The following is a 56,805-nucleotide window of genomic DNA, read 5'->3' as shown; positions in this document are numbered from 1 at the left end:
GGCGGAAATGCTCAATCAATTACCGATTCTTGGGGTGGCGAAAATGCTTTCTACCTGTGTGGCTATCCAAGGATAACTCATAAAGATGAGGACACAGAGGACACAGCAGTGCTGTGTCCCTACAACATCTTGCACCATTTTTAACAGCCTGTAGGGGCGGGTTTCACGAATAATAATTGCCTAAAACCAACAATGTCGTAAACCCGCCCCCACCCAACGACAAATCACTAACTTCAAAAAATATGACACTTATTCAAGAAAAAACACTTGCCTCAAAAGTTCGCGGCGACTTCCCAATTTTGAATGAAAAAGTTAACGGTAAACCGCTAGTTTATTTAGACAATGCAGCTACTTCTCAAAAACCCCTAGCCGTGCTCAACGCTTGGCGCGACTACTACGAGAAATATAATGCAAACGTGCACCGCGGCGCTCACACTCTCAGCGCCAAAGCGACTGATGCTTACGAAGGTGCGAGAGACAAAGTTGCTGCCTTTGTAAATGCGGCATCGCGGCAAGAAATTGTTTACACTCGCAACGCCACCGAAGCGATTAATTTGGTTGCTTATTCTTGGGGCTTGAGCAATCTGCAAGCCGGAGATGAAATTATCCTGTCTGTGATGGAACACCACAGCAATCTCGTTCCCTGGCAAATGATTGCTCAAAGAACCGGTGCGGTGCTGAAGTTTGTGGAGTTAACGGAAACTAACGAGTTTGATGTGGAACAGTTTAAAACGCTGATTTCCCATAAAACTAAATTGGTGTCAACCGTTCACGTTTCTAATACTTTGGGCTGCATTAGTCCTGTCAAAGAAATCTGCAAAATTGCCCACAGTTTCGGCGCAAGAGTTTTAATTGATGCTTGCCAAAGCGTGCCGCACATGATAGTAGATGTGCAAGCAATTGATTGCGATTGGCTGGTTGCTTCCGGTCACAAAATGTGCGCTCCGACTGGCATCGGTTTTCTGTACGGTAAGCTGGATTTGCTGAGAGAAATGCCTCCGTTTTTCGGCGGCGGCGAGATGATTGCTGACGTGTTTTTAGAATATTCAACTTATGCCGATTTGCCGCACAAATTTGAGGCCGGCACCCCTGCAATCGGCGAGGCGATCGCCCTTGGTGCAGCAATCGATTATCTTAGTAACATTGGCATGGATAAGATTCACGCTTGCGAAGCAGAATTGACTGCTTATCTGTTCCAACAATTGCGGCAAATTCCAGAAATCAAAATTTACGGGCCACAACCAGACAGCAACGGCGAAGGTAGAGCTGCGTTAGCAGCATTTACAGCCGGAGAAATTCACCCTCAAGACTTGTCTACCATGTTAGACCAAGAGGGAGTTGCGATTCGTTCCGGGCATCACTGCACGCAAGCTTTGCACCGCTATTTGAATATTTCATCTACTGCCAGAGCAAGTTTGTATTTTTACAATACTCGCGAGGAGATTGATGTGTTTGTGAAAGCGTTGAAAGAGACGATAGACTTTTTTGCTGGGATGATGGGATAATTTGGTGGGTGAGGGTGCGCGGATAGAAATTTAGAAGCGATCGCCCTTTTTTTGACCGCAGATGAAGGCAGATGAACACGGATGAACGCGGATGAAGAAGAGAGCGATCGCACCCCCAAATCCCAAAACCAGAACGCAATCTGGTAAAATGGGGCTGTCACCCCAAAGGAAAGGCAAAAATACAAAGTGTGTTTGATGAACTAGGTGCATATAGACAAAGCCTAGGTTTACCACCGGCTGGCAGCGAAACCGATAAATCAACCATAGCTAAACTAGAAATAGCGGGTCAAAGTTTTTTTGGCATCAACTCTGGCAGCAACCCCAATCGTCGGCAAATAACCTTTAATGTCAATCCTATCACCAAAACCCACGCTGAAGCCGATGCTTTTCAACAAGCAGCCGACGCGGGAATTAGAGGAGGTAAAGCACGTTTGATTTGCGATCGCGAACTTTGTGCCGCCTGCGGCTTAAGAGGTGGAGTAAACTCTATGGCTTGGCAGTTAAATATAGAAGAATTAGAAATTATTACTCCCAGTGGAAGTAAAACAATAACCGTTAAACCCCCAAATACAAGGAGGCGATAATGTTTGTATTAAACCTATCAGCAGAAAATTGGGTTGGCAACCAGGATGAAGGTGACTTAATAGAAAGTCCTACTTGGAGTCAAATAGAACAAGCCATCCGCGAGTTAAATGGGAAAACTAAAACTTTAGTTACCTTGGGTGCAGATGACGAGTGTTATATGAGCATTGGTGGCGGTGAATCCGGCAAATATATTGTTAACGTAACTTTTGATAACGTTAGCTTCCATAATTTAGTAGATCCATCAAAACCAGATGCAATAGAAAAGCTAGTTATCGGCGGACAAGAAGGTAATTATTCCGCCCGGATGTGTGTAAATTTAGAGACGGCACTGTTGACAGCTCAAACATTTACAGTATCAGGAGAACTGGAAATATCACTGTCTTGGGAAGAAGAGAAAGAATTAGTAATGCTGTCATCAAATAAGATTTAACACAACCTAAGTGAAGTGCGATCGCCCTTTCATCCATCCGCGTTCATCAGCGTCTATCCGCCTACATCTGCGGTTCAAAAAAAGAACCCCCTTTTTGATAGTATCTTGGCTTGTGATAAAATAAAACTAGAGTTTTCTCAGCTAAAGGAGATTTTGAGATGATTGCTACTACTTCAAGTTTAGCCGAACAGAGAACACTGCTAGAAAACATTAGCTGGCAGACCTTTGAAACGTTGCTCAAAGAAATAGGCGATAAGCGAGGTTATCGCATAGCTTACGATGAAGGGAAACTGGAAATTATGGCGCCACTATTTGAACATGAGAACTACAAGAGCAATTTCGGTAATTTCATCCTTGCTTTAGCAGAAGAACTTGACATTGAAATTAAAAGTGCTGGCTCAACTACTCTCAAACTCAAAAATGCCAAAAAAGGCATAGAACCAGATAACTGTTATTATATCCAAAATGAAGCAGCAGTTAGAGGCAGGCAAGAACTAGATTTAGAAACTACCCCACCGCCCGACTTAGCAATTGAAATAGATATTACCAGCAGTTCAGTTGATAAGTTTGCCATTTACTCCGCACTTCGCGTCCCGGAACTCTGGCTATATAACGGGCGAGTTTTGAAATTTTATCAGTTGGTAGAAACTGAATATATTGAGCGCGACTTTAGTATTGCTTTTCCCTTTGTATCAGCAGCGGAAATGGCTGGGTTTTTCACTCGCACTCAAACGATGGGGGAAATTGCTTTGCTGAAATCCTTTAGAAGTTGGGTTAAAGGGAAAATATAATATTCTCTAGCAAGGTGCCTAGTGTGCACCCTGCATAATTAGGTGCTGCGCCCAAGACTATTAAAACTCCCTAATCTCAGGATGAACAAACTGATAACCAGCCACCTTAATCTTTAGATTCGACACCCTAGCATTATAAGGCCGCACGCTAGGACTTCCATCCCAAGAAACTTTAGGCAAATTATTAGCTTCAAAAATGCGATCGAGCAATTCACCACTAGATAGTGCCACATCCCCAACTAAATTGTAAAATTGAGGTAGTCAACCCACAGGAGAGGCCAAAATACAAAGGCTTGGCAGTTAAATATAGAAGAACTAGAAATTATTACTCCCAGTGGAAGTAAGACAATAACCATTAAACCGCCAAATAGAAGGAAGCAATAATGTTTGTGTTAAACCTATCAGCAGAAAATTGGGTTGGCGACTAGGATGAAGGTGATTTAAGAGAAAGTCCTACTTGGAGTCAAATAGAACAAGCCATTCGCGAGTTAAATGGGAAAAGTAAAACTTTAGTTACCTTGGGTGCAGATGACGAGTGTTATATGAGCATTGGTGGCGGCGAATCCGGCAAATATATTGTTAAGATAACTTTGGATAACCTTAGCTTCCATAATTTAGTAGATCCATCAAAACCAGATGCAATAGAAAAGCTAGTTATCGGCGGACAAGAAGGTAATTATTCCGCCAGGATGTGTGTAAATTTAGAGACAGCCTGTTGGCAGCTCAAACATTTATAGTATCAGGAAAACTAGAAATTTCACTGTCTTGGGAAGAAGAGAAAGCATTACTAATGCTGTAATAAAACAATATTTCACTGTCTTGGGAAGAAGAGAAAGCATTACTAATGCTGTAATAAAACAATATTTACCACAACCTAAGTGAAGTGCGATCGCCCTTTATTTATTAGATGTATTGTGGGACAGGCGTCCCACCTGTGATTCATCAGTGAGAAGAAAGTGGCAGGAATTACGCAAAAACTCTATCCCTACTGTTGCACTCCCTGCCTCAAATGTACAGATAGTGTAAAGTTTCAATTTTTGTGTAAATCCTGAAGCTATTTTTTTGTAGTATATTTATTTAGAGGTCATTTAACTTACAGAGATTCACCATGAAGCCTTCAAAACAGGAATCAGTACCATCCAGCTTCTTTGATGAAACCTACCGCCAAAGTTCAGATCCTTGGCGATACACGTCTAGCTTTTATGAAACCAGTAAATTCAGAACAACGATCAGATCCTTGCCAAAAGTCCGATTCAAAAATGCTTTTGAAATCGGATGTGCGATCGGTGTACTGACCCAGAAACTAGCCAAAAAGTGTGACAGACTGCTTTCAGTAGATTATTCAGAGGTAGGATTAGAGGAAGCGCGGAAACGCTGCGCCGATCTCCCACAGGTGCGGTTTGAGCAGATGCAGATACCCCAGCAGTTCCCAACTGAGAAGTTCGATTTAATTTTATTCTCAGAAGTGGGCTATTATTTGACAATGCCAGACCTCCTGACAACCAAGCAAAAAATTATTGACCAGTTACTTCCAGGAGGTTATCTCTTGATGGTTCACTTTCGGTATCCAGTGGAAAGTTTCATCCTGAATGGTGACATAGTTCACGATACCTTTATCCAAGAGTCTGCACAGTTTTTGAAACATTTGGGCGATCCGCGCAAACAAAATTTCGGGATAGATATAGTAGGTCATCACAAACGCTATCGGATGGATTTGTTTCAGCGGTTGTAAATGATACCAGCCGATAAATTTCCAGAGAGTGCATCTACAATTAGCGGTCAATCGCTCTTTCTTCATCAGCGTCTATCCGCCTACATCTGCGGTCAAAAAAAGATTAGCCCAACTAAAACTCCCTAATCTCAGGATGGATAAATTGATAACCAGCCGCCTTAATCTTTAGATTCGACACCCTAGCATTATAAGGCCGCACGCTAGGACTTCCATCCCAAGAAACTTTAGGCAAATTATTAGCTTCAAAAATGCGATCGAGCAATTCACCACTGGATAGCGACACATCCCCGACTAAATTATAAATTCCCTGCAATCGATTTTCCAAAGCAAAAGTTAACCCCCCAACAACATCATCCCGATGCACCCAATTAGTAGCATCTTCCCCCCTACCAGGACGAGTGCTCCCAGCCCAACGTCCAAAAATTTTAACTAATTCTCGCCCCGGCCCATAAATTCCTCCCAAACGGAGAATGCAGACGTGAAGATTGGGATTCGATGCTGCTAATAAAATCCGTTCGGTTTCTGCGAGAATTTCACCGTTTGGATTAGCCGGTGCGACGGGTGATTCTTCGTTTACCAATTCACCTTGGCGATCGCCATACACAGAATAAGTACCCGTATAAATTACCTGCTTGACAGTCGGTATCTGCTGTAAAACCGATACCAAAGTAGTCGCCGTATCTAAATAACTTTCCTGATAAGTATCAGAATTTGGAGCACCTACGCACAGCATAACAGCATCTTGTTCTTGCAGTACAGCCGTCATTGCCTCTTTGTCATTTCCTTTGAGCACGGCTACCCGCTGCGCGATACCCTCCAACTCAACTACTCGGGTCGCCGTCGTAGTTGTCGCCGTCACGGTACAATCAGATTTGCCTCGTAAATGTTTGGCTGTCGCAGTACCCACATAGCCGCAGCCGACGATCGCAACCTTCATAAAAAATTCTCCATTGTGTCATCCTCTCTAAAATTATTGCCGGTTTCTGAAATCATGGCGCGCTGAGTTTTGTGGTAAAATGCAAAGCATCGTTATCAATCGGAGTAGCATCGTGTCCGAGAGAGATATTTTTGCCACATCCTCAGAAAGCGAGCTTTTAGCTTTTTATGGTTCTTTGTTTGCGATCGCAGCCGCCGATGGTTCCGTTGATATTGACGAACTAGACTTGTTGTTTAAAACCATAAATTTAGACAAATTTTCTGACTCTGCAAAGACTCAAATCCAATCCTACACAGCCAGTCCCCCATCACTCAGCGATTGTTTGCAAACACTCACTAAGTCAGAAGAACCGCTGCGTTTGGGAGTCATGTATTTTTTAATTAACATTGCTGGGGCCAATAAGACGCTGCATCCCGCAGAAAGCGAGGCGATCCAATCCGCAAAAAAACTGCTGGCGGTTTCCGACTTGCAAATCCAAGCCATGCAGGAATTCATCGCAGACATGAAACAAATACGGGAGGCCGCCCCTAATAAAAATCAGGCATCAGCCTCCTTCAATTCTGCTGTTTCCCAGCTTAAAACTAAGGGCATCCCTCTCGATTTGATCGACCGGAAAGGAACAACCACAAACCTCAGCAACCCCAAAATTAACTATTCAGATGAAAGTTTTTGGACTAAACTTAAAAACTTTGCTTTAACCGCAGGAAGAGAAGTAGTTGAAAAAGCTTTGATTCTCTACTATACGGCTCAGAACCCAAACGTGCCTGCTTGGGCCAAAGGAGTTGTAGTTGGAGCTTTGACCTATTTTATATCTCCTGTCGATGCTATTCCCGATGTATTAGTCGGCATCGGATTTACAGACGATTTGGGAGTATTGCTGGCTGCAATAGCTACTGTTTCAGTATACATTAATGCTGATACTAAAGAACAAGCAAAACAAAAAATGAAAGATTGGTTTGGCAAATAATATTATGTCCGATCGAGAGTTTTGTTTCCGTTTGCATGGGCATAATATAATCTGAATAATATAGCAGTTGTCAATCGGATAAAATACAAGACACGGCAGTGCCGTGTCCCTACCCAATATCTGTAATTTACTCAACTGAAAACTTGATTATTGTGGATTCTCAGTCTTTAATCGGCTTGCCATCTCGATTGACAATACGGCTTTCACCATCCTTAGCCGTGACATTTTCATAAACCCCTTCATCCCGCTTCACGTACTTGCTAAAACCCGAACTTTTATAATCGGTGTCGGATGTCGGCTTCATCAACCTCGGAGCGCTCAGCAGTCGGCGTACCGGAGCATCTGCAGGAGTCTCCCCGGGTTCGCGCTTCGCCAACTCGCACAGTTGGCCCCAAGTCGAAACTTCCAGGTTCATGCTGTGCCAAACTTCTAACTGCTGGTTGTTTTCGGGACACAAATAATCGTATACAGGCATACTAAGAATCTCGTTTGCAACTACTAAAATTACTAATTGCACGGTTATTGAGAATATTATAGCTCAACATTACTAATAATTCAAGCCCGAAAATCAAACTTTACTATTTTTAACGGTTGTTGAAACCTTAAATCAGCTATATTATTAACCCTGTGTGCTTGTTCCCGGATGCGATCGAGACAAAGCCCAAAAGTACGCTACCCTGAAATCCTCTGACTCGATCGCACGATCGCACGATCGACGGCTAGCAAATGCCCGCAAGACTTCCCTCAATGCCGTCAAAGGATTGATCATCATTTTCAGACTGTACGCAAATCACAGATTCTAAGTTTCAATTTTATTTATTTACTCACCAGCGAGGATTTACCGATGAGCGATTTCAAAGTTACGCCAGAAGTAGAGCTGAACACAGCTCAAATGTTGGAGCGATATCAACTGCAAGATGAGACAACTCTGCGGCGTTGGGCCAAACTGCACGGCATCAACAGCACTCGCGGTTTATTCTATCCCAGTGAAGTAGATTTGATGGATCACGCTCACCACCATCTCTACAATTTGGGAATGAGCATTGCTGAGTACCAAAGTCTTTTAGACCGACGCCGCACCAATTCCCAGACACCGGGCGACCAAAATAAAACAGTAGCAAGTCAAGTTGCTGACGAAGCATACGATGCTATAGAAACGCTGACCGATCAGTATGCTGAAGCTATTGATTTAATGGGAGAACGTATAGCAGACCATTTCATCGATGAACTCGATTTATCTGTGATGCGGCACCTTTCTAAAAAAGTGCAAGACCGGCGCACTCTCAACGGTCAAACCAAAAAGCCTAACCGTTTTCTCCAAGTGATTAAAGCCGTGTTGCAACCGAGCAGCGAAAATACGCTTCTGGTTCCCAAAAAAGAAGATGACTCTAGTTTAGAATTAGAACAGCATCATCGGCTCGGCTAGTCGCCGATTTTTTTGAAAGACTAATAGACTTTTTCTCAAATTTACTGGTCAAATTTACTGGTCAAATTTACTGAAAAGCCCACCTGAACCCTCCCCTTGTCAAGGGGAGGGAGCAAGAGTCACATTTTTTATATTATGAAGGGGAACTGAAAATAATAAATTAAGGTTTCCCAGAAGTCTAAATAACTTTTAAACTGATGTTGGGTTTCCTGACTGGGATCAACCTAATATAACTGGGGACAGATTGCGCGATCGCCAAAATTCGAGATAATATCTGCTGAATCGAACCCGTCAACCTCGCCCAAGGTAAAAAAATGATTAAATCCTGGATGGTAATTGGAGGCGTCGCCTTTGTAGTAGCACTAGCTGCTAACATAATCGCGCCCAGCGACATCCAATGGTTCAACCGATTGCAGCGTCCGAGATGGCTAGTAATTGAAAAAGCAATTCCGTTAATTTGGACAGTAATTTTTATTTGTGCAGCTTGGTCAGCAGTGATTGTGTGGGAAAAAGAACCAGGAACTCAGGAGACTTGGCTGAGAATGGGTTTGTACCTGCTTTTAGAAATAGTAACTATGTCTTATACCTCGGTTATGTGCAAAGTTAGGAGCCTAAAAGTAGGCACAATAATCGGCGGAACGGGCGCTATTTTAAGCGTAATGCTAGCTTTAAGTGTGTTGCAAGTTTCCGAGCCAGCCGCCCTGTTATTGCTGCCTTACATACTTTGGAGTCCGATCGGCACTTACACCACTTGGGCAATGATGCACCTAAATCCGGCGGATGTTTAATTGATCTAAAATTACAGGTAATTGGTAATTGATCATTGGGAAAAAGGTAATTGCTAAGATGTACCTCACCCAATAGAAAACTGCTAGAGCAAGCCTCGTATCAATTGTGAAGTCTTTCTCTTGTCTCTCTTCTCTTCCTTTTCTTCCTACCCTTCGGGAACGGCTTCGCCGAACGCGCCCTTTGCGTCTTCGCGGTTCGTTAAATAGAGATTCTCTGAGTTTTATCGCGTGGTGGGGGTGGCTTTATTTAATTTGTTGGCAATGTGAGGATTATTCGTAAACCCACCCCTACAAGTTGATTGAGAATGATGGTTGATTTGAGTTAAAACTCAAATCAAGCACTAATTCTCAGACTTTAAACCCCCCGCCCAATGTCGGGCAAGCTAGTTAAGCTAACGATTGCCAGAGCTGGTCGGAGGCTCAATTTCCGGCGGTTCAGGAGGGGGAGATTCAGCATCGGGAGGATTCAGCGACTCCTCCCAAACTTTGATTTGCGATCGAGCTTGCTCAAAAGCCCGAGTCCCCGAGGGAATTTTCTTCAAAGTTGCGATCGCCCCAGCCAGATCCGACGACGACTCTTCCACACCAAGCGCCAAAATCCGCTGGCTCCACTCATCAATCGCCTCACTCGCCTGCCACCGGAGCGAACTCGACTCGGGAACCTGACTTGCCAGCGCAATAGCCGTTTGCAAAGCGTCAGCAGTCCCGGCTCGGGCGGTCTGACGGGCGTTCTGCAAACCTTGCTCGCCCTGAAATTGAGCCTCCCAAGTCCGAATGTTCGATCGAGCTTCCTCATAAAGCACCCGTCCCGATCGAATCCGGCGCGCCATCTCAATTGCCCCTGCCAAATTGCCGCTCGCCGCTAGCTGCTGAGCTCTATCCAAAAACGGCTGGTCAACAAGCCGCTGTCTCCTCTCGATCCAAGCTTGAATTTTGGCTTGAGCTTCCACGTAAAGCGCCCTACCTCTACCGATCCGAGAAGCTTGAGCAACGGCGGCTTCCAGAGCATTCGGATCGCCCGTACTCGCCAAATCGTTCGCTCTTTGCAAATACGGACTGTCTTCCAGCAGCTCGATTTGACGGCTCAAGCGGCTAATTTGACTGCGAGCTTCCGAAGCGCGGGGATTTGATTGGGGGACTGTTTGCAATTGCGCGATGGCAGCCCTCAAATCATTTACCCCACCCGGCGCAGCCAGGCTGCTTGCCAAATCCAAAACTTTCACATCAGCCATTTCTTGTTGCCAGCGGCCGACTAAATCTTGAGCTTGTTTGTATAAAGGGCGGCCCGAATTCAACTTTTGAGCAATCTCGATCGCCTTGGAGAAACCCTCAACAGAGCCAGTCAAAGCCTGAGAAGTAGCATTCGCCAACTCATTAAAATCCTGTACTTGTTCCCTTAAATTTGCCGACTCTGGAATCTTGTTAGCGATCGCGATCGCCTCCTGCCAATCCCCTGCCTGCAATCGTTTTTGGGCGATATCCAGAATTTTCTTGCTAAATTCGGCGATCGCCTTATTGGCTGCTTGATACAAATAACTGTTTTGATCAATTCCCTGAGCCAGCTTAATCCCCGTCACCAGATTGTCGAGACCTCCCTCGGAGGCTGTATTCCGGGCTTTTAGCAACTTATTGCCCTCCGCCCGAGTCGTCTGAATTAGCTTAGTCAATTCCTCGTACTTAGCCGATTCCCAGAAAGTATTTCCCAAATCCAAAAGCAGAGTAGCTTGGCTGAAAGCCAGCGGCCACTCTTCCTGACGCAAGTGGTCTTCCGCCGTGCGGTAAATTTTCTCTGCATCGCTCCATATCGACTGCCACTTTTCAATCTGCTTTTCCATCTTCGGGTAAGCCGGAACGTTTTGAGGAACCTTACGAGCGAGCGCAATCGCCTCATCCAGCTTTCCTTCTTGGAAACTAGCATTTCCCAGCCTAATAATATCCTCCGACCACCGATCGATTTGAGTGTTAATTCTCGGCCGCAGCGGATGGTCTTGTGGCAAAGCATTCACTAATTCGATCGCCCTGAGCAAATCATCCGCCGTCCGCTTGCTTGCTGCTTCTTGAGCACAAAAAAAGCGATCGTTAGCAGAAGCCGTCGGCCAAAAAATCTTTGAGCAATTCGACTGCGAGGTCAGGTTGAGTAAAGACGCAATTGCCACAAACCCCATACCCACCGATAGCATCAAACTCAGCGCCAGCCAAAACTGCCACTTATTCGACCAGTTCCGCCAAAACGGATTGTGTTCCCCCGGCAGCTGCGAGTTTTCCCCAGACAAATTCGGCGGTAGTTCCAGATGCCCTCCCGGCAGTTTTCCCGAAGTAACCAACTCTCGGAGCTCTTTAAGTCGTTCAGCCCGGTTTTTCCTTGCTGGTAAGCGCACCAGCGACGAAGTATCCTTTGTTGACTCCAAGGATTCTGATGCAGACCAACGGCCTGGTATTTTGCGATCTTGACTCATATCCTCACCACAAACAGCAACCAGCCTGTCTTAATTATTTCAAAACAGCTATCGCTGCTATTGACTGCTCTATAGAATGTATTCATCACTTTTAAATACTCCTGCAGGCGAAAGACTACAAGAGTCGATCGCCAAACCGCCAAAATCAAAATTTTGTGATTAGGTAATTGATAATGCGTAATTGGCAATTGGTCAAGGCCGTCATCCCTAACTCGCACTCAATAGAGCCAATTACACATTATCGTCTCAAGAACCGGAGTTTGATCGCAAATCGCCGATCAGTTCCGCAAGTTGGTCGCTATTAGCTTGGTAAACCTCGTTGCAGAAATGGCACGTAGCCTCAGCCCCCCCATCTTTTTCAATCATGTCTTGGAGTTCGGCTTCGCCCAACATTTTCAAAGCTCCCAAAACTCGATCGAACGAACAGCCACAGTCAAAGCGCACCATCTGAGTTTCCGGGAAAATTTCCAGGCCCATATCTCCCAGTAACTCTTCGAGAATCTGGTGCAGCGTTTTGCCCGATCGCAGCAGCGGCGTAAAGCCCGATAATTGAGCAACTCTAGATTCTAAAGTTTGCACCAATTTTTCGTCTGTTGCCGCCTTCGGCAGAACCTGCAACAGCACACCCCCAGACGCTTCTACCCCGCCCGCCCCCACAAACACCCCCAAAACCAGAGCCGAAGGCGTTTGCTCCGAGGTTGCCAAATAATGAGTCAGATCGTCGCCAATTTCGCCGGAAACCAATTCTACCGTACTTGAATAAGGGAAGCCATATCCAACGTCCCGCACCACGTACAAATAACCGTCACCTATTGCCCCGCCGACATCGAGTTTGCCTTTAGCATTGGGCGGCAATTCCACTTCGGGATTGTCCACATAACCTCGAACTGTTCCATCGAGTCCCGCATCAATCAGAAGCCCGCCCAGTGGCCCATCTCCTTTGATGCGAATGTTGACTCTCGATTCGGGTCGCTTCATGCTGGAGGCGAGTAACAGCCCCGCCGACATTGTGCGGCCGAGGGCGGCTGTAGCCACGTAGGAGAGCTTGTGCCGCTGTCTTGCTTCTTCGGTGAGGCGGGTGGAAATGACGCCTACAGCGCGAATTCCGCCCTCTGCGGCTGTAGCGCGAATTAATTGATCGGCCATGAAAAACCTTACTTTGTCTTTTGATACCTTCTTGAACTATTTTATAAGTTCTTGAAGGTTGTGGCAGCAGAGAGCAGCAGTTGACTCGGCGGGCCTGGGAGTGCGATCGAACTTCCAGGCCCGCCTCTGTTTTCTTTTTTACCTTGATTAACCGACTATTTATTAACAAATATTCAACGAATTATTCAATTTAAATATTTAGGAAATATGCCACAAATAAGGATTGCATTTATTTTACAAAATCCAGCGTTTGCTCAGTCATTTTATATAGCGGCACTCAGGAAAATAAGGTACTATTCCAATGCCCTGTTTGGCTAATGCCCAATGCCCAAGAACACCTCATGTTACTGAGAAAGGCTATAACAACTAACAACTAACAACTAATGACTAACAACTAATGACTAATGACTAATGACTAATGACTAATGACTAATGACTAAAGCTTATCTTGCCGCTAACCAGACGATTACCAAACCTTTACCTTGGTCGGTTAGAGTCAGAGGCGTAGGTCTCAGACAAATGTTTTTTAGCTGGAAATAACGGATATGCCACCAACATCCAAAGCACTTTTAGCGGAAGTCCAGCATAACACAGGAGCGACTCGAAACTTGCATTTTTATGCCAAGGGCGAAACCATTCCTATGATGTCGCATGGCCTTTGGCGAGTCTGTCAAGGTCTAGCACAACTGAGTACGCTTTATCCAACCGGGGAAGAAGGACTTTTGGGTTGGGTTGGGCCTTCGATGTGCTTCGGTTTGTGGTTGACAAGCTTGCAGACTTACCGAGCTACGGCTACATCAGATGTTTATTTGATGTGGTATTCTATGGTGGAAATCGAAGCTTCTCCTCAATTAGCTCACGAGTTGCTGCCTCAAATGGTACGGCGGCTGCGGCAAATGGAAGCAATTTTAGCGATCGCCGGACAGCGGCGAGTAGATGACCGTTTGTATCAGCTACTGCTATTATTGCAACAGGAATTCGGTCAGCCTGTGGTTGAGGGAACTCGTTTGAATATCCGCTTGACACATCAAGATATTGCTAATGCGATTTGCACGACGCGGGTAACAGTAACTCGAATGCTGGGAAAATTGCAGCAGCAAGGGTTAATCAGTCGAGATGGCGATCGGCATTTAATTCTTAACAAAGATGTTTTTGCGTCCAGGTCGGATTTGTTTGGCTGCAACCCTCAAGCAGTTTAGAACCGACAGCAATTTGCATTTACACTGTTTTGCATTGGCCTAAAGTCTTCCAGTATTAGTTATCAAATCTCAGTGTATCAGAATTGTTGGTCTGGCTCTTCCTCTCCCTACCTACAGCCATACCTTTGCAGTTAGAAAAGATATAATTAAGCGGTGCATCTATTTAGGACTAAACTCAATGGCTAACTCAACTCAAGAAACACCGCAACCAGACAAAAAAGAATTAACTGACATCACAGCTAAACCTCAAGAAAAGCAAGAAGAACCGCCCAATAAAGGTGACGGGCGGAAATAGTCGATCGCCCGGAATGACGGGGCCACAGAAGGTAAAGAAACCGGGTTTTTTGACTCTTATTGAAGGTTTTAAGCAAATATTTTGGTTAAAAAACCCGGTTTCTAGCTACCCGCGCGTCAAAGAAATAACTTGACAAATTATTCAGTTTGTGCAGTAGCGTTGTTCGATCGCAACTTCGGTTTTCCCGGCTTTCCACGGAGGCCGTTTAAAGAAACCACATCAGCCTCAGAACTCTCCCTCGCCACCCGAATCAGCAACCCCGACAACAACAAACTTGCCAACATCGAAGAACCCCCGTAACTAAAAAACGGCAGCGGCAAACCCGTAGTCGGCAAAACCCCCGTCGCCACCCCAATATTCAGCAACGACTGTCCCACCATCACCACCATCACCCCAATCGCCACCAACTGAGACTCAATATTTCGAGCCTTCATCGCTACCCTCAAAGCCACAGTAGAGTAAGCCGCTAACATCAGCAACAGCGAGAAACCTCCCACCAAACCAAACTCCTCAGCAAACACAGCAAAAATAAAATCGCTGTACTGAATCGGCAAATAAAATAACTTTTGCTGCGACATCCCCAAACCCACACCCCAAATGCCCCCAGAACCCACAGCCAGGAGACTTTGAATCAACTGATAGCCGTCTTGCATCGGATCAGCCCAAGGATTGAGGAAAGACATAATCCGGCGGCGCTGATATTCCCTCAAACTAATACTTAAAACCGCTAAAAGCATTCCCCCCATAGCCGTGGCGCCCAACTGCAAGTAAGGCAAGCCCGCCGCCAAAGCCACCAACCACAAAGTCATCCCGCACAAAGCCGTGGTACTTAAATTCGGCTGCAACAAAATTCCCAAAAGCATCGCACCGAAAATTAACAACCAAGTTAAGCGAACTTTATTCGTCAACCGGGCCCAGTTGCCGAAAATGCGGGCGCTTTGGAGAACAAAAAACGGCTTAATCAACTCCGAAGGTTGAATAATCGGAACCGGGCCCAGAGATATCCAGCGAGTCGCCCCGTTGACGGTGGTTCCCACTCCCGGAATTAAGGTCAACCACAGCAATCCCAGCAGCAATAAAACGCCTAACTGAGATGTTTTCAACAGATACCGCAGTGGGGAGTACACTATCAAGTTAAAGCCGGCCAGCCCGATCGCCACTGCGATTAGCTGTCGTTTAAAATAATAAAGGCCGTCTCCAAATTCATAATTTGCAATGGGATAGGAAGCCGAAAACAATGCTGTCAGCCCGACAAACAGCCACAGAAAAGTCAGCCACCTCAGCCACCGGGCCTCAGCGGCCCATTGAGACGCGCTGGGGTCAAAAAAGGGAATCAAGCGTCGAATGTCATTAGCCATAGGATTTTAGAATGATCTCAATAAACTCTAACAAAGATGGCTAAAGTACCAGATTGGTTAATTTACGCATTAATCTGTTCGCTATTATATGGTTTGTGGGGATTTTTTGGCAATTTAGCGACTAAATATATTGACTACAAAACTGCTTTTGTTTATGAAGCTATTGGCGCTATTTTAACTACTTTATTTATTATTTTCCACACTAATAATTTTAGTTTTGAGGGAGATGTTAGGGGAATTTTGTTTGCCATGTTAGTTGGCGTTTGTGGCACTGTGGCATCATTAGTATTTTTTATAGCCCTTGGCAAAGGTGAAGTTGCCAATGTAGTGAGTGTTACGTCTATCTACCCGCTGATTACTATATTATTATCGTTTTTCTTCTTGAAAGAGGCTATTACATTACCACAAATGCTTGCTGTTTTGTTAGCGATAATCGCAGTTATACTTTCTGCTTATTGAAATATTTGTCAATGATTAAATTAACAACGCTGGACATTCTTCCTTCTGCTATAACAACAAAAAAGAGGTCATCGCGACCTCTTACCCCTCTACTAATCCAGCTTCGGCTCTTAAAGCAGGCCCGTATTAGCTCCGGGCTTACCGGTAGCCAGTTGCACTTTAATAATTCTGCCGCCCATTTTCATAATTCTTTGCTGTTCCCGGAACCAGTTGTCGTAAGGAACGAGCTTAGTAAAATAGGTATTTTGCAATTCGCGCTGAGTGCGGATGCGAGTTTGACTTGGGACGCAAGCAGTCACCTTAAACATTCTCATGGGAAACTAACTCCTGAGTAGGTTTACAGATTATTAGATGGATTTTTTAAAGATTGAAGGCAGGGAGTTAGGAGTCAAAACTAGCTCGTTAAAACTCGTCGGGCTTTCTCGACAAGCCTTTGACGGTCTAGCAATCACTCTCAACTTCCCTGACCTCTTTTCAAAGCCAAAGGTAACAAGTCCAAAGTTAAAAGTTAAAAGAGGCAAGAAATAAATATTTTTCTTTCTTCCTTCTTCTTCCTTCTTCCTGAGTCCTTCTTCCTGAGTGTTAGCTCAAGCCAGAGCAGATGTAGTCGAAATAGACGCCCATTTCTTTACCAGCGTCAGAACCGACCAAACCAGCGGTGACTTCTTTCATTGCTTGGATTGCTTGTACGGTAGAACCGATGGGCACGCCCAAGGAGTTGTAGGTTTCTTTCAAACCGTTGAGCACGCGCTCATCGAGGATGGAAGGGTCGCCAGCTAGCATAGCGTAGGTGGCATAGCGCAGGTAGTAGTCCAAGTCGCGGATGCAAGCTGCATAACGGCGAGTGGTGTACATATTGCCGCCGGGACGAGTTACATCAGAGTACAACAGAGACTTAGCAACTGCTTCTTTAACGATTGTGGCTGCATTAGCGCTGATGGCGGTAGCGGCGCGGACGCGCAGTTCGCCAGAAGCAAAGTAGTTCTTGAGCTTGTCTAGAGCGCTGATGTCGAGGTACTTACCTTGAACGTCAGAGGAATTGATAACGGCGGTAATTGCGTCTTGCATGGTTGTCTTGTTTCCTAGAAAGTGGCTGAGTCAGTCCAATTTTGGAGCTAGAATTTGGAATTTGGGATTTGGGATTTAAGATTTTTAAGTGGCTGGTTATTTGCAAAAGCTTTTAACTTGTTGCCGGCAACCCCCAATTTTTCAATCTAAAATCGAAAACCTAAAATCGAAATTCCTTACTGCATCGCACCGATAACGTAGTCGAAGTAGGAGGAAGCTTCGGAAGCATCTTCTCCAGACAGCAGCGAGCTTGCTGCATTTTTCATAGCGCGAACGCCTTCGGCGACGGCTTCAATCGGGGTGCCGAGAGATTTGTACATTTCGCGGACGCCGACAATACCGATTTCTTCGATCGGAGTAATGTCGCCAGCTACGATTCCGTAGGTAATCAAACGCAGGTAGTAGTCCATGTCGCGCAAGCAAGTTGCGGTCATTTCTTCGCCGTAAGCGTTGCCGCCGGGAGAAACAATATCAGGGCGCTTTTGGAAAAGTTGGTCGCCTGCTTGCTTGACGATGCGTTCGCGGGATTCGCTCAAAATTTGGGCGATGCGGACGCGGCGTTCACCAGAGGTGACGAAGCTTTTGATCCGATCTAATTCACCTGGGCTCAAGTAGCGAGCTTCGGCGTCTGCGTTGACGATTGATTTGGTGACGATACTCATCTTGTGTGTACCCGCTGGATATTTTGCTATATGAACTGCTATGCGCTGAGCTAGCGAAGGCGGGCACTTGCGTCCCGTATCTTTCCTGCTCAGGCAGGAGCTTGGACGGGGAAGGCTGGACTTTCCACACTCAGCAACTGTTGAAGTTGTTGGCGGGTGACTGCCTTCGGTGCTTAACGGCGCTGGTTCTTCACGCCGGTGCGGTTGTGAGTGCTCGCACTAAGCCTGTCGCTTACAATACCACAAATGACTGATGCGATCTTTAATCTACGATCGAGATTGCAGCAGGCCACTTAGTGGCGATCGAGTGACTGTCGGGCAGTTAGTAAGGATATTGCTTCTCTGACACAACTACCTCTCGCAAGTATTTTGAGGCATTATGTTCACATTCTGAGTGTTACTGTAATAGTTTGTAACATTCCTTTTCATATTTGGGCCCTCGCTTGGGTCTTCTCCGTTAAAGTTTCACCGATTAAAAATTGCTAAAATTATCTGGCAGCAATGGTTACAGGCGATAGAGCATTGAGCGGGAATTGTGACGGGCGATCGCGCAACCCTCAAAGACTTTTCCCTCAGAGGGAGACAAGCGGGAGATGGGGGGAGAGAGGCGGGAGAGAGGCGGGGAGAGGTGCGATCGTCTCACATCTTGCACCCTTCTCAATAAGTCTGGGACGGGCGGGATCTCTTGCCCAAGGCGTGTCAACTTAAGGTAAAACCGATAGTCCGTCAGGGGTTGAAACAAGAGCCTCAAAGCGAAAGTCCTCGCTTCCGAGGACTAATGAATGATTCAGTCCTCGGAAGCGAGGACTTTCGCTATAAGCCCCGCGGAATTCATTCCCTGGCGGACTGCCGGGTGAGGGGGAGGACTGGCGGACTAAAAGCTTAAGTTGACACCAATGGCTCCAGCCCAACCCCTACTACCGACAAGAACACTCACTCTTTGTGTTTGTGGAACAGGCATCTTGCCTGTTCTCGATCGCGATGCCAGATATCAGATCGTCGGAAATGGTGACTTTCGAGCTTGTAGCTAGATTTGACTCTCACTTTTAATCTGGTGCGCCGTGAAAAGAAATCTATCAGCCCTTAAAAAAGCTTTGCAGTTTGGGATTAGCGGTGCTGTCGGCGGTTTCGTCGGCAATCTAATCACCGAACCTTTCATGCAGGGGCTCACTGGTTCGGAATCTGTTTTTGACAGTGTATTGTCCACAGCTCGCTGGTTTGGACTCGTAGGCGGTGGCATTGCTACTGCTATCATGTTCGGCTATTATTACTATATCAAAGGCAAGCCTCAAATTAAACAGGCTTTAAAAAATGGCGGATTGTTTGGTTTAATTGCAGGAGCCATTTCTGGGGCGATCGCCGAAGGTATTTATAGCGGAATTGGCGACGGAAACAACGAATTATTGCGAGTAATTTGCTGGGGAATAGCTGGCAGTTTGTTAGGACTGGGACTTGCACAGCGGATTCCTAATTTGGGAGCGCTTCGCGGCGCGGGAGGCGGCGGTGTTGGAGGAGTTTTGGGCGGCTGTTTGTTTATTCTGTTTGCTTACAATTTATCCGGTACAGCGGGCCGTTTAGCTGGCTGTGCTGCGATCGGTTTTTGGATTGGAATTATGCTAGTGGTAGCCGAAACTTTGTTCAACAAAGCTTGGCTGGTAATTAGTTACGATACCGGAGCAAATCGCACTCTCACTCTGGGTTCGGAACCAGTGACTTTTGGGAGTGATGAAAATTTGTCTATTATCTGCATTCCTAATGTTTCGCCCTTGGCAATGCGGTTTCAATTGGAAGCAGGTCAAATTGTTTGCGAGAATGTTGATAGCGGGGCGGTGAGTTATTTGCGATCGGGCGACCAAAAGAGAATCGGCAACTGTACAATTACAGTAGGAAACTCTGACTTGCCAGCCCCAATATCGGCAAATATTCCGCCTACCTTTATATCAGATCAGCCCGCAGTAAATTCTTTTACCAGCGGTCAAGTTTCTCTCAAATTAGGCAGTCGAGTTATTCCTCTGAGTGCGGGAACTCAACTATTCACTTCTGACATACCGAGTTTAACAGCCGCAGCATCTAACGGTCTTGTAGCTATAGTCACTTCTCGATCGAGAAACGAGCTTTCGTTAGGATTGACCAATTTGTGCGATCGCGCTTGGTGGGCTACAGACATTCAAGGCGATATAAAAATGGTAGAACCTGAAAGTACCCTAACTTTGGCGTTGGGAACTCAAATCGAATTCGGTGAATTAGAGGGCGAAATTGTGTAAGTAAGCGAGTACAAACTGAGATATTGCACATTGTCAATAGACCTTTCATGGGCGGGCAGGATGCGAACCCACAAGAAAATTTACTCTTTGTGGATCGGGCATCTTGCCCGTTCTTAACGTAAGTCCTGCCCACAAGAAAATTTACTCTTTGTGGATCGGGCATCTTGCCCGTTCTTAACAAGAATTCAAGCAGAACTGCCACTAACTCCAGTAATTACCGCCGCACCAATCAAATGAGCTAAACGCAAAGCTTCAGGAACTTTCCCAGTGTCCGTCAAACGCTGAAGCACCCTGGCTATTACTTCCGGTTGTTCACCACAAACTTGAAAAAAGAAAGGTTCAAAAGCGTGAATTTTCCCAGCGCGACGCAACAATTCTAAACGGTATTGCGAGTCTGGTAAATGGCGGAGGGCTTTTTCAACAGCAGCTAAATCTGGTTGTCGGCGCATGACAGCAACACAAGGAATTTGTAGCCGCGATGCTAACTCGGGAAGGTCAATAATATTGAAGCCGCCGAAAGCAATTCCGTCTAGCAAAACGAGATGCAATTGCGGCAAAAATTTGCCTCCGAGGAGTAGCCCAGAAATAGCATCTGTGGCATCTAATCCGTCTGGCAGGACTTGTCCCCACACCATTCCTTCAAATCGAGTTCCCCCGCAGACTATGCCAGCGATCGACACCAAACTGCCGCTTGTCCGAGAAAACGGAGCGTCGTCAAAGCCAATAACCTTAATTGTGCGATCGAGCCTCAGCAAATCTGCCAGTTTCAACTTGTGGAGTTTCCTAAACTAAAGTTTGTGAGATTAGGTTGTGTTTTACATAGTATCATATACCTTAAATAGCTCATTACTAAAAAGGTTTTAGACAATTGGCAAAAAAATACGTAGCAGCGATCGACCAAGGAACCACCAGCACCAGATTTATTATATTCGATCGCCAGGGACAGATAATTTGCAGCAACCAACAAGAACATCAGCAAATCTATCCGCAACCGGGATGGGTTGAACACAATCCCGATGAAATTTGGCAGCGCACCCAAAGCGTGATTAAAAATGCCCTCGAAATCGGCAATATTGACCCGAAAGATATTGCTGCACTCGGTATTACCAACCAGCGCGAAACTACAATTGTTTGGGACAGAAAAACTGGCAAACCTTACGGCAATGCGATTGTTTGGCAAGATACCCGCACTCGCTTTATTTGCGATCAATTAGCTGAAGTTGAGGGCAAAGAGCGATTTCGAGAACGATGCGGTTTGCCGCTGGCTACTTATTTCAGCGGGCCGAAAATTAAGTGGATGCTGGACAATATTTCAGGCTTGCGGGAAGCTGCAATTAAAGGCGATGCCATTTTTGGCAATGTCGATACTTTCCTAATTTGGCACCTGACTGGCGGCGCGCACATTACCGATGTTACCAACGCCAGCCGCACGATGCTGATGGATTTGCAAACCCTGGATTGGGATGCCGAAACTTTGGAAATAATGGCAATTCCCCGCCAGATGCTGCCAGAAATTCGCCCTTCGAGTCACGTTTTTGGAACTGCAAAAGGATTGCTTGCAGGTGTTCCGATTGCTGCTGCTTTGGGGGATCAGCAAGCCGCCCTCGTCGGGCAAACTTGTTTCAGTCTGGGGGAGGCGAAAAATACTTACGGTACGGGCTGTTTTATGCTGCTGAATACCGGTGAGATGATCGTCCCTTCAAAGCAAGGGTTACTAACAACAGTCGCCTACAAGATGGGGGAATCGCCCGCTGTGTATGCTTTGGAAGGCAGTATTGCGATCGCCGGAGCTCTAGTGCAGTGGCTGCGGGACAATTTGGGCATCATCAACACATCTGCGGAAGTAGAAACATTAGCAAATACAGTTGAAGATAGTGGCGGAGTTTACGTTGTCCCGGCATTTTCTGGACTCTACGCGCCCTATTGGAAAGACAGCGCGCGGGGAGTAATTGCAGGTTTAACTCGGTACGTGACTAAGGCACACATTGCCCGCGCAGTATTGGAAGCTACAGCATGGCAAACGCGGGAAATATTGGACGCGATGAATCAGGATTCAGCAGTGCAGCTTTTGTCTTTAAAAGTAGACGGAGGAATGGTGGGAAATCACACCCTGATGCAGTTTCAGAGCGATGTTTTGGGAGTGCCTGTGGTGCGGCCTGTCGTAGCCGAAACTACTGCACTCGGTGCGGCTTATGCGGCCGGTTTGGCGGTGGGCTTTTGGAGTCAGCTAGCCGAATTGCGGGACAATTGGGCGGTGGATTGTACTTGGGAACCAAAAATGCCGATCGCACTTCGCGAACAAAAATATCGCTTTTGGAAAAAAGCAGTTTCCCGCACATTCGATTGGGAAGAATAAATCGCTGAGTTAACCCCAAAAATGCGTACTTAGTGATATCATTAAATCCAGCACAATTTTTCATTTTGCAAATAGATGATTTCGCTAAATAACTTAAAAAAAATTCTCAGCGCCTTTCTATTGATACTGACACTGGCATTTGTAGAAATCGCCACTAATTCCCAAATTGCCCTCGCAGATCCAGCTACAAATCCCGCAACCGCAGCCGAAGTCTTCAGCGCCAACTGTGCAGGTTGTCACATCAACGGCAGCAACATTATCAGGCGCGGCAAAAACTTGAAACAAAAAGCCTTAAAAAAATACGGCATGGATTCCATCGCCAACATTTCCAACTTAGTAACCAACGGCAAAGGTATTATGCCCGCTTACAAAGATCGTTTGTCGGAACAACAAATTATCGATGTTTCAGCTTACGTGCTATCCCAAGCTGAAACCGATTGGAAATAAAGCAGACTATGTACATTGTAAGACCAGGTTGAGCGCCTAAGTTCAGGAAACCAACCAAGCCGAGGTATAATGCAGGCAGGTTTAGCGCTTAACTTGGTCATCGATGAATAATCTTTATACAAAACCTGCCTGCTTCTTGTCTTCTATTGTTCATCCCTTAATAATCTCAATACAAACCTGTTTTTTTCTATTTTTGGCTAAAAAACTGTAAATTATCGGAGGTATTGCAAGTTGAAAAAACATTATTGTTGGCGTAGAACTTTAACTGTCATTAGCTTGTGCTTGTCTCTAATCTTAGCTGTCAGCCCGCCCGCTTTCGCCTCGATTCACAAATATCCAGAAACTGCTGAGACAGTAATGTTCCGATCCGTACAAAGCCTGCGTGATACAGACGATAAAGCATGGCAAGTTGTTTTGTACAAGCGAGTCAAGTCGGGAGTAGTAAAGTCTTTAAATCTGAGATTAGTAGGATTTCCCGGAACAGAATTGCAGCATCCTGTTCCGCTGAAAGTTGTGGCGGGAAAGCTGGAAATTGGCACAGCAAAAGATATTTGGAACGAGTCGGATTTGCCGATTAATGTCGGAGAATACGATTTCAAATCAATAATTACACAATTGGACAGTAATCGACCTTTGCGGTTGAATTTCCCCGTGAAAAATCAAAAAGAAACAGAATTGCTGGTTCCTCCTTTTGCTGTGAGAGAATGGCGGCTGTTGTCTGACAAAAGCTAAAGATAAAAAAATAAGCGCACTCTACATTTAAAAGCAAGGCAATTTCCCCTGTCACAAATCGCTATGTTTAAATATGCCTTAAGGTAGATTTAACGTAGTTGAAGGATAATGTTGTCCGAGAAAAACTAAATATACCACTTTAATCGCACTCTACATTTAAAATCGCTAGAGTTTAATCGATGTATCAAAAATAACTTTATTTACATAGACCTTAAGGTAGATTTAACCTATTTGAAGGGTAATTATGAAACAAACTAAAAGTTGAGTTAGTCGGTTGACAAAACTTCAGTGTTTTAACGTAGGTGTATTCAGGGTGAAGCTACTATGACTTTAATCAGTAAAATTGTCCGCAAAGCTTTGGCAACAGGTTACTTAACGGTTGAGGCCGAAGAACAGTTGCGACAGCAGTTGCAGATGACCAAGTATGGTTTAGAAGATTTTGAGGCTTTTATTAATTTGCAAAAAGAGGTGATGGAAGGTCGGGTGAAACAGCAAGCTTTGGAATTGTTACGATCGCGCAAATGTTCTGCGACGGCTTGAATCCAGTTCGATCGCCCTTTTGAAGATAATTAAGGGCGATCGTTGGCAGTCAGGACTTTACTCCTTATTGATGAGGACTCTTCGTCCTGACTACAAACCACACAGTAAACCACAGGGTCGATCGCACTTTGGGATAGCATCAGTATCGGCTACTTATTCAATGCTGTTCTTGCTTGTTAATTGATGGGCGCCGGTGGATCGGGAGTATTTACGTTATTAGGGTTTTTAGCTGCTAAAAGTTTCTCCAACTCTCTAATTCGGGTCTGCATTGCTTCTACTTCCGTTTCAGAATAGCGAATCGGAATATGCTGCGGACAGTTCCAATCCCAGCCTTCAATTTCAAATACGATCGCTCTTTCCACAGTTGCATCATAGTCTGTATCCCGAACTCGGGCAAGTATTACTGGATCGTCTTCCACAACGCGGGCGCGACCGAGAATCTTGAGGCGCCGGCGATGACGGTAATCCATTAGGAACAAAAATGCTTTATCATTTTCAGCAAGATTTCCCACAGAGATATATTGCACATTGCCACGAAAATCCGCAAATCCCAAAGTTCTCGGATCGAGAATCTTTAAAAATCCTGCTTTCCCGCCGCGAAACTGAATGTAGGGATAGCCACTAGAACTCACAGTGCCTAGATAAAATCCTTCCATACTGGAAATAAATTGCTCTAGATCGGGATTGATGGAATTATTATCTGCACCTTTAGCCACAAAGCGTTCATAGTTCTCGCGGGAACCCATTTTTTCTTGCATGGCTTTCACTGCGGGAGTAAAAGCGATCGTACCAAATTGACGAGGCATAAAATCTAACTCCTTGTCTACTTATTTAACTCGGCGATCTTCAAAATGCCTAGATTCCCAACATGGGAATATAACCAGAGAGTTGCTTCACCCGATCGATCCAATTCAAAACATTGGGATAAGCATCGAGTTCAATTTTGCCATCTCTCGCTAAAGCGATATAGGGATAGATGGCCGCATCTGCGATCGTGGGATGCTCAAACTCTAGCCAAGTGCGCGTACTCTGGCGCCCACCCCACAAGAAAATTCACTCTTTGTGGAACAGGCCGGAAAGCCTGTTCATAAAAATGATACGCCAAGCCTGGAAAAAGGTTTCTACTGCATTCCTAGCTGTCGCCTTAACGCTTCTGGAACATCAACGGCTGTATCCAAACCTCGAACATTCTCCCACTTTGTGTTTTCATCCCATTCGATCTCTCCAAAAGTGCGATCACTGAGGTCTGCGCCGCTGAGGTCTGCGCCGCTGAGGTCTGCGCCGCTGAGGTCTGCGCCGCTGAGGTCTGCGCCAGTGAGGTCTGCGTAGCTGAGTTTTGCGTGGCTGAGGTTTGCGCCGCTGAGGCCTGCGTACCCGATATATACCTGGGTGAGGTCTGCGCCGCTGAGGTCTGCGCCGTTGAGTTTTGCGCCGCTGAGGTCTGCGCCGCGGAGGTCTGCGCCGCGGAGGTCTGCGCCGCGGAGGTCTGCACCGTTGAGTTTTGCGCCGTTGAGTTTTGCGACAGTGAGGTGTGCGTCGCTGAGGTGTGCGTCGCTGAGGTCTGCGCCTCTGAGGTGTGCGTCGCTGAGGTCTGCGCCGCTGAGGTCTGCGTAGCTGAGGTTTGCGTCACTGAGGTTTACGCTGCTGAGGTTTACGCCGCTGAGGTCTGCGAAGCTGAGGTTTACGTAGCTGAGGTCTGCGTAGCTGAGGTCTGCGCCTCTGAGGTTTAGGTCGCTGAGGTATGCGTAGCTGAGGTCTGCGTAGCTGAGGTTTACGCCTCTGAGGTTTACGCCGCTGAGGTCTGCGTAGCTGAGGTTTGCGCCGCTGAGGTTTGCGCCGCTGAGAAATCTCCCAACTGTTTGGACAAAGCCAGAATCCCCAACACAACAGCTATAACCGATGAGACGCAACAACTGACTTGCATCGTCAAGTTTACCTTCAGCATTAGGTTTCCCGCAAGGATAAAACACCATTGTGTCTTTCAATTCATCTCTCTTCTGACCGTAACGGTGCAACTCCAACAGCAAAATCATCACATTCAAACCAGCATAAACATCTATTTGTCGCTGTCCCAAATCTTGGGTTTTCAATTGATCTCGCAGTAGGCGCATCTTCTTCTGAGGCAAACTTTCCGGCAGCATATCAATAAATTCCCCCTCGCACCACCGCAGATAAAATTTTTCCAGACGCTGGAATAACTGCACAGGGCGAAACTGATTTTCCTCCCCTGCAACAGCCGGAGTTGTTAACAACCCCATTAAATATTCCACAATCTCTCGCGTCAGCCCCCCGTAACCCAACAAATCATAAATCTCCCAGTCCATATCAGAGTCTTTAGTATTAAATCCTCTACCTTTCTTTCCCCCTTCCGTCCACTCTTCCAAACTTTCTTTCAACCGTTCCGCAGACAGAAATTCACCAAAACTCTTGTGTACAAACTCCACAGAACCTTCTTTACTGCCTTTCTGAATATAAAAAACCGCCAAAGCATTTCTCAGAGGATTATCGCCAATCCGTTTTTGTGCTTCCTCAAGTAATGCTTTAACGGAGTAATCTGCTTTCAATCGTTCCTCAATCATCCCTACAGGAGCGCATTCCCCTCCCGACTGCACAACGCACAACCCTGCTTCTGTCAGGATGCGCCGCAAATCCTCTGTTTCCAATTCTGTCAAATCGCGATTGAGCAATTTAGACCGCTGTTCTGTTAGTACCCAATTCACAGCTTGGTTGTAAATCAAAATTTTTGCTTGAGTGCTGTTAGTTCCTTGAAAATCCTCAACTTTCAAGATTTTGTCTCGGTGCATCGCCGCTAACAAATAAAGCAATAGCGGTTCTCGCGACAGTTCTGATTTGACATTTTCTGGACAGCGTTCATCTTGCAAAAACTGCTGAAAAGCTGAGGTTTTTTCCGCCCCAAATTGGGCTTCCCACTTGCTCAACCACTGTTGCTGTAGTCCGTCATCCATCACCTGAATTTCGACTCGATCCAAGTTATCTGGCATTTGCCTTTCAATTCCTTGCAAAGCTAAAGTTCTGCCAGTAATCAAAACCCGGTGTCTCATTTCCGAACTCTGCTGACAGTCCCGCTGAAATTGCCCTACTTGCTTGAGAAATTGCTCTAAACCGCCGCTGCTTCTCCCCTCCATCAACAACTCATCAAAGCCATCCAAGAAAAACAAATATCGCGTGTTGCGATCCGTCAACCAGCCGTCATCGCTAGCAAAACCAGTATTAACAGCTTCTTTTAGCGTTTCTAGAAAACTCTTTTGCAATGTGGGAATATCTCGCAGTCGAATTAACACGGGCGTCCAAACTGGATGCAAATTTTGCCGCACCCAGTCAGCAAATATCCGACAAAAAACGCTTTTACCGCGTCCAGGCCCAGCTTCGACAAACATCACCCGATTTTGTTTGTTTTCATCTGCAAGCAATTGCTTTGCCCAAGTTTCTAAATCAAAAGCTTCTGCATCATTTATGAGCTTGCCATTTGCATCAATTGGCTTTGCTTTCAGAGGCACGTAGATATCTTTGAATGAGAAATTTTCTGCAAATACGGGTTGTAGCGGTAGAGAGGCAATTTGTTCGTGCAGGTATTTGTCAATGCTTTGATATTTCTCCTGTTCCTCACGCCATTCGCTGATAGAAGGCTGTCCAAGATGTTTCATTGCTTCGCCGGAAACTGCCCAAGCTTCGATCAAATAGCAGTGAGTATTAGCAGCAACTCTCTTTGTCAAAATTTGAGCTTCATCGGCATTGAGTCCGGCTTGTTGCAGCCGCTGTGACAGCACTAGGTTAAATTCCGTGGCTAATATCGAATCGCGGAAGCAAATAACAGTTTCTTTGGCTGCTTTATCACTAATTTCTAAATCGGCTAAATTTTTAAGCAACTGCTTGACTTTATCGGAAACCGGAGTTTGCCCGATGCGATTTAACAAACTTGCGTCTTGTTCAAGAAACTCTTTAAAACTTTCCAGATAAGCCGCCTGACTGACGAGGAAAATGCACTCAGCTAAAGTCGGCTGCTGTTGAGTTTTTTCGATAAAAAACGCCAGCAGTTTTGCCGCAATCCCGACAAATGGCAATCCAGTTCCCACAACTTGAGCTAAGGGAGAGTTCAAAACCTCTAGCAGCAAATTGCTATTGTCCAGCCCTTGTTCTTTGAACATTTTTGCCAATTCGGCGGCTGTTTTCCCAGCTTCTCCGATTCCCTCCGCTGCTTCGGCGGAACACAGTTCTTTGATATCAGTATTTAAGAATTTCCAGATGCGATTTGCCATTTTTACCTGCCCTGTTTCCGAAGAGAGAATCCGAGAAAATCTACATTTAACTCTGTAAGCATTCCGTAGTTCGTCGCCACAAATCTGTTCTCAAACTAACAAATAGAAAAGATTAAGTGCCTTTTACCTTGACAAAAATACAACAATCCGCAATAATAGTGGATTGTCTGTCTAAATCCGGCTCGGATCAGGTTAAGACATTCCAAAAGCTGGAGAGCAGTCAGCAGTCAAAAGTCCACAACGACCAATGACCAATGACTCATCAGCTACCTGTACGGCAATTTCAACCACCATCCCATGACTTACGCAATCATTGAAACCGGCGGCAAACAATTTCGGGTAGAACCAGGCCGCTTCTACGACATCGAACTGCTTCACGTTGAAGCTGAATCCAAAGTCACCATAGACAAAGTATTTCTGATCCAGCACGAAGGCGAGGTTCATATCGGCCAGCCTCTACTAGAAAATGCCACAGTAGAAGGAACGGTTCTACGGCATTTCCGGGGCCGCAAAGTCCTCGTCTACAAGATGAAGCCGAAAAAGAAAACTCGGAAGAAAAAAGGGCACCGTCAAGAAACAACTCGCTTTATGATTGACTCGATTAGCGTCAACGGTACAGTCTTAGCCGCCAGAGACTTAACTCAAGCAGTTGTTGAAACCCCCCAAACCGCCGAAACTGATTCAGAATAAAACATAGTAAATACAGTTGAGGATATTATGGCCCACAAGAAAGGTACAGGCAGTACACGTAACGGACGCGACTCTAATTCTCAGCGTCTGGGTGTCAAAAAGTACGGCGGTCAAGTTGTCAAAGCAGGCAACATTTTGATTCGCCAACGCGGCACGAAAGTTCACCCCGGTAATAATGTTGGTATCGGCAGAGATGATACTCTGTTTGCCATGATTGACGGTGTGGTGACTTTTGAAAGAAAAGGCAAAACTCGCAAGAAAGTCAGCATTTATCCTGTTGTAGCAGCACCTGTGGCTGAACCGGTGGCTGAAGCTGTCGCAGTTTAATTGCGATATTTTGGGGCGTTCCTTAAGTCTCTTTTGTTTGTCTCAAAGTCTCGATCCCCCCTAGCCCCCCTTAATAAGGGGGGGACAAGATTTCCTCGTTCCTAGGCTATGCCTGGGAACGCATATCTAGAGGCTCTGCCTCCTGATTTTCTATGTTATTAGAAAGTTACAGGAGGCAGAGCTTTTTGCAATTTGTTTCCCTGGAGAAAGGACTGTGGGTGCTTACCAAGAACCAGAGAAGCAGGAAAAACTCTCGTTTTTACTCCTAAAAATTGGCTAGCCTCCTCCGACAATTGTGACAACTTCTAAGATGTCGCCCTCTTGCATCTGTGTAGTTTCCCAAAATTGTTTGTGCAGAATTTCCCCGTTGTACTCCACAGCCACCAAGCGCGGGTTTAATCCCAATTGTTTTAGTAATTCTGGTAACGGTGTGTCGATCGCACAATTGCGGGTTTCTCCGTTAACTTGCAGCGCAATTTGATTTATCATCAGTAAAATATCTGTTTTCAGGGCGGGTTTTGTAACAAAATTATATTTTATGCACACATTTCCTGTGCTAAACCCGCCCTACAAATCGCAAATAAACCTAGCTTTTTCCGTGCAAAGCTTTCTGAGCTTTCAGATTCTGCATCCGAATCAACTGCGAGATGAAAAACTGCGTGACTAAAGTAGGCTGTTCTGCTTCCATAATCGCGCGTACTGTGGCAACCCTTTGAGCTCCGGCATTCAATATTTCATCGAGGTTGTTGATATCAATTCCGCCGATCGCAAACCACGGAATCGGTGACTTAGTAGCAGCATACCGCACATAGTCCAAACCCGCCGCCTGTTTATCAGGTTTAGTAGGAGTGGAGTAAACCGGCCCAACTCCAATATAGTCGGCTCCCGCATCAACCGCTCGCTGCATTTCCTCGCCATTCGTAGTCGAACAACCGATGATCCGTCCCGGGCCGAGCAACTTGCGCGCTTCCGCCACAGGCCAATCTCCCTGTCCTAAGTGTACGCCGTCGGCATCCGCTGCGATCGCCAAATCCACGCGATCGTTGACAATCAGCAAAGCATCATAGCGGTGACAAAGTTCGCAAAGCTGGCGCGCATTGGCCAGCTTTACCCCGTCGTCTGAGGTTTTGTCGCGGTACTGCACCAAAGTCAGTCCGCCTTGCAAAGCAGCTTCCACGACTCCCATCAAGTTGTCTCTCGGCGAAGTTACAAGGTATAACTGCGATCGAAGTAACTGCTGGTAGCGCCGGTAAGCCAGCAAATCGCTTTCGAGAGTATAAACCCGATAGCGCATCTGCTTAAAAGCGGCCCCCATATTCCGATCGTAAATTTTGCCATACTCTTCGAGTACCCGCAAAGCTTCTTCCACCCGACAGAAATTCGCCTCCAGTAGCTGCTGAATGCTCGAACGCTGCTCTTCCTGCGGGTGAGTCAACTCCGTACCCGGATCAGCCGGCGTATCCCTAGCACTGCGAAGTTCTGCGACGTGCCAAGCAGCCAATTCTTGACGCAGTTGCTTGCACTCGCCAGCCAAATCGGCGCTGTTGAGACCAAACCTGCACCATTCTTCAATAATTCTCAACCCTTCGCGCGATCGATCTAAATTTGCATCTAAAATCCGGCAGAGGGCTGGCTGTGCCGGTAAAGTTCTGTTTTGTTTGTCGGTCATTCAGAACCACCCTAATTATAATTAATCGTACCAATCAACCCGCTACATTCTCCCACGCCGTGAAGATCGTAGCAAAGCGATCGACCTAATTTTTACTTCAACCGATTTAATAGATATCTTGCTCTCGTCAAATTCACCCCCCTTAGTCCCCCCTTATTAAGGGGGGAAACAAGAATAATCTTGCCCCCTCCCCGCGACTTCGGGGAGGGTTGGGGTGGGGTGCATTGTATTTTTGCAAGAGTTCTAATTTAGACAAATTTTTAAGTTTTATTGAATTTGAGAAAAACGAAGCATAATAGATCAAACTTGATGAGAGTGAAATCGTTAAGCTGCATACCACACTTGGGAGGAGAGCCGTGAGGTTAGCAGAACAACACCAAAGATTAAGGGAGAACAACCCAAGCAGGCGGGCGTCTTTAAACTTCGATCGCGAAAACCCGACACGAAACACCGGAGGCGAAACTCGGCTCACAGATAAGTTGCGTTTTTTTATGCTGATTTACTCACAACCGACCTGGTGCAAAGAAAATCGATCGCAAAAATCTTGTCTGAGTTCTTGCCTTCTGCTCGTCTTTGCGATGACCGCCTTTTGCAGCCCTCAACCGTCAGCTATCGCTGCCGGAGTACCGGGAGTGCAGCTACTTTCTCAGACCCTGGAGAGCGAGATTAACATACTGTACGTCAGCTCGACCGGGGGCAGCGACACGGGGGGCAACGGCAGCGATGGAGCTCCGTTCAAAACCCTTACCTACGCCTTAAGCGTCGCCCCGCCCAAAACAGCGATTTTGCTAGCGCCCGGTACTTACAGCGAGCAAACCGGCGAAAAATTTCCATTAATGCTCAGGCCCAGCGTGACAGTTCAGGGAAATCCCAACACTCGCGGTCAGAATATTCTCATCAAAGGCGGAGGATACTTTATCAGTCCGACTTCGGCGGGTCAAAATATTGCGATTTTAGGCGCAGATGGGGCGGGACTCAGCGGGGTGACGGTGACGAATACCAACTATCGCGGTTACGCTTTGTGGATCGAATCGAGTTCTCCGACGGTTGTTAACAATACTTTTTCTGGCAGCACTCACGACGGCATTTCGGTAGTGGGTACTTCCAGGCCGACGATTGGCGGGAATGTTTTCTCGAAAAATGGAGCTAACGGCATCACGATTTTTGGCAGTTCCCAGCCGGAAGTTCGAGATAATGTGTTTGAAAACACGGGATTTGGGGTGAATGTAGCGCAGAACGCTTCGCCTCTGCTAATCGGTAACAAAATTACTCGCAATAGAGATGGCGTGGTGGTGCAAGCTGATGCTAGACCGGTGCTGCGTAACAATTATATCGAGAGTAATCGGCGGGACGGAATTGTGGCGATATCGAGAGCTCTGCCGGATTTGGGCACTGCGGCCGAACCGGGGGGCAATGTCATTCGCAACAACGGTCAGTATGATGTGAACAATGCGGCCAAAGGTCAAGTAATTCCAGCTTACGGCAATCAATTGTTGAGCAACCGGACGACGGGATCGGTTGATGTGGCGGGAACTTTTACCCCTGGGCCAATGGGGGGCAGTGCTTTGCAGCTAAGGGCCGATCGACCTCCCAGCATTGGTGGTCCAGACACTTCTCTCCCGGCTTACACTCCCGGGCGGCTAAGTCCCAGAGTTGAAAGAGCGCCAATTCCCCCGCCTGCGCCCGTTTCCAGGCTACCAGTGGAAACTCGACCCGCACCGCGAAGCGCCCAGTTGCGGCAAGAGCTTTCTCCGAGGAATGCCGCTGCTTCATCGGTAGTCCCAGGGGCGATCGCAATTCCTGTGCCCGATCCGAATTATCGATCTGTTTCGGAAATTTCGGTACAGCAACCAATAATTTCTCCCAATTTTGATAGTTCGAGTTCGGTTGCTTCCGAGGGTAGATTGCCGGTTCCGGGCCGCAACATTCCGATCGGAAGGGGCGGTTATGTACCTGCTGCTTTAGGGGGGAATTCTTTGCCCGATGCCGCGGATAATTCGCCGTCATTTGATCGAGCCAGAGCTTTGGGTTTCCGGTATCGAGTTGTGGTGGATACCGACAGTTGGGGCGATCGACAAAAAATGCAATCCCTCGTTCCCGGTGCTTTTCGCAGTTTTGCCAGCGGACGACCGGTGATGCAAGCCGGTGCTTTTCGGGAACGCGAAAAAGCTGAGGAATTGCTACAAATGCTCAGCGCTAACGGTTTGAATGCTCGAATTGAGGAGATTAAATGAAATGGTCATTAGTCATTAGTTAACTGTTGACTGTTGACTGTTGACTGTTGACTGTTGACTACTTCAACAAAAAAATCCAAATTTTAGGGCCTAGCATATCGGATGCCAGACCCTAAAAAGTTTGTAAATTCAGTTGATTCAAGTGGGTTTTTAGCTCTGCTGAGTTTCAGCAAACTACAACTAAGGTGGACTTTTTTGCAACTACTCTGCAGACGAGCTAGCTATCAGCGGAGTCTATTCAGACTTCTGTGTTTGACTGTGCGATCGCAACTTTTGATTAATCCAATAGCCTCAAGCTATCTAACCAATACGAATCGCAATATCAACCTTTATTTGCTAATAAGCTACACGGTTCAGGCGTTGCCTGCGAACTAGAGCCGATCGGGACAAATACTCTAATTCCAAATTTTTTATCCAAGTTTTTTGTGCTTCTTGGTTTTGCCCCTCATGTTTTTAAGTTAACACCAACTGCGCGCATAAAAACACTTTGTTTACCAAACTTGACACTTTTTGATGTGAAGAAATACTTCCCAAAGCGATTATTAACAATTTGTACGATCGCCCGATACCGCAACGTGCATACCCGGCACTATTGGCTTGCTGTCAACGCAGCAGAGCTTCCCAAGTTGCGCGGCCGACAATGCCGTCTGCTGGCAGTTGATATTGTCGCTGAGCTGCCTTGACAGCAGCTTGAGTTTCCGGGCCGAAAACGCCGTCAGCACTCACCCGCAAAAATCCCTTGGCCCGCAGCCGTTCTTGCAAATCTCTGACTGCGGCCCCCCGCATTCGTCTTCTTAAAACGGGAAAATTGGTTGACTGCGCTTGGGGGCTAATCTCTGAGTTGTCGGCAGTTACAGGAGCGTTGGCGATCGGGTTTTCGATCGCGCTCGGAGCAGCAGGAAACAGCCGATTCCAAGTATCTTGACCGACTATGGCGTCTGGAGGCAGACCTGCTGCTTCCTGGAACTGAGACACAGCTCTAGCGGTGCTTTGTGAGAAAATCCCGTCTACAGCGCCAGTATAAAAGCCCAACAATTGAAGAGCAGCTTGGAGTTCGATCACTTCCGAGCCGCGGCTGCCCAATTTGATTGCGGGGCGGACGATCGCACCTGTTTGAGCGATCGGGCTGTTGCTGTTACTCTGTTCGGAGGTAGGTAGCTGTGCGACAGCAGGAGTAGGGGCGATCGAGCTTATTGCCAATAAACCGCACAAACTCCAGCCGAAGAGCAAACTTGGAACTTCGCGGGCGTCATTCCAGCTTGCTGTCAAGTTTTGGGACATTGGGAATTCGACCTCTGCAAAACTGGTAGCGATCGTACATCAAATCTGGAAAAAATTGGGAATTTCGGCAACGAGCAATCTACGGGATTTAACGGATCGACGTTAAGCCAACAAGTCAAGCGTGAAGTTCGGCAACGCATTGGCAAGGAAGGGCGAATTTAACGGATGGATGTTAAGCCAAGAAGTCAAGCGTGAAGATTTTTCCCACTCTCCCCCTCTCCCCATCTCCCCCTCTCCCCATCTCCCCCTCTCCCCATCTCCCCCTCTCCCCATCTCCCCCCTCCCCTTCCCTTTCCTAAAAATAATTTATCCTCTGAAATAGCTGCAATTGGCAAAAAAACTGCTAGATTGCCCTACAGAAAACATTGAACCGCGTTCATTGGGCCCCAGCAACACCATGTCCGAATCCACCCCCACCAGAACCGCCAGCCAAATAGACATCGGCAACGTCAACATCGGGAACTTCCAAGTCGGCAGCATCAGCGGCACCAAATACAACGACTTCAACGCCAACGGCCTCCCAGATCCCGGAGAAGTCCCCATTCCCAACTGGCAAATCTACCTCGACCTCAACAACAACGGTCAGCCAGAATTTAACGAACCTTCCACCCTTACAAACCCGCAAGGCAACTACATCTTCGCCAACCTGCCGCCAGGAACTTACCAAGTTAGGGAAGTCCAGCAGCCGAACTTTCGCCAAACTACCCCAAATCCCGCACCCATCACAATTACCAGCGGCACAAACGCTGGCAATATCAATTTTGGCAACAACTTTAACGCAGGGACGATCGCAGGCACAAAATTCAACGACATCAACAACAACAGCAGCCGAGATCCTGGGGAACAAGGGCTAGCTAACTGGCAAATTTACCTCGACCTCAACCGCAACAACAGGCTCGACGGCGGCGAACCTTTTACTTTTTCAAACGTTGAAGGCAATTACGCTTTTGTCAATATTCCCGCCGATACATATTTGGTGAGAGAAGTCCAGCAACCGGGTTTTCGCCAAACCACGCCTGACCCCGGCCCGGTTAACGTTACTTCCAACGCCACGATCGGCAATATTAATTTTGGTAATGTATTTTTTGTCGGCAGCATCAGCGGTCTCAAATACAACGACCTCAATGCCAACAGCGTCCGAGATGCGACAGACCCGCCTCTGGAAAATTGGCCCATTTACCTCGACCTCAACGGCAGCGGCAGCTTTGATCCCGGCGAACCCAACACCATCACAAACCCGCAAGGCAATTACACTTTTGCCAATGTTTCTCCCGGCCGATATTTGGTGAGGGAAGTTCAGCAACCCGGATGGGTACAGACTACGCCAAATCCAGGCCCGATCGACATCATCGGCAATACCAACGTTGTCGGCGTCAATTTCGGCAACAATTTTCCTACCGGCAGCATCAGCGGCTTCAAGTTCAACGACCTCAACGCTAACGGTATCAACGAACCGACGGAACCGAGAGTTGCCAACTGGCCGATTTACCTTGACCTCAACAACAACGGCGGCCGAGACCCCAACGAACCTTCGACTTTAACAAACCCCCAAGGTAATTTCTCTTTTATTAACTTGCCTCAAGGGATCTATGTGGTGAGGGAAGTCCCGCAGCCCGGTTTTCGACAAACCACGCCTAATCCGACTCCGATCGCCGTGGGCAACGGCACAAATGCCACTAATCTCAGCTTTGGTAACGTGTTGGTAACGGGCACGATCAGCGGTGTGAAATTTAACGATTTTAACGCCAACGGTCGCCTAGATCCCGGGGAACCGCCGATCGCCAACACTCAGATTTACATCGACCTCAACAATAACAGCAGTTTAGATCCGGGTGAAGCGAGTACATTAAGTGACCTTCAGGGCAATTACAGTTTCCGTAACGTTCCGGTAGGTAGTTATGTTGTCAGGGAAGTTCAGCCGCCCGGTTTCATTCAAACGACTCCGCCTGCGGTGGTTGTGGTCTCGGCAGAGATTCGGGCTAGCCAAATCGATGTGGTGACGGGAGATTTGGTGACGGGAAATGCTGAGGGTAGGGCGGCTCAATCCTTGAATGGCGACCCGTTAACGGATTCCAACAGCTATACCGGACCAGAACCTGCGGGTAATATGGGGGCGGATAGCTTGCTTTTGAGCGAGGGTCGTGATAGTTATCGAATTAGTGATTTGTGGGTCGATCAACCGGTTGCCAGTTTAGGCGATCTTCCTAACATTGGGCCACAGAATGTCAGTCTGGATGCTAATGCACAAATCGATGAATTTGTCAAGAAAAAGGAATTAATTAAAGGGGCGATCGCTCACTCGTTTGGGCCGATGGGCGCGAGAGATTTCTCGGTTATGTAGGGTGACACAAAGCTCGATCGCCCCGCATCCCAAACCGCAGATCAAAATCAGGAAGAGGTGGAAGGGCGATCGCGTGATACCCTATTGTTGGCAACCTCCAACACTCAAGCCTAAGTTCCGGCAAATCCGAAGCTGGCTTGTATATTGGGTGCAATATTCAGAGGCAGTAGCATCTCTGTGAGTGAGAAACTATCAGGTAATTCCCCCAAACCCGATCGGCGTATTTCCAGTCAGGGCAAGCCATAATCAAGTCCGGTAGGTCGATCAATGCTGGGAAAGCTGTCCTTGGCAATCCCAGAGGAGGTGATCCTCAAGGACAGCGAACCATGACAAACAAGAACGATGCAGCCGGACTTGATATCAGGGGGAGAAGTCAGTCTTAGGCTTTTTAAAGCTCAAAACCGCAAGTATGTACGGACAGAGAAGGCGTGCAAATCCTGAAGATGTTGCCCTCAAATTGCCAGGGTTCTTCAAAACCTGATATACTTGCCAGCGACAAAGCTTGAGGCATTGTTGTGTGAGATGGGAACATTACCTCAAGTGCAGACGTATGTAAAATCGAGTAGCGGTTGTCAGCTATTAGTAAAAACTACTCAGCAAGTTACAACCCATACAGTAGTCTGTAATTTACGTGGATTTAGGTGTGAAGGAGAGAAATCATGACAGATAACGACCGCATTGCCAAGCAATTACAGCCAGTTGTGGTTGGGAATGCTGGCCCGGCAATTTTAGGCCTCAAGTTCAATGACTTGAACGGCGATGGCATCCGACAGCCCAATGAACCAGGTCTGGCAAATATCCCGATCCTCCTCGAATCAGCAACAAGCACCAACGGTGTATTTGATGCTGGTACTGGCGAAGTCTCAACCACGACGGACGCTAACGGCGCGTTCTCATTCATAAATCTTATTCCTGGCAACTACGTACTCACGGAAACCGCAATACCTGCTGGTTTCCGGGCTACCACTCCCAACCCCCTCGCAGTCACTGTCGGCAACACAAATGCTAACGTTTTCTTTGGCAACACCGCAGTTACAGGCAGCCGGATTGTAGGATGCAAATACTTAGACATAGATGCCGACGGCTTCCGAGATGGAAATGAACCGGGCATTAAAAATGTCAGGATCTATATTGATGCCAATGGCAACGGTCAACGCGATGCAGGGGAAGCCAACACCTTAACAGACAAAAATGGTGCGTGGTCGTTCAACGTAGCACCCGGAACCTACAAGATTCGGGAAGAACGGATCATACGACAAATTAATTCTGTTACCGGACTAGAAGTTAATGCTACGAACGCAGAACCATTAGAAACACAAGATTTTCCCCAAAGCACACCCCCCGGCAACGTTCCCGTACTGGACGTGACAGTAGCAGCCGGTCAAACCTTTGCCTGTGCTCAAGTTGGCGATACTCCGCTCTATCAGATTGAAGTTAACAAATTTCGCGACATAGACCGCAGCGGCACGCGAAATGTGGTTAATGGAGTCTTGGAACCGCCCATTGCCCGAGTACCGTTTATTTTAGATGTGAACGGGAACGGTCGCTGGGATGGAGCAGGCTCAGAACCAATAGCCATCACAGATGCGAACGGAGTAGTTACCTTCAAGGATTTGCGAGCTGGCAATTACAGAGTCTTGGAAATTTTTCCAGGTGTACTGCCTCCAGAAGTAGGTGGCGGTGCCCCAGGAAACCTCAATGCTCCAGTAGCAACAACTCAAAACCCCGCTTTGGTTTCGGCACCAGGGCCGCAGGCGCGATTCCAGGGTACCATCAGCAGAGAGCAACCGCTGCTAGTAGCAGACTCAACCTACACGCTGAAACCAAACGACCCTAAATTCGTAGACTCCAACCGCGACGGCGTTCAACAACCAGGTGAAAGATCGATCGCCACCACTGGTGAACGACCGATTTTTGCAGCGCCAGTTACAACTTTACCAGCCACCAACCCCTCCCCATCACTTACCTTTTCTCCTGTTGGAGCAACTCAGGGTATTGGCAGTAATGCCGGTGTGGGCAACACTCTACCAATCATCAATGTCTTCAAGTACAACGACTTGAATGCCAACGGTCGCTTTGAACCAAATCAGGGTGAAGCACCAATTAGGGGTATTACTGTCTTCCTAGACACCAACAATGATGGCACTCCCAACACTGGTGAACAGCAACTAATCACAAATGACCAGGGAAGAGCTGCCTTTACCAATTTGACACCGGGCAACTATGTCGTCCGAGAAGTAGTACCGCCGAATTTCTCGCCTTCTACTGCTGATCGCGTCGATGTTACCCTGAGCACTCAAGACGCCAACGTTACCTTTGCCAACACACCTAACAGCAACATCACTGGGTGTAAGTTTGAGGACTTCAACCTGAACGGTTATCGAGATGGAAATGAGCCAGCTATTGCTGGTGTCACCATCTTTATCGATAGCAATGGTGACGGTCAGTTGCAAGCAAATGAACCCACTACTACTACCAATCAGTTTGGTACCTTTGCATTCAACAATTTGCGCCCCGGCAATTACAGCATTCGAGAAGTAACGCCTCCTGGTTACTTCCAAACGACCCAACCTGTGGATGTTGTTCTCGGTGCGAATCAAACCTTTACTTGCGCTTTGGTAGGTAACTCTCGCCGTTATGACCTCTTGGTTCCTAAATTCCGAGATGACAACCGCAACGGTATCCGAGACGGCAACGAACCGCCCCTTGCCGATGTGCCCTTTACTTTGGATTTCAACGGCAACGGTCGCTACGATGCTGCAACAGAACCCCTGGTGAGAACTGATGCTGCTGGTATTGCTCGGTTTAATAATTTGTCACCAGCCACTTACTCGGTTTTGGAAGTCTTCGATACTCCGGGCGTTCCCAACAATTTCCCGATCCGAACTGGGCCCAACCCGGTTAGCTTTGACGTGCCGGGCCCCAATACTACGCCTACTGTGGTGGTACCGACAACAACAGCGACAACCGATCCGGTGACTGGCGGCACGGGTGTGGTAACTGCTTCTAGCATCCCTGATGAGCTGACTGAGCGTAGTAGCTTAGACACTTCAGACACCAGCATAGTTACCAACTTTTTAGTACCTCAGAGTACATTTGTTAGCAACTTTGATCTTCTTGAGGCATCGAGAATGGCGAGTTCGCTGACTGGAACGACAGATACTTCTTTCGTCGATCCCTTACTGTATGCTGCAGTTCCTACTACAAAGGAACTGTTCTAATGTTAAGTGGAGTCTCTAGTTTGAGACTTAGCAATTAGCAGTTAGGTTGTTTTTAAATAAACCCGCCCTCCACAACCATAAGTTAGGAGGGCGGGTTTATTGATGCGATGTCCAACTGTCTTTAGTAGTAGGGCACGATCGGCAAAAAGACCGATTCCCTAGTTCCAGAAAACCTTTATTTATAGAGGTAGAACTTAGAGGAATATGTTATGCCAACTCAACAACAAACTAATCCGGCTCAACATCAAGAACAGCAACCCGGTATTGAATCCGAGATGACTCCGCAACCTCAATCCTTCGCGGAGGGATATCGCGGTAGCGACAAATTGCGCGATAAAGTAGCCTTAATTACTGGCGGAGACAGCGGTATCGGGCGTGCAGTGGCGATCGCCTTTGCCAAGGAAGGCGCTAACGTGGTCATCAGCTATCTCAACGAAGATGATGATGCCAAAAAGACCAAAGAGGCGATCGAACAACAAGGCCGGCGCTGTATTGCGATCGCCGGCGACATCGGCGATGAAAGCCTCTGTCAAAACCTTGTAGAACAAACAGTTAAAGAATTCGGCCGCCTCGACATTCTCGTCAATAACGCCGCCGAACAGCATCCCCAAGAAAGCATCGAAAACATCACCGCCGAACAATTAGAGCGCACATTCCGCACCAACATTTTCTCAATGTTTTACCTCACAAAAGCCGCTCTCAAACACCTCAAAGAAGGAAGTACCATCATCAACACTACCTCTGTCACGGCCTACAAAGGCAATCAACAATTGCTAGATTACTCCTCCACAAAAGGAGCAATTGTTGCCTTTACTCGCTCCTTGTCTCAAAGTTTAGCTGAGAAAGGAATTCGCGTCAACGGAGTCGCCCCCGGCCCGATTTGGACGCCTCTAATTCCTGCAACTTTCCCTGAAGAAAAAGTGGAGAAATTTGGTGCAGATACCGCCTTGGGACGCGCCGGTCAACCCGATGAAGTTGCCCCCAGCTACGTGTTTTTAGCTTCAAAAGATTCGTCTTATATGACGGGTCAAATTTTGCATCCCAACGGTGGCTCTGTGATTAACGGATAGATTTGGCGCGAGTTAATATATAAATAACCGCATTTTGGGAGGGCGATTTTCACCCACCATCTCTGACTATAACTCACAATCTAAATAAACCGGCCCCCACAACCACGTTACCTAGGGCGGGTTTATTCATTTTTTTAGTTAGATCAAATCCGGTAGTATCGTCGGGCGTATAATCTGCGTTAATCTGTGTTGATCTGCCCTGATCTGCGGTTTAAAAAAGATAATTTGTTAACCGCAGATGACAAAGGATTAACGCTGATTCACGCAGAGGTCGAGAATAGATAGATGAATAATTCCGATGCTAACAGATTTGATATTAGTTTTTGAACATTAGTGAGTTTACACAAAACAGTAATCCCGCCAGGTTAGTAGCGGGATTGATAGGTTGCAGTTTAGCTAGTTTTGAGCTCGCCTAGAGCTACAATTAGCTCGCTGCTGAATTAGCTCAGGTTAGCCATTTCTTGCTGGAGCGTGCTTTTGGCTGCTTTGAATTGAGTAGCCATTTGTTCCATTTGTGCTTCGCTAAAGTTGCGGCGAAGTTGAGGGAACATATCATTTTCTTCTTCTTTTACGTGATCCTGAACCGCTGTTTTGAGCAGTTTGATTTGGGCTTTGAAATCAGAAGAACTGGGGTTCATTGACTTAATCTTGGCGAGCATTTGCTTCATTTCTGCTTGCTCGTCGTACAGTTCTTGAGTGTTGCTGTAGTAGCTGCGAATTGCTGGGTAAACAATTTGTTCTTCTGCTTCTGCGTGGACGCTTAAATCTTTGTACAACTGACCGAAGAATTCTTGCAATTTTTTCGGATCGTCGGTTTTTTCGATCTCCATAAAGAGGGTATCGGCTTTGCGGTGATCCATGGTGATGATTTCGGTGATGTTCATCTCATCTTTGCTGCGGGTAACTGCACCACCGATGATGCCGGTCATGGCTGCCATTGCATCTTGTACGCGAGCCCAAACGCCTTGGTCGGGGTCTTTGCCGGTCAGTTCGCGCACGCCTAAAATTTCGAGAACTCCTTTGAGTTGCTCTTGGTGAGCGCGGTTCTCAAAGTTAACTGTGTTGAGCGGGGTAATGGCAGCTTCGATGTCGGCGCCGACTACTTGAGCGGCTTTGTGAATTAACAAGCCGGCCATTGTTTGTTTGTGTTTGAGCAGTTCGTGCTGAGCTACTTTTTCAAACATGGTCAGTTCAGAACCTTTCATGAGTTTCTGAACTTCTTCAATCATTTTTGTGCTGGTTTCTTTGGGTTCGGCTTGAATGCCGTATTGCACGATCGTAGTTTCTAATACGCCCAAATTTTTGCGATCGTCTTCGAGCATATCCCGGAAGCGCTGGGCTAGTTCGGAGTCGTTGCAGGAATTGATGAACAATTGCTCGTTGGCGATCAACAGGTTTTGCAGCGCTTTCATGTCTGCTAATTTAGTCGCGATCGCTTGGCGCTTGGTATCTTCTAAGGTAGCTACCATCTGTCGTTTCTCCTCTCAAGGTCTTTAGTGTTCTTACATCTCTTAATTTATTGAGATATTCTGATAACATCCTCTTTCTCACGACTGATTCATTAATATCCCGCGCAACCTATTGACTTTTGAGCAAAAAAATGGTAATAAATTAAGGCTAAGGTCGTTTGTTAAAAAAGCAAAAATTACCCTTAATAACTGACAACTGCCCACTGACAACTGCCCACTGCCCACTACCCACTGCCCACTGCCCACTGACAACTGACAACTGACAACAGTCAACAGTCAACAGTCAACAGTCAACAGTCAACAGTCAACAGTCAACTGACTTTTGTATCAATTAATCCCGATCGCAGAGCTGTAAAGCGCTACCATAGTTGCAGCCGAAGTTAACTAAAGTTTAAGAATAACTAGCTTGTCTCAACTGCTCACTGCTTTAGAGTTCCCAGCCAATGTCTGGAAGATGAATAATGGGTTAACGGTCATTCACCAGCGGATTTCGGCCACACCGGTGGTCGCGCTAGACGTGTGGGTGAGGGCTGGCGCTACGCTGGAGCCGGATTCTTGGTCGGGAATGGCTCATTTTCTAGAACACATGATATTTAAAGGGACGGATTCGATCGCCCCTGGAGAATTTGACCAGGTAATCGAAAATCGCGGTGGTGTCGCCAATGCAGCTACAAGTCACGACTACGCGCATTTTTTCGTCAACGCTGCGGCCGATTATTTAGCAGAAACTGCCCAGCCACTGGCAGAATTGCTGCTGCGCGCTTCGATTCCCGATGCTGAATTCGATCGCGAGCGAGATGTGGTGCTCGAAGAAATCCGTCAAGCTCAAGACAATCCCGATTGGCTGGGTTTCCAAGCAATGATGGAAACAGTTTACCAGCGACATCCCTACAGGCGATCGGTATTGGGCACGGAAGAGTTGTTGATGTCGCGAACTCCCCACGAAATGCGCTGTTTCCACAGAGCGCACTATCAGCCGGAAAATATGACTGTGGTGGTAGTCGGGGGAATTGATGAACAACAGGCCAGAGATGTTACGGAGAAAGCATTCGAGCAGTTTTATGATCCGTGGGATTGTCCGAAATTAACCGCAGAGGCGGAACCGCCACTGATAGAAATTCGCCGTCAGGAATTGAGCCTCCCCCGATTGGAACAAGCGCGGCTGATGATGGCCTGGACGGGCCCGGGAGTTGAACACTTGCAAAGTGCTTGCGGCTTGGATTTGCTGTCGGTGTTGCTCGCAGACGGGCGAACTTCGCGTTTAGTCAGGGAACTGCGGGAAGAATTACAATTGGTAGAGGCGATCGACAGCACTTTCTCGTTGCAACGGGAATCGAGCTTATTTACTATCAGTGCAGTCTTGGACGCGAAGGATGTCGAAGAGGTGGAATCTCGGATTTGCGATCGGCTTTGGGAATTGCAGTCTGAGCCGGTTTCCGAGGTAGAATTGCTCCGCTGTAAGCGTTTGCTGTGCAACGATTTTGCTTTCTCGCTCGAAACGCCGGGACAGCTAGCGGGTCTTTACGGATATTACAATACGATCGCCACTGCGGAATTAGCGCTTAGCTATCCCACCAGGATTAAAGCATTTGGGCCATTAGACCTTCAGCGCCTAGCTCAACAATATCTTTCTCCCCGCCGCTACACGGCTGTGGTGCTAAAACCAATCTAATAACGGTTGACGGTTGACGGTTGACGGTTAATTGAAAAAAGGTAAGAGAAGACTTGCAGCTAAAATAGCAAGAGCGATGGTTACATTAAGTCATCATCGTTTTAAGCATATTAGCATATGTCATACAAAGTAGATTTAGGTGGATTCCTAGATTTACCGGGTTAAATGTATCTGTTACTGTGGTCAACAATCAACAGCGAACAGTCAACAGCCAATAGCGAACAGCCAACAGTCAACAGTCAACAGTTAACAAAGAATTCAATGAAAAATGAAATCCAGCGCACGGTTTTAGACAACGGTATTGTTGTCTTAGCAGCAGAAAATCCAGCAGCAGATATTATTGCAGCTAGGATATTCCTGCGGGCCGGCAGTCGCTACGTGCAGCCGGAACAAGCAGGATTGTGTCACTTGCTGTCGGCGGTAATGACTAAGGGAACCGATCGACTGTCTTCGCTGGAAATTGCCGAGCGTGTAGAATCGGTGGGAGCGAGGTTGAGTGCCGACTCTACTACAGACTATTTTTTAGTGAGTTTGAAAACGGTTTCTGCGGATTTTGAGGAGATTTTGGAGTTAGCGGCGCAATTGACGCGATCGCCCACTTTCCCGGAAGCTGAAGTCGAGCTCGAACGCCGTATTGCCATATCAGCAATTCGATCGCAGCAAGAACAGCCATTTGCGATCGCCTTCGAGCAATTGCGGCACGCGATGTACCAGGAACATCCCTATGCTTTCTCTCCCTTGGGCACGGAAGCTACGATGTCAAAGCTCACCAGAAACGAGCTCGAAGAGTTCCACAAAACCTATTTCCGTCCCGATAATGTAGTTATTTCTGTAGCCGGCAGAATCTCGACCGAAGATGCGATCGCCCTGATCGATCGAACTTTTGGCGACTGGAAAGCGCCTTTAACACCCCTGCCAACTTTAACCGTCCCCCCCCTGTCACCCTCCCCTCAATCGGTCGTTACGGCGCAAGATACGCAGCAATCAGTGATTATGCTGGGCTACCTCGCACCCTCTGTCAAAAATCCCGACTACGCAGCGATTAAATTGCTGAATACTTATTTGGGTAACGGTTTGTCGAGCCGATTGTTTGTGGAATTGCGGGAAAAGCGGGGCTTGGCTTACGACGTTTCCGCGCTCTACGCGACGCGCTTGGACACGGCTCAGTTTGTTGTGTACATGGGTACGGCGCCGGAAAATACGGCGACTGCTTTTGAAGGATTGCGCGCAGAAGTCGATCGACTCGCCAACACCGAACTAAGCGAGGAAGAATTGCAAGCTTGCAAGAATAAAATGCTCGGTCAATATGCTTTAGGAAAACAAACTAATTCGCAAATTGCCCAAGTTTTAGGTTGGTACGAAATTTTGGGATTGGGAATTAAATTTGACCAGCAGTTTCAAGAAGAAATTGCACAGGTGACAGCTTCACAAGCGCGGGATGCTGCTAAGAAATATTTTGTAGAACCGTATATTTCTTTGGTGGGCCCGGAGGCGGCGATTACAGAGTTGGGTGTAGTGGCTGTTTGTTAAGTAGGAAATTGGCGATCGAACTTTTCACAAGTTCGATCGATGCGATCGTCCGCTATTTCTAGGAATGTAAAATGAATGTTTCGCGTTGCGGCGTAAGAGATGAAAATGGGGCATAGGGCATAGGGCATAGGGTAATGGGGCATCGGTAACGGTTTGATCCGTCACACATCGCGTATTCAATCTGATAGACATCTCCCATAATTCTTGTGGAACAGGCATCCTGCCTGTTCAAAACAGGCTTTTTAGGAGATGTCTGATATACTAAAAGAATTGATTGGGCTAAGTTGAGCTATGACCATTGCGATCGACCAACCAATACAACAGAAGCCACTCAGCTTTGACGAGTTTATCGCCCGTTATGGTGGCGATAACCACTATGAACTGATCGATGGAGAGGTATTCGACTTGGAACCAACAGGCCCTCATGAGGAGGTTGCAGCCTTCATTACCACAAAAATCTGTGTCCAGATCGACGGAACAGGCTTACCTTGGTTTGTCCTTCAGCGGGGACTATTGCGCCCTTCAAATATTGGTATGACAGCATTTCGACCTGATGTTGCAGTTGTCGATCGAGATGAACTTACCAAAGAACTGTTTTGGTCTGACGAGTCGATCCTGACACTGGGCAGTTCGATTAAATTTGTGGCAGAAGTTGTTAGTAGCAACTGGCAAAATGATTATTCCCGTAAGGTCGAAGACTACGCAGTTTTAGGTATTCCTGAATATTGGATTGCAGACTACGCAGGATTAGGTGGTACTCAACACATTGGGAAGCCCAAACAACCCACCCTCTCTATCTGCACTTTAGTGAATGGGGAATATCAAATTCAGCAGATTCGGGGCAATCAGACCATCGTCTCTCTAACTTTCCCAGATTTAAAACTGACTGCTGAACAGGTGTTGATGGCTGGCAGGTAAAATCACTACAACACGTAGGATATATTAGGATATATTCTTCAGATAAAGGTAGGTTTAGCCACAAGGTTTGAGTAGACAGTTCGCGATCAATCTAATTCCTTTGCAACGTGGGGTTATGCTGAGTGCTGAGTTTTATTATTCTCTATATATTGGCGTAAAACGTTATTAATTAAAGTTTTATACTGTGAGTCTTGAGCCTCAAACCACTGCTTGACATCTGGATCAAGCTGAACTAAGTTGTGGGATAGATCGGCTGGAATACGTAAAGTCGATCGTTCAAAAAATTCATCTGTCAGCGGTGGAATATCTGAGTAGTCGATATTCTCTTCTGACCTTGACTCTAAGGTGGCCCAGTTAGTACCAGAGGTACTGTTCAAATCGTTTCTGCTCATGACGGTTAGCTCTTCGCGCTGAAATGATTCGGATTACATTGTTTTGACGTTCTGTCCAGACTACTACCGCTATTCCAGAACCGAGAAAACCGATTCCAAACCAGCGATCTTCGCCACAATCAAAACGATCGGAAGAGCTCAATCAGCATTTCACCATCAAACATCGCGGGAACATAGGCAAAATCAATCTGATGTTTACGGATGTTTTCAAGGTTTTTCGCTTCGTCCCACTCAAATTGCATGAAGGATTAGGAAAGGCGAGATTAAACTATCTTTATTCATTATCACGCATTGGGCCCAACAGGTTTTATGCTGCACTGGAGATCGATGTTGGGATCTAAACTCGATCGCCCGCAAGCATTAAACACCGGAAAAAACTTAGTGCGACTTCAATTGAACCTTTTCTGTTCCCGATCGGTCTAAATTCAAGACAGACCCATCAGGTCTAATTGATATGTACTTAGTAAAGCACTTTCAGATTAAAAAAGAGCTGACTCCCTGGCTTAGCGGACTCCTCGCCACTTCCCTGCTTGCAGGAGTCGGCTACACAGCTTACAGCCAACTCACAGTCAAATCCAGCCGCGAAACCAGAGGCAGGGAAAAAACCGTTGCTGTCGAAAGGGTGAACCTGCCGATTACAATTTCGGCAAACGGCACAATTGTGCCCGAACGTTCCGTTAACGTCAGCCCCAAAACTTCAGGAATGCTCAAAAGTTTGCTTGTCAATGAAGGAGATAAAGTTGAACAAGGGCAGATTCTCGCCTACATGGACGACTCCAACCTCCAAGGGCAACTTACCCAAACTCGCGGACAACTCGCAGCCGCCGAAGCAAACCTGGAAAAATTGGTCAACGGCACTCGAACCCAGGACATTGCCGTGGCTAAGGCTGTGTTAGCAGAACAACAGGCAAGTCTGCAAAAATTGCTCAACGGCAATCGAACCCAAGACATTGCTGTAGCTGAGGCACAACTGGCAGAACAACAGGCAAGTCTGCAAAAATTGCTTAACGGCAATCGAAGCCAGGATATTGCCGTAGCCGAGGCACAACTAGCTGAACAACAGGCAAATTTACAAAAATTGCTCAAGGGCAATCGGCCTGAAGACATCGCCCAAGCGATCGCCAAACTCAGAGATGCCGAATACGCCAAAAACCAAGCAGAGGAAGACTTTCAGAGAAATCAGGAACTCTATAATGCCGGAGCCATTGCTTTGCAAATTGTCAACAACTCCCGCACCGAGCGCGATCGAGCTCAAACGCAAGTCAGGCAAGCTGAACAAGCTGTAGCTTTGCTGCAAGCGGGTGCTCGCCCCGAAGAAATCGCTTCGGCGCGGGCTGCTGTCGAGCAAAAACGGCAAGCTTTGACCCTGGCGCGATCGGGCTCACGCCCCGAAGACATCGCTGCTGGGAGGGCTGCTGTCGAGCAAAAACGGCAAGCTTTGGCCCTGGCGCGATCAGGCGCACGGCCGGAAGACATCGCTGCGGGGCAGGCCGCCGTCGAGCAAAAACAGCAAGCTTTGGCCCTGCTAGAATCTGGTTCCCGCCCTGAAGACATCGCCCAAGCCCGCGCCCAAGTTCTCGCTGCTAGAGGCAGCCTGCAAAGCGTTCAAGCGCAGATTAACGACAGCGTGCTGCGGGCTCCTTTCACCGGCACTGTTACCCGCAAGTACGCCGATCCGGGCGCTTTTGTGACTCCCACGACGGCAGGTAGTGCGGTTTCTTCGGCTACTTCTTCTTCGATTTTGTCCTTAGCTTCCAAAAATCAATTAGTAGCAAACGTAGCAGAAACTAATATTTCTCAGATTAAGATCGGCCAGGCTGCGTCTATTCAAGCCGATGCTTTTGCGGGAAAGACTTTTGCAGGTAAAATCACTCAAATTTCGCCTCAGTCGATCGTCCAGCAAAATGTGACAAGTTTTGAGGTAAAAGCGGCAATTATTAATGATGATCAACAAATGCTGCGATCGGGCATGAATGTGAATGTGGAGTTTAAGGCTGGTGAACTCAAAAATGTTTTGGTAGTTCCGACTGCGGCAATTGTCCGCCAACAAAGGGAAACGGGGGTTTTTGTTCCGGGTTCAGAAGATGGCAAACCTGCTTTTATGCCGATTAAGACTGGTATGACGGTGGATGATAAGACGGAAGTGCGATCGGGTTTGAAAGGAAATGAAAAAGTGCTGCTTAGTTTACCGCCCGGATTGCGGCCTCGATCCCAAAATCCATCGTCGGGTGGAATTCCGGGTTTGCAACCGGGTGGCGGAACGCGCTTGCGTTAGTAGTTAGTAGTCATTAGTTAGTCCGCGAGTGAGTCCGACAGTCCGACAGGGATTGAAATCCCTGTCTCATAGCGAAAGTCCTCTGAAAGAGGACTGAAGAGTTAGTTGATGTAGATCGGTTTTAGACGAATTTTCAGTCGGTTTCAACCGACTTTAGCTATGAGACGGGGGTTTCAACCCCCGGCGGATCGTGCCACAAATCATATCGTTTCCGGCTGCATCATCAGACGAATTTTCAGTCGGTTTCAACCGACTTTAACTATGAGACGGGGGTTTCAACCCCCGGCGGGTCGTGCCACAAATCCTATCGTTTCCGGTTGCATTGTCAGGTGATAAATTAGGGGTCAATTAAGGCCAAATCCTTAGAAGTTGCCACCCAATAACAAATAACAAATAACAAATAACATGAAATTACAGACTCGCCCCCGTACCAACAAAATCTCTAATGTTCAAATCGCGTTGATGGCGACAGAGGCGCTGTGGAATAATAAGTTGCGTACCAGTTTAACTATGCTGGGCGTAATTATTGGGATATCTTCGGTAATTGCTATTACTTCGGTGGGACAGGGAGTACAAAAATCAACTGAAGAACAGTTAAAGGCTTTGGGTACAAATGTGCTGTTGGTGTTATCCGGCGCTTCGCGATCGGGCGGTGTCAGTCAGGGAAGCGGTTCTGCTACTACCCTTACTTGGGATGACGCTAGGGCGATCGGCAAACAAGCTCCTGCTGTTAAGGCGATTTCGGCTTATTTGCAGCGCCAAGTGCAAGTGGTTTATGGCGGACAAAATTCATTTACTGCTATTTTGGGAACGGATTTAAACTATCCAGATGTTAAGAACATTCAACCCCAAGAAGGACGGTTTTTTAACGAGGATGAATTGAATGCTGCTGAGCCAGTAGTTGTCCTCGGTTCTAAGGTGCGGGACGAACTTTTTGGAGCCGGAGTTAATGCGCTATCCTCCGATATTCGCATTCAGGGAAACCGTTACAAGGTCATTGGAGTGATGGAAACCAAGGGGTCTGTAGGGGGAACCGATCAGGACGATCGAGTGTATATTCCCCTCAAAAATATGTCTTCGCGGATTGTGGGGAGAAATTCTTTAGCGGGGATTGCGATATCGGGTTTTTGGTTGGAAACTGCCGGCGAAGCGGATTTAGCGGATGCTCAATTTCAAGTGGAAAATATTATGCGCTTGCGCCACAATATTTATCCGCCACAACCGGATGATTTTCGAGTTGTAAATCAAGCTGAGATAGTTAATACTTTCAGCAATGTGATAGGTTTATTTACGGTTATGGTGGGCGCGATCGCCGGAATTTCTTTGGTGGTTGGCGGTATCGGTATTGCTAATATTATGTTGGTGTCTGTTGTGGAACGGACTAAGGAAATCGGGATTCGCAAAGCGGTAGGCGCTACTAATGCAGCAATTCTAATTCAATTTATGGCGGAATCTATTTTAGTTTCCACGGTGGGGGGAACGGCGGGTATTGGGTTGGGAGTTGCGATCGCCTTTGGGGCCTCGACAGCGTTCAAATTTCCGTTTGTGGTTTCTGTATGGTCGATCGCAGCAGGTTTTGGGCTATCCTTTACTGTAGGCTTATTAGCTGGAGTATTGCCGGCTCGGAATGCGGCTCGCTTAGATCCGATCGCAGCCTTGCGGAATGATTGAACTTAGTGACGTTTGCCCCAGTTAAATTGAACACTCCTGGACGCACGAGTGGTCTGAAACCGGCTTTGATGGACGATCGGACTTCGTTGTCGGCCACAGATTCGCTAACGGGACTTAGACCAAAATCACGTCTAAACTGGCGGCAAACTAAGACAGGTAAAGGATTTGAGCTTAACTTGGGTACATTCCAGAACTGACAAGGGTTTCAGCTCTGACGGGGCCTCAAACTCTTTTCCTTACCTAGACAGCTTTTCAGGTCTTTGAGGGGCTAGAAAATGTTTAAGTTCCATTAGAAATAATATACGTTTATTCAAATATAATAACAAAAACCCCTTATCCAACAGGCAATTTCCATGTTAGAAGCATTGGTATTGGCAACAGTATTTTGCGGATTTTTTGGTATCATCTTTAAAAAGAACCTGATCATGAAAATCGTCTGTATGGATGTCATGAGTACAGGGGTTATAGCCTATTACGTGGTGGTGGCATCGCGAGAAGGCTTGCTGACACCCATTATTTCAAAGGGGAAAAATGTCGCTTACGCCGATCCGGTTCCCCAGGCGGTGATCTTAACGGCGATCGTGATCGGCTTTTCGATTCAGGCTTTAATGCTGGTTAGTGTGATGAAGCTGGCACGAGATAATCCGACATTAGAAAGTAACGAAATCGAGATGAATAATACCCCATGAATACCCTGACGCTAGCCTGGATTGGACTCCCGTTTTTTGTCGGGTTTAGTATTTATTTGATTCCGAAGCTTGACAAGTATCTGGCAATATTCGGAGCGCTCGCGTCCGCTGCCTATGCGTTCCTGCTTTTTGCTATGCCGTCAGCGGTGACGCTGGAGTTACTGGATAATTTCAGTGTCACGTTGTTAGTCGATCGCTTGAGCGGCTATTTCATCTTAACCAATGCCTTAGTCACAGCAGCGGTGATTATCTACTGTTGGCCAACAGAGAAGACGGCATTTTTTTATGCACAAATTCTGATGGTACACGGCAGCCTGAATGCGGCCTTTGCCTCTACTGATTTTATCAGTTTATATGTGGGGTTAGAGGTCAGCGGCATTGCGGCGTTTCTCTTGATTGCCTATCCTCGCACCGATCGATCGATTTGGGTGGCTTTGCGCTATCTATTTATTAGCAATACGGCAATGCTGTTTTATCTAGTCGGTGCCGTGCTGGTTTATAAGGCAAGTCATTCGTTTAGTTTTGCCGGCTTGGGTGCAGCGCCCCCAGAGGCGATCGCTCTGATCTTTATGGGACTCTTGGTTAAGGGAGGTGTGTTTGTATCGGGGTTATGGCTACCGTTAACTCACTCGGAAGCAGAAACGCCTGTGTCGGCTTTGCTGTCAGGGATTGTGGTCAAAGCGGGGGTATATCCCCTCGTGCGCTGTGCGCTGATGGTGGAGGAGGTGGCACCCATCGTCCAAATCTTTGGCGTCGGGACGGCGCTGCTGGGCGTGTTCTATGCCATTTTAGAAAAAGATAGCAAACGGATGTTGGCTTTTCACACGGTTTCGCAGTTGGGCTTTATCCTCGCTGCACCGTCCGTGGGTGGGTTTTATGCGCTGGCACACGGTTTGGTCAAATCGTCGCTGTTTCTGATTGCAGGATCGTTACCGAGTCGTAATCTGAAAGAATTGAAACAGAAGCCGATCGATACCAAAATCTGGATTGCCTTAGTCATAGCTAGCTTATCAATCTCTGGCTTTCCCTTGTTGGTTGGCTTTGGGGCAAAGGTGTTGACGGTGAAGAATTTGGGATTCTGGCCAGCGATCGCGATGAATGTCGCAGCAGTCGGAACAGCAATCTCTTTTGCTAAATTCATCTTTCTACCTCGTGGCGGACAAACAGCAGCCAAACCTGGTTTTTGGCCTGCGGTGTTGCTGTTGCTAGCGGGGCTGATTGCAGCCAATGCTTTTGATGTTCAGGCTTATACGCTGGAAAATATGCTTAAGGCGATCGCCATCATCGGCGTTGGTTGGTTAGCCTATTTTCTAATTTTTCAACGCACGGCAATCAAACTGCCACGTATGCTTGAACAATTCGATCATTTGGTCGGTTTTATGAGCTTGATTTCGCTCCTACTATTCTGGATGGCATTACCAAAATGATTGGACAGCTAATATTAAGACTGACGATCTGGTTTCTACTGACAGCCGATTTTAGTTTAGCAAATATTGCGATCGGCTTCATCATTGCTTTCCTGTTGCCGCGCAGCTCCGCACCCCCGGAACCTTTGAGGGAATGGTTGGGGGTGTTGGGTAAAATCTTCATGGCGATTCCGATAGCTTATTTAGAAGCATTTGAACTCATCCTCCGTCCCCATAGGCACGAAGATGTGATCATGGAAAAAGTGCCAAATCATCGATCGCCCTTGCTGATCTTCCTAGATGTCTTCCTGATCACTTTTACACCTAAGACAATTGTCGTTAAATATCACGAAGAGGGTTTTTACGAAGTACACCGAGTGCGACGGACATCAAACACCTAGCTCAAGTTTCTTTCTCAATGATTTAACCGCTAGTGACGCCGAGTCAGACAAGAGAAGAGAAGAGAGAAATGAATAATTCCGATTTAGCTAAGTAAGAAAAATCAGGAGGGAACACAATTGAACAACTTGAACAACTTGATTCTAATTGCGATGATTTTGGCTCTGCTCATACCTATGTACGAGGTATGGAAAGATCATGATATCTGGCAGACAATGTTGGCCTTTGCTAGTATTTCGAGCAAGGCGGCAATTATCGCTCTCGTCATATCCGTTTGGCGCGATGATTGGATGATCGGTGTGGTGGCGGCGATTATCCTCAGTGTGGGTAATGCTGGCTTGATGTTGTTGGCACATATAATCAAACGTATCAGTGAAGCATGATCGTAATAGATGTATTGAGCTATACCTGCATCGGTATAGGGATTTTTTTCTGGTTTTGGGGTACTTCTTTCCTACTTGGGAAGCGATCGGTTTTATATAAACTGCACAGTCTTTCGGTAGCAGATACGCTGGGTTCGATCGCGATCGTCGTCGGATTGCTGCTGCAAATACCCAATAAATGGCCCCTGCTGATTCTGGCGATCATTTGCTTAGCAATCTGGAACACAATGCTGGGATATGTGTTGGCCTATTGTTCCCAAACAGGGAGTGATTATGAACGATAATAGCTACATTTATGTCCTCGTCGCTCTGCTACCGTTAGCTGCTGGTATGGTGGTGTTTCAAGTCAATCCATACCACGCATTGCTACTGCGGGGGGTATTGGGAGCGATCGCCGCCTTGGTGTATACAATTTTAGGGGCGGGGGATGTGGGCTTGACCGAAGCCTTGATGGGTACTCTACTGGCGATTACACTTTATGCAGTGACGGTGCGTTCATCCCTCGTGCTGCGTCTGGGTGTAATCGAAGAGGGGACAGAGGGCGATGCTATACCAAACGACAAAACCGCAGGTGATTTTAAGCAACTGATAGATGACATCCGCACAGTTTTTCAGAAACGCCATATGCGCCTGGAACTGGTTCCCTATGCGACTACACAGGCATTGCAGCGGGCGCTGATGGAAAAAGAAGTTCATGCAGCTTGTTCCCCACAAAGCCAACTAGAACACAGCGGCGAAGCGCAACTTTATCACACCGCAATCAGAGTTCGGCGTGTCTATGACATCATGCAAACCGAACTTTCATCACCGGGGACAACCCTAACCTATGTAAATACACCAGACGCAGAGGACAAACATTGATGAAGTGGGTTTACTTTTTATCAGGGATAGCGCTGTTTGTCAAAATGCTGCTAATCGCCAATCCAACCATGGACTTATCGCAGCAAAGTTCGATCGTCGAATTGGTTGTTCAAGATAGTGGAGTACCCAATGCGGTTTCCGGTATCATTTTGCGAAATCGGCTGTACGACACGATCTTTGAAGTAGTGGTATTTACGATCGCCATCTTGGGTGCAAGTTTTATGCTAGCCAATGAAAAGCCGTCCTGCGCCATATATCAGTTTACCGATCAACCATCGATTATTTTGGCGCGATTGGGAGCGACGATTGCCGCCTTGGTGGGTATCGAACTAGCAATTCGCGGGCATTTAAGTCCAGGCGGTGGTTTTGCCGCGGGTGTAGCGGGGGGAACTGCGATCGGCTTGGTGGCGATTACCTCATCACCACAGTGGATGCAAGAAATCTACCAGCGCTGGCACGCCGCGACTTTGGAGAAAGTTTCGGTACTTGTTTTCATTGTATTGTCCGTTATCACTCTGTCAGGATATGAGTTACCCCACGGAGAGTTAGGCACACTTTTCAGCGGTGGCATTCTCCCCTTGCTCAATATCCTGGTTGCAGTCAAAGTCGCATTAGGATCGTGGGCGGTGCTGTTGGTGTTTATTCGCTATCGCGGATTGCTATGAAAAATGTTCCGATCTCCAATCCATTGACATCGAAATTATTCATCTCTCTCATTCTCTGACTCTGTGTCCTCTGTGTTCTCGGCGGTTTAATCATTCAGCAACAACCGTAAACAATATTTTAGGTTTATAAGGCTGACGCACGGGTAGTCAGAAACCGGGTTTTTTTGCAAAAATACTTCGTTATACCCGCAGAAACGGTCAAAAACCCGGTTTCTTTGCTTTTGGTGAGTAATTCCGGCGTTGCTGAATCGAGGTATGATAAACGTATAATGCGATCGCGGACGCAGAGAATAATTTCTTTAATTTTGATACGGAATTGGAACATCTGCAAATTTTAGATAGTGAATTAGTAATTGAATTGAATACCTTAGCAACTTGCTGTCTAATTTAGAATAACAAAGACTTTTTCATTTTAGGCGCGCTAAATAGTGCCTTAATCTTGTATTTTTACCCTCAACTCTTATCATATATGTTTGTATGTTTGGCGGTGAGATCTGCTCTCAATCGGGAATAAACTGCGGGTAAACTTTCCACCCATCTCTCACCTAAAAATGGCATTTCCATTTATTAACAATCCCCCATAGTGGTTCAAAGGTTTTTGCACGCTCGGTCGCCTAAAACCCATCCTAGAATACCTGGTTTAAAATGATCTACTCCTGTCCATAACCAGGTGCAAGTTTTTTTTGAGCCAAAAAATGTTTCTAATTCATCTAATTCTCCCACTTCGGGAGTTGTTTCTGCGTCATAAAAATCTGGCAAGAGTTTTCCTAGTTGTTTGACCCAATTAATGATGGTCGTATGATGCACATTTTTGACTCTCTCAATTGCTCGAAACCCCATAACATTGACATACATTTTAAGACATTCACGTTTGACCTCTGATATCAATTCCGGTTGCACTCCTCATGATGTTGACTGTTGACTGTTGACTGTTGACTGTTGACTGTTGACTGTTGACTGTTGACTGTTGACTGTTGACTGTGAATCGAACAACTGAAAATTGCGCGGAGATAGGTGGCGACTTGTAACAATCATTCATGAATTGCCCTCTAATTTATCACCTGACGATGCAGCCGGAAACGATATGAAGAGTAACCTTTATGAGGTTGATAGCAATCTATAAATTGTCTGCCACAACCGACACAAATATAATTCTGTTTACCTTCTTTCTTAACATTCTTAAGCTGTTGTTGCATTTAAATTGTATATTAAAAAACAATCA

The 56,805-nt window shown here is 46.8% G+C and carries 58 protein-coding genes and 1 pseudogene (1 of these 59 cut by a window edge); 37 read left to right on the top strand and 22 right to left on the bottom strand.

Features of this window, described 5'->3' with window-relative positions; translation table 11 throughout:
- The 5 genes from sufD to QUA43_RS05285 all read left to right on the top strand — a co-directional run.
- A protein-coding gene (gene sufD, locus QUA43_RS05305; protein ID WP_333371649.1) for a Fe-S cluster assembly protein SufD crosses the window boundary here: on the top strand, window positions 1-76 show its 3' portion. The gene continues 1,289 nt to the left of window position 1, outside the view; 76 of the gene's 1,365 nt are visible here — the last part of the coding sequence; its start codon lies off the left edge, out of view; its stop codon occupies window positions 74-76.
- Window positions 77-242: 166 nt separating this feature from the next.
- The gene (locus QUA43_RS05300) at window positions 243-1,505 is read left to right on the top strand and encodes a SufS family cysteine desulfurase (RefSeq protein WP_333371647.1); all 1,263 of its coding nucleotides are present in this window, start codon (window positions 243-245) and stop codon (window positions 1,503-1,505) included.
- Between the two features lie 188 nt (window positions 1,506-1,693).
- The gene (locus QUA43_RS05295) at window positions 1,694-2,089 is read left to right on the top strand and encodes a deaminase (protein ID WP_333371645.1); all 396 of its coding nucleotides are present in this window, start codon (window positions 1,694-1,696) and stop codon (window positions 2,087-2,089) included.
- Window positions 2,089-2,520 (top strand): Imm1 family immunity protein, encoded by a 432-nt coding sequence (locus tag QUA43_RS05290; RefSeq protein WP_333371643.1) that lies wholly within the window; start codon window positions 2,089-2,091, stop codon window positions 2,518-2,520. Before QUA43_RS05295 ends, QUA43_RS05290 begins: the two co-directional genes overlap by 1 nt.
- A gap of 158 nt (window positions 2,521-2,678) precedes the next feature.
- Window positions 2,679-3,311 (top strand): Uma2 family endonuclease, encoded by a 633-nt coding sequence (locus tag QUA43_RS05285; RefSeq protein ID WP_333371641.1) that lies wholly within the window; start codon window positions 2,679-2,681, stop codon window positions 3,309-3,311.
- Window positions 3,312-3,371: 60 nt separating this feature from the next.
- Here the strand turns inward: QUA43_RS05285 and QUA43_RS05280 are convergent, their stop codons facing one another.
- Entirely contained in the window at window positions 3,372-3,542 is a 171-nt protein-coding gene (locus QUA43_RS05280; RefSeq protein ID WP_333371639.1) for a hypothetical protein, read from the bottom strand.
- A 311-nt stretch (window positions 3,543-3,853) separates the two neighbouring features.
- Here QUA43_RS05280 and QUA43_RS05275 point away from each other — a divergent pair, with 311 nt between their 5' ends.
- Together QUA43_RS05275 and QUA43_RS05270 are read left to right on the top strand one after the other, a co-directional pair.
- Window positions 3,854-4,048: a hypothetical protein gene (locus QUA43_RS05275; RefSeq protein ID WP_333371637.1), complete on the top strand. Its 195-nt coding sequence runs from the start codon at window positions 3,854-3,856 to the stop codon at window positions 4,046-4,048.
- A 371-nt stretch (window positions 4,049-4,419) separates the two neighbouring features.
- Window positions 4,420-5,043 carry an SAM-dependent methyltransferase gene (locus tag QUA43_RS05270; RefSeq protein WP_333371635.1) on the top strand — a complete coding sequence of 208 codons (624 nt, stop codon included), beginning with the start codon at window positions 4,420-4,422 and terminating at the stop codon, window positions 5,041-5,043.
- 112 nt (window positions 5,044-5,155) lie between these two features.
- On the opposite strand, the gene QUA43_RS05265 is transcribed toward QUA43_RS05270, so the two are convergent.
- A complete protein-coding gene (locus QUA43_RS05265; protein ID WP_333371633.1) occupies window positions 5,156-5,980 on the bottom strand; it encodes an NAD-dependent epimerase/dehydratase family protein in 825 nt (274 codons plus the stop codon).
- A gap of 79 nt (window positions 5,981-6,059) precedes the next feature.
- Here QUA43_RS05265 and QUA43_RS05260 point away from each other — a divergent pair, with 79 nt between their 5' ends.
- Window positions 6,060-6,947, top strand: a complete 888-nt coding sequence (locus QUA43_RS05260; protein ID WP_333371631.1) for a DUF1232 domain-containing protein — start codon at window positions 6,060-6,062, stop codon at window positions 6,945-6,947.
- Between the two features lie 160 nt (window positions 6,948-7,107).
- Here QUA43_RS05260 and QUA43_RS05255 read toward each other — a convergent pair whose 3' ends face one another.
- Window positions 7,108-7,422 (bottom strand): zinc ribbon domain-containing protein, encoded by a 315-nt coding sequence (locus QUA43_RS05255; RefSeq protein WP_333371630.1) that lies wholly within the window; start codon window positions 7,420-7,422, stop codon window positions 7,108-7,110.
- Between the two features lie 144 nt (window positions 7,423-7,566).
- On the bottom strand, window positions 7,567-7,719 hold the full coding sequence (locus QUA43_RS05250) for a hypothetical protein (RefSeq protein ID WP_333371628.1): 153 nt from the start codon (window positions 7,717-7,719) through the stop codon (window positions 7,567-7,569).
- Window positions 7,720-7,791: 72 nt separating this feature from the next.
- On the opposite strand from QUA43_RS05250, the gene QUA43_RS05245 reads away from it, so the two are divergent.
- Together QUA43_RS05245 and QUA43_RS05240 are read left to right on the top strand one after the other, a co-directional pair.
- Window positions 7,792-8,373: a hypothetical protein gene (locus QUA43_RS05245; RefSeq protein ID WP_333371626.1), complete on the top strand. Its 582-nt coding sequence runs from the start codon at window positions 7,792-7,794 to the stop codon at window positions 8,371-8,373.
- 314 nt (window positions 8,374-8,687) lie between these two features.
- A complete protein-coding gene (locus QUA43_RS05240; RefSeq protein ID WP_333371624.1) occupies window positions 8,688-9,161 on the top strand; it encodes a TspO/MBR family protein in 474 nt (157 codons plus the stop codon).
- Between the two features lie 392 nt (window positions 9,162-9,553).
- Here QUA43_RS05240 and QUA43_RS05235 read toward each other — a convergent pair whose 3' ends face one another.
- Both QUA43_RS05235 and hslO read right to left on the bottom strand, forming a co-directional pair.
- A complete protein-coding gene (locus QUA43_RS05235) occupies window positions 9,554-11,617 on the bottom strand; it encodes a hypothetical protein (RefSeq protein WP_333371622.1) in 2,064 nt (687 codons plus the stop codon).
- Between the two features lie 246 nt (window positions 11,618-11,863).
- On the bottom strand, window positions 11,864-12,763 hold the full coding sequence (gene hslO, locus QUA43_RS05230; protein ID WP_333371621.1) for an Hsp33 family molecular chaperone HslO: 900 nt from the start codon (window positions 12,761-12,763) through the stop codon (window positions 11,864-11,866).
- Between the two features lie 545 nt (window positions 12,764-13,308).
- On the opposite strand from hslO, the gene QUA43_RS05225 reads away from it, so the two are divergent.
- On the top strand, window positions 13,309-13,962 hold the full coding sequence (locus QUA43_RS05225; protein ID WP_333371619.1) for a Crp/Fnr family transcriptional regulator: 654 nt from the start codon (window positions 13,309-13,311) through the stop codon (window positions 13,960-13,962).
- A 432-nt stretch (window positions 13,963-14,394) separates the two neighbouring features.
- Here the strand turns inward: QUA43_RS05225 and QUA43_RS05220 are convergent, their stop codons facing one another.
- Window positions 14,395-15,615 (bottom strand): FtsW/RodA/SpoVE family cell cycle protein, encoded by a 1,221-nt coding sequence (locus QUA43_RS05220; RefSeq protein WP_333371617.1) that lies wholly within the window; start codon window positions 15,613-15,615, stop codon window positions 14,395-14,397.
- Window positions 15,616-15,651: 36 nt separating this feature from the next.
- On the opposite strand from QUA43_RS05220, the gene QUA43_RS05215 reads away from it, so the two are divergent.
- On the top strand, window positions 15,652-16,074 hold the full coding sequence (locus QUA43_RS05215) for an EamA family transporter (RefSeq protein ID WP_333371615.1): 423 nt from the start codon (window positions 15,652-15,654) through the stop codon (window positions 16,072-16,074).
- Window positions 16,075-16,184: 110 nt separating this feature from the next.
- On the opposite strand, the gene QUA43_RS05210 is transcribed toward QUA43_RS05215, so the two are convergent.
- From QUA43_RS05210 to apcA, 3 genes are all read right to left on the bottom strand, one after another.
- Complete coding sequence (locus QUA43_RS05210) at window positions 16,185-16,388, bottom strand: phycobilisome linker polypeptide (RefSeq protein ID WP_006634929.1); 204 nt, start codon at window positions 16,386-16,388, stop codon at window positions 16,185-16,187.
- Window positions 16,389-16,656: 268 nt separating this feature from the next.
- Window positions 16,657-17,142, bottom strand: coding sequence for an allophycocyanin subunit beta (apcB, locus tag QUA43_RS05205; RefSeq protein ID WP_006634930.1), 486 nt, complete (start codon window positions 17,140-17,142; stop codon window positions 16,657-16,659).
- A 176-nt stretch (window positions 17,143-17,318) separates the two neighbouring features.
- A complete protein-coding gene (gene apcA / locus QUA43_RS05200; RefSeq protein ID WP_333036136.1) occupies window positions 17,319-17,804 on the bottom strand; it encodes an allophycocyanin subunit alpha in 486 nt (161 codons plus the stop codon).
- A gap of 535 nt (window positions 17,805-18,339) precedes the next feature.
- On the opposite strand from apcA, the gene QUA43_RS05195 reads away from it, so the two are divergent.
- Window positions 18,340-18,468 (top strand): hypothetical protein, encoded by a 129-nt coding sequence (locus QUA43_RS05195; protein WP_333371613.1) that lies wholly within the window; start codon window positions 18,340-18,342, stop codon window positions 18,466-18,468.
- A gap of 397 nt (window positions 18,469-18,865) precedes the next feature.
- Entirely contained in the window at window positions 18,866-20,068 is a 1,203-nt protein-coding gene (locus QUA43_RS05190; RefSeq protein WP_333371611.1) for a hypothetical protein, read from the top strand.
- Between the two features lie 185 nt (window positions 20,069-20,253).
- On the opposite strand, the gene QUA43_RS05185 is transcribed toward QUA43_RS05190, so the two are convergent.
- On the bottom strand, window positions 20,254-20,838 hold the full coding sequence (locus QUA43_RS05185) for an endonuclease dU (RefSeq protein WP_333371609.1): 585 nt from the start codon (window positions 20,836-20,838) through the stop codon (window positions 20,254-20,256).
- Window positions 20,839-20,936: 98 nt separating this feature from the next.
- On the opposite strand from QUA43_RS05185, the gene glpK reads away from it, so the two are divergent.
- From glpK to QUA43_RS05165, 4 genes are all read left to right on the top strand, one after another.
- Window positions 20,937-22,424, top strand: a complete 1,488-nt coding sequence (gene glpK, locus QUA43_RS05180) for a glycerol kinase GlpK (RefSeq protein WP_333371607.1) — start codon at window positions 20,937-20,939, stop codon at window positions 22,422-22,424.
- A 75-nt stretch (window positions 22,425-22,499) separates the two neighbouring features.
- Window positions 22,500-22,871, top strand: coding sequence for a c-type cytochrome (locus QUA43_RS05175; protein WP_333371605.1), 372 nt, complete (start codon window positions 22,500-22,502; stop codon window positions 22,869-22,871).
- A 231-nt stretch (window positions 22,872-23,102) separates the two neighbouring features.
- Window positions 23,103-23,603, top strand: a complete 501-nt coding sequence (locus tag QUA43_RS05170) for a DUF3122 domain-containing protein (protein ID WP_333371603.1) — start codon at window positions 23,103-23,105, stop codon at window positions 23,601-23,603.
- Between the two features lie 324 nt (window positions 23,604-23,927).
- Window positions 23,928-24,143 carry a hypothetical protein gene (locus tag QUA43_RS05165; protein WP_015176895.1) on the top strand — a complete coding sequence of 72 codons (216 nt, stop codon included), beginning with the start codon at window positions 23,928-23,930 and terminating at the stop codon, window positions 24,141-24,143.
- 176 nt (window positions 24,144-24,319) lie between these two features.
- Here the strand turns inward: QUA43_RS05165 and QUA43_RS05160 are convergent, their stop codons facing one another.
- The 3 genes from QUA43_RS05160 to QUA43_RS05150 form a co-directional block, all read right to left on the bottom strand.
- Window positions 24,320-24,949, bottom strand: a complete 630-nt coding sequence (locus QUA43_RS05160) for a pyridoxamine 5'-phosphate oxidase family protein (protein WP_333371601.1) — start codon at window positions 24,947-24,949, stop codon at window positions 24,320-24,322.
- 49 nt (window positions 24,950-24,998) lie between these two features.
- Entirely contained in the window at window positions 24,999-25,190 is a 192-nt protein-coding gene (locus QUA43_RS05155; RefSeq protein ID WP_333371599.1) for a glutathione S-transferase C-terminal domain-containing protein, read from the bottom strand.
- A gap of 74 nt (window positions 25,191-25,264) precedes the next feature.
- Window positions 25,265-28,420, bottom strand: coding sequence for a pentapeptide repeat-containing protein (locus QUA43_RS05150; protein ID WP_333371597.1), 3,156 nt, complete (start codon window positions 28,418-28,420; stop codon window positions 25,265-25,267).
- 297 nt (window positions 28,421-28,717) lie between these two features.
- On the opposite strand from QUA43_RS05150, the gene rplU reads away from it, so the two are divergent.
- Both rplU and rpmA read left to right on the top strand, forming a co-directional pair.
- Window positions 28,718-29,110 carry a 50S ribosomal protein L21 gene (gene rplU, locus QUA43_RS05145; RefSeq protein ID WP_333036112.1) on the top strand — a complete coding sequence of 131 codons (393 nt, stop codon included), beginning with the start codon at window positions 28,718-28,720 and terminating at the stop codon, window positions 29,108-29,110.
- A gap of 27 nt (window positions 29,111-29,137) precedes the next feature.
- Complete coding sequence (rpmA, locus tag QUA43_RS05140) at window positions 29,138-29,437, top strand: 50S ribosomal protein L27 (RefSeq protein WP_190738131.1); 300 nt, start codon at window positions 29,138-29,140, stop codon at window positions 29,435-29,437.
- 276 nt (window positions 29,438-29,713) lie between these two features.
- On the opposite strand, the gene thiS is transcribed toward rpmA, so the two are convergent.
- Entirely contained in the window at window positions 29,714-29,926 is a 213-nt protein-coding gene (thiS, locus tag QUA43_RS05135) for a sulfur carrier protein ThiS (RefSeq protein ID WP_190738130.1), read from the bottom strand.
- Window positions 29,927-30,023: 97 nt separating this feature from the next.
- The gene (locus tag QUA43_RS05130; protein WP_333371594.1) at window positions 30,024-31,106 is read right to left on the bottom strand and encodes a thiamine phosphate synthase; all 1,083 of its coding nucleotides are present in this window, start codon (window positions 31,104-31,106) and stop codon (window positions 30,024-30,026) included.
- Window positions 31,107-31,462: 356 nt separating this feature from the next.
- On the opposite strand from QUA43_RS05130, the gene QUA43_RS05125 reads away from it, so the two are divergent.
- Window positions 31,463-33,340 (top strand): DUF1565 domain-containing protein, encoded by a 1,878-nt coding sequence (locus QUA43_RS05125; protein WP_333371593.1) that lies wholly within the window; start codon window positions 31,463-31,465, stop codon window positions 33,338-33,340.
- Between the two features lie 603 nt (window positions 33,341-33,943).
- Here the strand turns inward: QUA43_RS05125 and QUA43_RS05120 are convergent.
- The gene (locus QUA43_RS05120; RefSeq protein WP_333371591.1) at window positions 33,944-34,621 is read right to left on the bottom strand and encodes a peptidoglycan-binding protein; all 678 of its coding nucleotides are present in this window, start codon (window positions 34,619-34,621) and stop codon (window positions 33,944-33,946) included.
- Here QUA43_RS05120 and QUA43_RS05115 point away from each other — a divergent pair.
- The 4 genes from QUA43_RS05115 to QUA43_RS05100 all read left to right on the top strand — a co-directional run bounded on the left by QUA43_RS05115 (window position 34,613) and on the right by QUA43_RS05100 (window position 41,253).
- Window positions 34,613-34,783 (top strand): hypothetical protein, encoded by a 171-nt coding sequence (locus QUA43_RS05115; protein ID WP_333371589.1) that lies wholly within the window; start codon window positions 34,613-34,615, stop codon window positions 34,781-34,783. The two genes, QUA43_RS05120 and QUA43_RS05115, sit on opposite strands and share 9 nt — an antisense overlap.
- Window positions 34,784-35,018: 235 nt before the next feature.
- On the top strand, window positions 35,019-36,962 hold the full coding sequence (locus QUA43_RS05110) for an SdrD B-like domain-containing protein (protein ID WP_333371587.1): 1,944 nt from the start codon (window positions 35,019-35,021) through the stop codon (window positions 36,960-36,962).
- A gap of 659 nt (window positions 36,963-37,621) precedes the next feature.
- Window positions 37,622-40,183: an SdrD B-like domain-containing protein gene (locus tag QUA43_RS05105; protein WP_333371585.1), complete on the top strand. Its 2,562-nt coding sequence runs from the start codon at window positions 37,622-37,624 to the stop codon at window positions 40,181-40,183.
- A gap of 209 nt (window positions 40,184-40,392) precedes the next feature.
- Window positions 40,393-41,253: an SDR family oxidoreductase gene (locus QUA43_RS05100; protein WP_333371584.1), complete on the top strand. Its 861-nt coding sequence runs from the start codon at window positions 40,393-40,395 to the stop codon at window positions 41,251-41,253.
- A gap of 440 nt (window positions 41,254-41,693) precedes the next feature.
- Here QUA43_RS05100 and QUA43_RS05095 read toward each other — a convergent pair whose 3' ends face one another.
- Complete coding sequence (locus QUA43_RS05095) at window positions 41,694-42,722, bottom strand: hemerythrin domain-containing protein (protein WP_333371582.1); 1,029 nt, start codon at window positions 42,720-42,722, stop codon at window positions 41,694-41,696.
- A gap of 406 nt (window positions 42,723-43,128) precedes the next feature.
- Here QUA43_RS05095 and QUA43_RS05090 point away from each other — a divergent pair, with 406 nt between their 5' ends.
- On the top strand, window positions 43,129-44,394 hold the full coding sequence (locus QUA43_RS05090) for a pitrilysin family protein (protein ID WP_333371580.1): 1,266 nt from the start codon (window positions 43,129-43,131) through the stop codon (window positions 44,392-44,394).
- A gap of 261 nt (window positions 44,395-44,655) precedes the next feature.
- Window positions 44,656-45,924, top strand: coding sequence for a pitrilysin family protein (locus QUA43_RS05085; protein ID WP_333371720.1), 1,269 nt, complete (start codon window positions 44,656-44,658; stop codon window positions 45,922-45,924).
- On the opposite strand, the gene QUA43_RS05080 is transcribed toward QUA43_RS05085, so the two are convergent.
- Entirely contained in the window at window positions 45,921-46,067 is a 147-nt protein-coding gene (locus QUA43_RS05080; protein WP_333371578.1) for a hypothetical protein, read from the bottom strand. The genes QUA43_RS05085 and QUA43_RS05080 overlap by 4 nt on opposite strands.
- Before the next feature lie 148 nt (window positions 46,068-46,215).
- Here QUA43_RS05080 and QUA43_RS05075 point away from each other — a divergent pair, with 148 nt between their 5' ends.
- Complete coding sequence (locus QUA43_RS05075; RefSeq protein ID WP_333371576.1) at window positions 46,216-46,842, top strand: Uma2 family endonuclease; 627 nt, start codon at window positions 46,216-46,218, stop codon at window positions 46,840-46,842.
- Window positions 46,843-46,955: 113 nt separating this feature from the next.
- On the opposite strand, the gene QUA43_RS05070 is transcribed toward QUA43_RS05075, so the two are convergent.
- Window positions 46,956-47,234, bottom strand: a complete 279-nt coding sequence (locus QUA43_RS05070) for a BrnA antitoxin family protein (protein WP_333371574.1) — start codon at window positions 47,232-47,234, stop codon at window positions 46,956-46,958.
- Window positions 47,197-47,376 (bottom strand): BrnT family toxin, encoded by a 180-nt coding sequence (locus QUA43_RS05065; RefSeq protein WP_333371572.1) that lies wholly within the window; start codon window positions 47,374-47,376, stop codon window positions 47,197-47,199. Before QUA43_RS05065 ends, QUA43_RS05070 begins: the two co-directional genes overlap by 38 nt.
- Window positions 47,377-47,688: 312 nt before the next feature.
- Between QUA43_RS05065 and QUA43_RS05060 the strand changes: the two genes are divergently transcribed.
- The 9 genes from QUA43_RS05060 to QUA43_RS05020 all read left to right on the top strand — a co-directional run bounded on the left by QUA43_RS05060 (window position 47,689) and on the right by QUA43_RS05020 (window position 55,583).
- A complete protein-coding gene (locus QUA43_RS05060) occupies window positions 47,689-49,509 on the top strand; it encodes an efflux RND transporter periplasmic adaptor subunit (RefSeq protein ID WP_333371570.1) in 1,821 nt (606 codons plus the stop codon).
- A 405-nt stretch (window positions 49,510-49,914) separates the two neighbouring features.
- The gene (locus tag QUA43_RS05055; protein WP_333371568.1) at window positions 49,915-51,180 is read left to right on the top strand and encodes an ABC transporter permease; all 1,266 of its coding nucleotides are present in this window, start codon (window positions 49,915-49,917) and stop codon (window positions 51,178-51,180) included.
- A 353-nt stretch (window positions 51,181-51,533) separates the two neighbouring features.
- The gene (locus QUA43_RS05050) at window positions 51,534-51,869 is read left to right on the top strand and encodes a cation:proton antiporter subunit C (protein ID WP_333213781.1); all 336 of its coding nucleotides are present in this window, start codon (window positions 51,534-51,536) and stop codon (window positions 51,867-51,869) included.
- A complete protein-coding gene (locus QUA43_RS05045) occupies window positions 51,866-53,296 on the top strand; it encodes a cation:proton antiporter (RefSeq protein ID WP_333371566.1) in 1,431 nt (476 codons plus the stop codon). Before QUA43_RS05050 ends, QUA43_RS05045 begins: the two co-directional genes overlap by 4 nt.
- On the top strand, window positions 53,293-53,676 hold the full coding sequence (locus QUA43_RS05040) for a Na+/H+ antiporter subunit E (RefSeq protein WP_333371564.1): 384 nt from the start codon (window positions 53,293-53,295) through the stop codon (window positions 53,674-53,676). The genes QUA43_RS05045 and QUA43_RS05040 overlap by 4 nt, the downstream gene beginning before the upstream one ends.
- 150 nt (window positions 53,677-53,826) lie before the next feature.
- The gene (locus QUA43_RS05035; RefSeq protein ID WP_333308098.1) at window positions 53,827-54,057 is read left to right on the top strand and encodes a hypothetical protein; all 231 of its coding nucleotides are present in this window, start codon (window positions 53,827-53,829) and stop codon (window positions 54,055-54,057) included.
- Window positions 54,054-54,341, top strand: a complete 288-nt coding sequence (locus QUA43_RS05030; protein ID WP_333371562.1) for a monovalent cation/H(+) antiporter subunit G — start codon at window positions 54,054-54,056, stop codon at window positions 54,339-54,341. The genes QUA43_RS05035 and QUA43_RS05030 overlap by 4 nt, the downstream gene beginning before the upstream one ends.
- A complete protein-coding gene (locus tag QUA43_RS05025; RefSeq protein ID WP_333371560.1) occupies window positions 54,331-54,918 on the top strand; it encodes a DUF4040 domain-containing protein in 588 nt (195 codons plus the stop codon). The genes QUA43_RS05030 and QUA43_RS05025 overlap by 11 nt, the downstream gene beginning before the upstream one ends.
- Window positions 54,918-55,583 (top strand): Na(+)/H(+) antiporter subunit B, encoded by a 666-nt coding sequence (locus QUA43_RS05020; protein ID WP_333371558.1) that lies wholly within the window; start codon window positions 54,918-54,920, stop codon window positions 55,581-55,583. The genes QUA43_RS05025 and QUA43_RS05020 overlap by 1 nt, the downstream gene beginning before the upstream one ends.
- Window positions 55,584-55,882: 299 nt before the next feature.
- On the opposite strand, the pseudogene QUA43_RS05015 reads toward QUA43_RS05020, so the two are convergent.
- Window positions 55,883-56,462, bottom strand: a pseudogene (locus tag QUA43_RS05015) (IS1 family transposase); the annotation flags it as partial.
- Window positions 56,463-56,805: the final 343 nt, after the last annotated feature.

This window comes from Microcoleus sp. N9_B4, assembly GCF_036701635.1.
In the GTDB taxonomy this organism is placed as follows: domain Bacteria; phylum Cyanobacteriota; class Cyanobacteriia; order Cyanobacteriales; family Microcoleaceae; genus Microcoleus.
Note: the sequence above shows the minus strand (reverse complement) of the source record. Positions and strands in the feature narration are given on the sequence as shown.

Bases quoted from the DNA above. Each gene is read 5' to 3' on its own strand.
- QUA43_RS05085 (WP_333371720.1), top strand. From the start codon at position 44,656: ATGAAAAATGAAATCCAGCGCACGGTTTTAGACAACGGTATTGTTGTC.
- QUA43_RS05260 (WP_333371631.1), top strand. From the start codon at position 6,060: ATGCAAAGCATCGTTATCAATCGGAGTAGCATCGTGTCCGAGAGAGAT.
- QUA43_RS05265 (WP_333371633.1), bottom strand. From the start codon at position 5,980: ATGAAGGTTGCGATCGTCGGCTGCGGCTATGTGGGTACTGCGACAGCC.
- hslO (WP_333371621.1), bottom strand. From the start codon at position 12,763: ATGGCCGATCAATTAATTCGCGCTACAGCCGCAGAGGGCGGAATTCGC.
- QUA43_RS05020 (WP_333371558.1), top strand. From the start codon at position 54,918: ATGAAGTGGGTTTACTTTTTATCAGGGATAGCGCTGTTTGTCAAAATG.
- QUA43_RS05270 (WP_333371635.1), top strand. From the start codon at position 4,420: ATGAAGCCTTCAAAACAGGAATCAGTACCATCCAGCTTCTTTGATGAA.
- QUA43_RS05050 (WP_333213781.1), top strand. From the start codon at position 51,534: ATGTTAGAAGCATTGGTATTGGCAACAGTATTTTGCGGATTTTTTGGT.
- QUA43_RS05165 (WP_015176895.1), top strand. From the start codon at position 23,928: ATGACTTTAATCAGTAAAATTGTCCGCAAAGCTTTGGCAACAGGTTAC.
- QUA43_RS05040 (WP_333371564.1), top strand. From the start codon at position 53,293: ATGATTGGACAGCTAATATTAAGACTGACGATCTGGTTTCTACTGACA.
- QUA43_RS05255 (WP_333371630.1), bottom strand. From the start codon at position 7,422: ATGCCTGTATACGATTATTTGTGTCCCGAAAACAACCAGCAGTTAGAA.
- QUA43_RS05110 (WP_333371587.1), top strand. From the start codon at position 35,019: ATGTCCGAATCCACCCCCACCAGAACCGCCAGCCAAATAGACATCGGC.
- QUA43_RS05215 (WP_333371615.1), top strand. From the start codon at position 15,652: ATGGCTAAAGTACCAGATTGGTTAATTTACGCATTAATCTGTTCGCTA.
- thiS (WP_190738130.1), bottom strand. From the start codon at position 29,926: ATGATAAATCAAATTGCGCTGCAAGTTAACGGAGAAACCCGCAATTGT.
- rplU (WP_333036112.1), top strand. From the start codon at position 28,718: ATGACTTACGCAATCATTGAAACCGGCGGCAAACAATTTCGGGTAGAA.
- apcA (WP_333036136.1), bottom strand. From the start codon at position 17,804: ATGAGTATCGTCACCAAATCAATCGTCAACGCAGACGCCGAAGCTCGC.
- QUA43_RS05080 (WP_333371578.1), bottom strand. From the start codon at position 46,067: ATGCCCCATTACCCTATGCCCTATGCCCTATGCCCCATTTTCATCTCT.
- QUA43_RS05045 (WP_333371566.1), top strand. From the start codon at position 51,866: ATGAATACCCTGACGCTAGCCTGGATTGGACTCCCGTTTTTTGTCGGG.
- QUA43_RS05175 (WP_333371605.1), top strand. From the start codon at position 22,500: ATGATTTCGCTAAATAACTTAAAAAAAATTCTCAGCGCCTTTCTATTG.
- QUA43_RS05300 (WP_333371647.1), top strand. From the start codon at position 243: ATGACACTTATTCAAGAAAAAACACTTGCCTCAAAAGTTCGCGGCGAC.
- QUA43_RS05030 (WP_333371562.1), top strand. From the start codon at position 54,054: ATGATCGTAATAGATGTATTGAGCTATACCTGCATCGGTATAGGGATT.
- QUA43_RS05245 (WP_333371626.1), top strand. From the start codon at position 7,792: ATGAGCGATTTCAAAGTTACGCCAGAAGTAGAGCTGAACACAGCTCAA.
- rpmA (WP_190738131.1), top strand. From the start codon at position 29,138: ATGGCCCACAAGAAAGGTACAGGCAGTACACGTAACGGACGCGACTCT.
- QUA43_RS05130 (WP_333371594.1), bottom strand. From the start codon at position 31,106: ATGACCGACAAACAAAACAGAACTTTACCGGCACAGCCAGCCCTCTGC.
- QUA43_RS05100 (WP_333371584.1), top strand. From the start codon at position 40,393: ATGCCAACTCAACAACAAACTAATCCGGCTCAACATCAAGAACAGCAA.
- QUA43_RS05240 (WP_333371624.1), top strand. From the start codon at position 8,688: ATGATTAAATCCTGGATGGTAATTGGAGGCGTCGCCTTTGTAGTAGCA.
- QUA43_RS05035 (WP_333308098.1), top strand. From the start codon at position 53,827: ATGATTTTGGCTCTGCTCATACCTATGTACGAGGTATGGAAAGATCAT.
- QUA43_RS05225 (WP_333371619.1), top strand. From the start codon at position 13,309: ATGCCACCAACATCCAAAGCACTTTTAGCGGAAGTCCAGCATAACACA.
- QUA43_RS05235 (WP_333371622.1), bottom strand. From the start codon at position 11,617: ATGAGTCAAGATCGCAAAATACCAGGCCGTTGGTCTGCATCAGAATCC.
- QUA43_RS05210 (WP_006634929.1), bottom strand. From the start codon at position 16,388: ATGAGAATGTTTAAGGTGACTGCTTGCGTCCCAAGTCAAACTCGCATC.
- QUA43_RS05070 (WP_333371574.1), bottom strand. From the start codon at position 47,234: ATGAGCAGAAACGATTTGAACAGTACCTCTGGTACTAACTGGGCCACC.
- QUA43_RS05055 (WP_333371568.1), top strand. From the start codon at position 49,915: ATGAAATTACAGACTCGCCCCCGTACCAACAAAATCTCTAATGTTCAA.
- QUA43_RS05060 (WP_333371570.1), top strand. From the start codon at position 47,689: ATGTACTTAGTAAAGCACTTTCAGATTAAAAAAGAGCTGACTCCCTGG.
- apcB (WP_006634930.1), bottom strand. From the start codon at position 17,142: ATGCAAGACGCAATTACCGCCGTTATCAATTCCTCTGACGTTCAAGGT.
- QUA43_RS05250 (WP_333371628.1), bottom strand. From the start codon at position 7,719: ATGATGATCAATCCTTTGACGGCATTGAGGGAAGTCTTGCGGGCATTT.
- QUA43_RS05095 (WP_333371582.1), bottom strand. From the start codon at position 42,722: ATGGTAGCTACCTTAGAAGATACCAAGCGCCAAGCGATCGCGACTAAA.
- QUA43_RS05150 (WP_333371597.1), bottom strand. From the start codon at position 28,420: ATGGCAAATCGCATCTGGAAATTCTTAAATACTGATATCAAAGAACTG.
- QUA43_RS05290 (WP_333371643.1), top strand. From the start codon at position 2,089: ATGTTTGTATTAAACCTATCAGCAGAAAATTGGGTTGGCAACCAGGAT.
- QUA43_RS05025 (WP_333371560.1), top strand. From the start codon at position 54,331: ATGAACGATAATAGCTACATTTATGTCCTCGTCGCTCTGCTACCGTTA.
- QUA43_RS05120 (WP_333371591.1), bottom strand. From the start codon at position 34,621: ATGTCCCAAAACTTGACAGCAAGCTGGAATGACGCCCGCGAAGTTCCA.
- QUA43_RS05105 (WP_333371585.1), top strand. From the start codon at position 37,622: ATGACAGATAACGACCGCATTGCCAAGCAATTACAGCCAGTTGTGGTT.
- QUA43_RS05220 (WP_333371617.1), bottom strand. From the start codon at position 15,615: ATGGCTAATGACATTCGACGCTTGATTCCCTTTTTTGACCCCAGCGCG.
- QUA43_RS05285 (WP_333371641.1), top strand. From the start codon at position 2,679: ATGATTGCTACTACTTCAAGTTTAGCCGAACAGAGAACACTGCTAGAA.
- QUA43_RS05075 (WP_333371576.1), top strand. From the start codon at position 46,216: ATGACCATTGCGATCGACCAACCAATACAACAGAAGCCACTCAGCTTT.
- QUA43_RS05275 (WP_333371637.1), top strand. From the start codon at position 3,854: ATGAGCATTGGTGGCGGCGAATCCGGCAAATATATTGTTAAGATAACT.
- QUA43_RS05160 (WP_333371601.1), bottom strand. From the start codon at position 24,949: ATGCCTCGTCAATTTGGTACGATCGCTTTTACTCCCGCAGTGAAAGCC.